This is a genomic window from Streptomyces sp. NPDC059679 (assembly GCF_042734105.1).
GTDB lineage: Bacteria > Actinomycetota > Actinomycetes > Streptomycetales > Streptomycetaceae > Streptomyces.
Window position 1 is genome coordinate 1 of the sequence record NZ_JBHWES010000049.1, and the last position, 55,665, is coordinate 55,665.

A 55,665-nucleotide genomic window follows, 5' to 3' on the forward strand; every position below is an offset into this window, starting at 1 on the left:
GGGGGGGGGGGGCGGCGCCCCCCCCCCCACCACCGGGCCCGTCCCCCGTCACGGGGGGGGGGGCCCTCCCCCACCGGGGGGGGGGGGGGGGGGCCCCCCCCCCCCCCCCCCGCCTCACGCTTGTCCATCGTGTGTCCGTCCGGCCGGCGCCGGATCAGACCGCTTCGACCACCGGTATCTGGTCGGCCGGGGCCTGCTCCTCGCCCTTGGGCTTGGGCCCGGACCCGCGCAGCGGGACCTCTTTGATGAACCAGGCCGCGAGGAAGCCGACGACCGCGATCACCGCGCCCCACAGGAAGACCTGGTGCGCTCCGTTCGCGACCGCGTGGGTGTACGCGTCCCTGATGTCCGGGGGCAGCTTCTTGAGCCTCGACGGGTCGAGGTTGGCGCCGCCGGAGGTGACCGCCGCGCCCTTCTCGCCGACCCGGTCGATCATCGTGTCCTTCACCTGGTTGGTGAAGAGCGCGCCGAGGATGGCGACGCCGAAGGAGCCGCCGAGGGTGCGGAAGAGGGTGGCGGAGGAGGAGCCGACGCCCATGTCCTTCATCTCGACGCTGTTCTGCGCGATGAGCATGGAGGTCTGCATCAGGAAGCCCATGCCGGCGCCGAGCACCGCCATGTAGATGCCCGAGGTCAGGCGGGTGGTGCCGGTGTCCATGAGGGCCAGCAGGAACATGCCCACCACCATCAGGCCGCCGCCGAGGATCGGGAAGATCCGGTACTTGCCGGTCTGGGTGGTGACCCGGCCCGCGATCAGCGAGACGACCAGCATGCCCAGCAGCATCGGGAGCAGCAGCAGGCCGGAGTTGGTGGCCGAGGCGCCCTGGACGGTCTGCTGGAAGAGCGGCAGGAAGGTCATCGACCCGAACATCACAAAGCCGGTGAGGAAGCCGATCACCGTGATGAGCGAGAAGTTGCCGTTACGGAATATGTGCAGCGGCAGCACGGGCTCGGCGACCTGCCGCTCGACGGCCACGAAGGCGATGAGCGCGGCGATCCCCAGCGCGCCGAGACCGATGATCTGGGCCGAGCCCCACGCGTACTCGTTCCCGCCCCAGGTCGTGATCAGCACGAGCGAGGTGATGCCTATGGTGAGCAGCCCCGCGCCGATGTAGTCGATCCGTGCCTGCGCGCGCTTCTTCGGCAGGTGCAGCACCGCGGTGATCGCGGCCAGGGCGATCACGCCGAGGGGGACGTTGATGTAGAAGATCCAGCGCCATCCGAGGTGGTCGGTGAGGGTGCCGCCGACCAGCGGTCCGCCGATCATGGCCACGGCCATGACACCGGCCATCATGCCCTGGTACCGGCCGCGCTCCCGGGGCGGGACCAGGTCGCCGATGATCGCCATCACACCGACCATCAGACCGCCCGCGCCCAGGCCCTGAAGGGCCCGGAAGCCGATCAGCTGCCCCATGTCCTGGGCCGCGCCGGACAGGGCCGAACCGGCCAGGAAGACCACGATGGACGTAAGGAACATGCCCTTGCGTCCATACATGTCGCCGAGCTTTCCCCAGATGGGGGTGGAGGCGGCGGTCGCCAGGGTGTACGCGGTGACCACCCAGGAGAGGTGTTCGAGCCCGCCGAGATCGCCGACGATGGTCGGCATCGCGGTGCCGACGATCATGTTGTCGAGCATCGCGAGCAGCATGGCGATCATCAGCGCGAAGATCACCACACCCGTGGAGCGGGGCTTACGGCCGGACGCGGCCTCGGCGCCGGGCTGCGCGCCCTCCCCGCCGGACTGCGGGGCCTCCGCGCTGGGCTGCGGTGACACGGATGACGCTCCGCCTCCGGACTGTTTCTGGGACATTCTCTCCACTTCCCCCCTGGGGTGCGGCCAATTGCTGCGACCGGCTACTTACTTGCCGCCCGGCTAGTTGAGTACAGTGGAGAAGGTACGGCGTCTACTAGCCGGGCGTCAAGTAAGTTCTGTTCGGCCGCGTACGGCCCCCACGACCACAGGAGAGCACCATGGGCAACACACCGCAGGCGCGCCGGGGCGACACCCGGCAGCGCATCCAGGACGTGGCCTTGGAGCTCTTCGCCGAGCAGGGCTACGAGAAGACCTCGCTACGCGAGATCGCCGAGCGGCTCGAGGTCACCAAGGCCGCGCTGTACTACCACTTCAAGACCAAGGAAGACATCCTCATCAGCCTGTTCCAGGACCTGGCCCGGCCGCTGGACGAACTGCTCGCCTGGGGCCGCCAGCAGCCCCGCACCCTGGAGACCAAGCAGGAGTTGATGCGCCGCTACAGCGTGGCCCTCGAAAGCGCCCTCCCGCTGTTCCGGTTCATGCAGCAGAACCAGGCCGCCATGAGCCATCTGCGGCCCGGCGAAACCCTCAAGGACCGGATGATCGCCCTGAGCGACCTGCTGAGGGACCCCAGCGCGCCGCTGACCGACCAGGTCCGCAGCCTCAGCGCGATCTTCGTCATGCATACGTCCCAGTTCGCCATGCAGCACCTCGACGCCGACCCCGAGGAAAAGCAGAAGGCCGCCCTCGAAGTCGCCCTCGATCTGCTGGCGCAGGCGCACCCGCAGGAGAGGCCCGGCACCCCGGACGCGGCCTGATACGGGGCCCGCCCCACCTCGGGCCCCGTCCGAAAACACATCAGGTCAGTTCAGTGCGTCAGACCTTGACGCCGTGCGAGCGCAGGAAGGCCAGCGGCTCGATGGCCGAGCCGTAGTTCGGCGTCGTACGGATCTCGAAGTGCAGGTGCGGACCGGTCGTGTTGCCGGTGTTCCCGGAGAGGCCTATCTCCTGACCGGTGCCCACGGTCTGGCCCACCGACACCTTCACCAGCGACAGGTGCGCGTACTGCGAGTACGTGTTGTCGGCGTGCTTGATGACGATGGCGTTGCCGTACGCCGGGCCGTCACCGGCGCCGTTGCCGCCGGCCTTGACCACCACGCCACCGTGGACGGCGCGCACCGAGGTGCCGGACGGCACGACGAAGTCCTGCCCGCTGTGGTTGTGCGCCCACAGGTTGCCGGCGAGCCCGAAGGAAGCGCCGATCTGGTACGAGGCGACCGGCGTCACCCAGGAGGCGGCCTTGGCCTCGGCGGCCTTCTTGGCGGCCTCGGCAGCCTTCTGGCGGGCCTCGGCGGCCTGCCGCGCCTTCGCCGCGGCCTCCGCCGCCGCCTTCTTCTCCGCGGCCTTCTTCGCGGCGGCCTGCTCCGCGGCCTTCTTCTTCGCCGCGGCCTCCTTGGCGGCCTTCTCGGCCGCCGCCTTCGCCTTCTCGGCCGCCGCCTTCTTCGCGGCCGCCTTCTCGGCGTCGATCGCCTTCTGCAGGGCGTCCGCCTGCGCCTGCACCGACTTGCTCAGGTCACTGGCCGGAGCCACCGACAGCACACCGTTGCCCTGTGCCGCGTCCGCGGCGAACGCGCCGCCCGCCCCCAGCGCCAGCGAGGCCCCCATGCCCGCGGCCAGCACGGCGGCGCGGGTACGCAGAACGGACTTGCTCGCCTTACGGGATTTGAGGCGCCGGGATTCGAGGTGCCGGGATTTGGCGTTCGGGGACATAGGGGGACTACCTCCGGAAAGATGAGTGAGTCCCGGCCGGGGACCGGAACGGACGTTCTTTCGTATCCCGACCCGGCCATGAGGCCAACCCGCATCACTACTAATCCGCGCCGTACGAAAAGCGGTCGCAGCCACAATTCACCCACGGCTCCGATCCCGCCCCGATATTCGCGATCAGGCACCCCGGAATCCGGATCACCAACCTCCGATCATGGGGCCCACCTGGCACAATGAGCGATTGGGAGGCCACCCACGGAAACTCACCCCACGCTTACGACCGCACGTGCGCCCCACAGTCGAAGGCATTCACTAATTTCCGTAGTAGAGCCCCGGCGCCCTGTGTGCGATATCACCGCGCCATAAGATCACCGATCATCGATCCCGGGCATCCCCGGGCATTCGATGTCCGTTTCGGGACCAAAGACCATACGGTCCTGTACGCTGTCCGCACCAAACCATCGGGGGGATGGGAACGTGGATCCCGCAACCATCGGCGCTCGCCTCACCTCGGCCGTCGTCACGCCGCTGATCAAGAAGCTCTTCGTGCAGGAGGCGCCGGGGGCCGGTCTGGCCGACAAGCCGGTCCGCGTCTCGGGGCTCGTCTCGTTCAAGGGCGAGAAGCGCACCCTGACGGAGAAGAACCTCCACAAGATCGCCGCCCAACTGGTCGAGCGCGCGGTGCAGTCGGCAGGACAGGGCGAGCGGCCGATCCCCGCGGACGAGGACGAGGTGCTGGCCGACGCCCTGGCCCATACCCTCCACGCGCTGGGCGATCTGGCCATGGACGACGTCCAGGCCGTCCACCTCGGCCCGGAGCGGCTGGCCAAGGACCTCCGGCAGGCCGCCGGCCGCCCCGACGACCAGCTCTCCCTGGCCGCCTCCCGCCTCTACAACCTCCTCCTGCACACCGCCTGCCTGCACATCCTGCACTTCTTCACCCAGCGCTCGACCTTTGTCCCCCGCACCCTGGTCGAACAGAGCGGCCGGCTGACCGATCTCATCACCAAGATCGACATCCTGATCGAGCGGATCCCCTCCCAGTCGGCAGAGGACGCGGGCTTCGAAAAGGACTACGCCGACTTCGTACAGAAGAAGCACGGGACGCTGACCATCGTCGGCATCGACCTCAGCCACGCGGAGGCCAGTTGGCCCCTGGATGCGGCGTATCTCAGCCTTGAGGCGATCGCCCCGGCGCGCGACCGGGTCGCGACGGCGCTCGCTGCGGAGGTCGCCCGCATCACAGCCAAGGAGGCGGCTGCCCTCCGCAGCTTCACGGAGGTCGCCGCCCCCAGCTCCACGGAGGTCATAGCTCACTTCGAAGAGCTCGTCAAAGAAGTCGCCGCCGAGGCCCCCATCCCCGCCGACCAGGCGCTGTCCGGCCACAGCCGGGTGCTGCTGCGCGGCGTCGCGGGCTCGGGCAAGACCACCCTCGTCCAGTGGCTCGCCGTCTGCGCCGCCCGCCAGGAGCCGCCACGCGGCATGGAGCAACTGATCGGCCGCGTCCCCTTCGTCCTGCCCCTGCGCACCATCGCCCGCCAGGACACCCTCCCCACCCCCGACCGCTTCCTCGCCGCCGTCCACAACCCCCGGCACGGCGCCCAGCCCGACGGCTGGGCCGACCGCGTTCTGAGCGCCGGGCGCGGGCTGCTGCTCATCGACGGCATCGACGAGATCCCCGAGCGCGACCGGGAGCGCACCCGCGTCTGGCTGAGCGATCTGCTCCTCGCCTTCCCCGACAACCTCTGGCTGGTCACCTCCCGCCCCTCCGCCGTCGCCGACAACTGGCTGGAGACCGAAGGCTTCGCCGAGTTCGCCCTGGCCCCCATGAGCCACGACGACCTCGGCGCCTTCATCGACCGCTGGCACGACGCCGCCCGCGCGACCTGCCGTACGGACGAGGACCGCACCGCCCTCGACGGCTACCAGTCGGCCCTGCACACCGCCGTACGCACCAAACCGGACCTCGGACTCCTCGCCACCAACCCCCTGATGTGCGGCCTGATCTGCGCCCTGCACCGGGCCCGCCGCGGCTATCTGCCGCCCGGCCGCAAGGGGCTGTACGACGCGGCGCTGTCCATGCTGCTCGCCCGGCGCGACACCGAGCGCCATATCTACGCCCCCGGAGACGTCCAGCTCGACGAGGAGCCGCAGGTCCAGCTCCTCCAGCGGCTCGCGTACTACCTCATCCGCAACGGCGAGGCGGAGCTCGACCGCGCCCAGGCGGTGCGCATCATCGACGACGCGCTCCCCTCCGTCCCCGCAGCCGCCGCGCTCGGCGACGCCCCACGCATCCTGAGCCACCTGCTGCTGCGCAGCGGTCTGCTCCGCGAACCGTCCGTCGGCACGATGGACTTCGTCCATCGCACCTTTCAGGACTTCCTCGGGGCGAAGGCGGCCGTGGAGGAGGAAGACTTCGGGATGCTCGTCGGACACGCCACCGACGCCCAGTGGGAGGACGTCATCCGCATGTCGGTCGCCCACGCCCGCCCACGGGAACGGGCGAAGATCCTCACTAAGCTGCTGTCGCAGGCGCAGAAGGACCCCGACTCGGCCCTCCGCATCTACCTGCTCGCCCTGGCCTGCCTGGAACACGCGCCCGACCTGGACCCCAAGGTGCGCGACGAGGTCACCCAGCTCGCCGGTGGCCTCATCCCGCCCGACACCCCGGGGCAAGCCCGCAACCTCGCCATGGTGGGACCCCTCGTCCTGGAGCTTCTGCCGCCACCGGCCGAACTCACCGACGATCAGGCGGCTTACCACTGTGTGGTCACCGCCTCCTACATCGGCACCGATGCGGCCATCCTCTATCTGTCCCAGTTCGCCGACCACCCCGCGCTGCTCGTCCGCTCACAACTCACGGCGAGCTGGGGCAGGTTCGACACCGAGCGCTACTTCACCGAGGTGATCGCCCGTCTCGACCCGGACGACCTGTACTTCGTGGCCGAGACACAGGAACACCTGCGTCTGCTCGACAGCATGGGTGGCGTGTCCAAACTCCTGCTGCGTGGCGACTTCACCGAGGACGAGCTGCGCACCAACCACTCCCTCACCCAGGTCACCCATCTGAGGCTGGACCGAAACGATGTCGTCGCCGACCTGAGCGCCCTGAGCCATCTGTCGGATCTGCACACCCTGGTGCTGACCAGCTGTCCCATGGCCCAGGACCTGACGCCGCTGTCCGCGCTGTCGCTCCAAAGCCTCGACTTCGCCCCATACCTGGGTCCGTCCGGGAACACGTTCCCCAGCGGCCTGGACACCCTGCCAACGCTGAGGCATCTGAAGATCAACCTGGAGTCCCCCACCATCCCGCCGCACGGCTTCCCGGCCCACCTCACCTGGCTCGACCTGCACGTCTACCTTCGGGACCTGCCCACCACCTGGATCGCCGAGGCATTCCCCGACCTCCGCCATCTGGGCATCACCTTCCGCATCGGCCAGGAGCCGGGCCGAGTCGATCTGGCCCCTCTCGCCGGTCTGTCCTCCCTTGAGGCCGTCTCCGTCGCCCGTGCGGAGCTCACCGGCGCCGAAGCACTCACTGGCGTCACGGTCACGGCGCTCGACGGCGTACCACGACGTACGGGCCTCCCGGCCGACCCCGCGGGGGCGGCTGAGGACTGACCCCACAGTTCTCTGACTAGAGTCAGAGAATGGATGTGGCACAGATCGAACAGGTGCGGCGGTTCAACCGCACCGTCACCGAACGCGTGGGCGTGCTCCACGACCACTACCTGGGCCGCGACCGGCCCGTCGGCGAGGCCCGGCTGCTCTGGGAGATCGGCGAGCAGGGCCAGGACGTACGGCGGCTGCGCGAACGCCTCGGGCTCGACTCGGGGTACGTCAGCCGACTGCTGCGCTCCCTGGAGAGCGACGGCCTGGTGATGCTGGAGCCGCACCCGGAGGACAGAAGGGTGCGCACTGTCCGGCTCACCGACGCGGGCCGCGCGGAGCGCGCCACGCTCGACCGCCGCAGCGACGAGCTGGCCGGCTCCCTGCTGGAACCCCTCAACGCCGCCCAGCGCACCCGGCTGGTGGCGGCCATGGCCGAGGTCGACCGGCTGCTGACCGCCGCGACGGTCACCGTGGACGCGGCCGACCCGGACCACCCCGACGCCCAGCACTGCCTGCGTTCGTACGCCACCGAGCTGCAGGAGCGCTTCGAGACCGGCTTCGACCCCGCGCGCAGCCTGCTGCCCGACGCGGGCGAACTCCGTCCCCCGCACGGCCTGTTCCTGATCGCCCGGCTGCACGGCGAACCCGTCGGCTGCGCCGGACTGAAGCTGCCGCCCAGCGCCCCGGCCGAGATCAAACGCATGTGGGTCGCGCCCCACACGCGCGGCCTCGGCCTGGCCCGCCGGTTCCTCGCCGAACTGGAGGTACGGGCCGCCGAGCACGGCCGCGACGTACTGCGCCTGGACACCAACAAGGCGCTCGACGCGGCGATCGGCCTGTACCACTCCTTCGGCTTCGAGGAGGTGGCGGCCTTCAATAACGAGCCGTACGCGCACCACTGGTTCGAGAAGCGAATCACCAAGGACTAGGAACGTACGTGCAACCGGCTTGCCTTCGAGCCCAGTTCGATTGCCAAGCTGCCCGGCACGCAATGCATCTCTCTGCACACTCGCCGGGTAAGGACCGCGCTGTGCCTGATGTGAACTTCGCGCTGGGAACCATGGGGTTCGGTACGAAGGTCGACGCCGCTACGTCGCTGAACCTGCTCGACCGGTTCGCGGGCGTCGGCGGGACGCTCGTCGACACCGCCAACTGCTACGCCTTCTGGACCGACCCGAGCGGTCGCGGCGGGCACAGCGAGGAGGTCATCGGGCAGTGGCTGGCCCGCCGCCCCTCCCTGCGCGACCAGATGTACCTGAGCACCAAGGCGGGCGCCCAACCCGTCGGCCCCGGCAACTGGCCGGCCAACCGCGAGGGCCTGTCGGCGTCAGCGCTCAAGGCGGCCGCCGCCGAGGGCAGCCTGCGCCGACTCGGCACCGACCGAATCGACCTGTACTGGGCCCACATGGAGGACCGCACGGTCTCTCTGGCGGAGTCCGCGGAAGGCTTCGGCGCGCTGGTGGCCGAGGGCGTCGTGGGGCAGCTGGGATGCTCCAACCACCGTTCCTAAGGTGATTGGCCAATATTGGCCGTATCGGGCATACCGAACAGCTTGAGTTGCTGGTCATGGATGCTGGGCCCCCGAACGGTGTTGGGGCCGTGGGGCGGGTGCTTTCCGGGTGGGCGCGCTCGCGTCTGACGCACCACGGGGGTGCTGCGCGAGGTCCGTGCCGGAGCTGTCCGCTCCGTACGGTCTGAGGTGTGGTGACTCGACGCTGCGGGGGCGGTTGTCCCGGTGCGATCCTCCGGTCGCACGGCCCCTGTCTCAGCACGCCGCAAGGCGGCGGTGGCAGAGGTTTGGCGGGGTCCGTCATTCCTGCGTCGGGCCGTACAGCCCAGACCGCGTCTGCCGACGACCACCGCGGCGGCATGATGCCCGCTCACGGCGGTGGCCGAGCCGGTAGAAGTCTGCCCCTTCAAGGGGTTCAGCCAGTGCTGGGCGCCCCATCTACTCGTGTACGCCGGGTCGACCGCGATCACGGAGAGTCCGGCGTGGTGGGCCATCCCGGACAGGCGGTCACGGAACTTGGCCGTCGGGATCCCCGCCACCATGCGGCGCAAAGCCCTGCCGCGCCGCCCACGGCCCAGCTTCTCCCGCCCGGTGGCGCGGGCGTCAGCGAAGTCCAGGTTCTCGATCACCAACGCCGCACACTCATGCCGCTGGGCGAGGTGCAGGAGCTGGGAGATTGCCTCGCGCAAGCGTGCGTCGCGGGTGGTGGCCGGCAGTCCGGACAGTTCCAGAGGCATCGCGTGGGGAGCGCCGACGGGGTTGCCGCAAGGGTCCAGGACCCAGGCGGCCAGGTGATCGGCGTTCACATCCACAGCGAGCACCGAATGCCGGCGCAGCGTCTCAAGGGCCGGGGCAGGGGCCGTCTGGCCCTTATCCGTCTGGCCCTTGGCTGTGGTGGACCAGGAGGCATCCAGGTACCAGCGCCCGCGGGCCGGGTCGTAGGTGATGTCGTAGCGGACCGAGGCGCCCGAGGCGATCCGGTCCGCCCACTGCGCGCCCCGGTGGCTGAAGTGCGCCGCCGCATCCAGCACATAACGCCCGCGCGGGGCGTTGGCGTACACCTGGCGCAGGGGACCGGGCAGCACCATCGCGATCGTGCCCTCGGCGGGGTCGATGCCGATGGTGTAGTTCCCGAACGGCGCACCCGCCTCACCGTCCGCGGTGAGGAACATCCGCCGCGCCGACCACTGCGTGTCCCACCCCGCCAACCGGGTCTGCCAGTCCGCCTCGGTCAGCGGCTTCGGCGCGCCGGCGCTGTCGTAGAGGTGGTGGCGGGCGTCGAGCAGCCCGCGCCCGCCACGGGTGACCCGCACCCGGCCGCCCGCCCGCTCCCGCACCGCCTGGCGCAGGTCTCCCTGCAGGATCTGCAGGCGCCACTGTTTCGACCGTCGCTCGGCGCCATCGGCATACCCGCGCACCACCTGGCGCCCGTGCTGCTCGCGGGTGCCGGGTGTGACGGAGAGGCGGGCGGTGATCGTGGCGATCGCCCGGCGCAGCGATCCGATGTGGGCATCAAGTGCCCGGCGTGCCAGCTGGTACTGGTTCTCGCTGGTGCGGGTGATGGATCCTGCCCAGCGGGAAGAGGACTGCGCGGTCAGCGCCTTCTTCCGCGCGGCCCGCTGGTTGAAGGCCGGGGACACGTTGCCGATCCGCACCCGAGCTGCCAGATCCGCACCCGCCAGAGCGCCCAGGTGGGTGCCCGCCGCGCGAAGGACCTCCTCGTCGGCGGGCGAGAGGTGCAGCCGGGTGCGGATGCGGCACCCGGAGGGCGGGGCGACCACGAACGGGACGGACAGCGCACGGTAGGGGCGCTGCTCCCGCCCCTTCGCTCCCCGCGCCCGCTTGCCCATCGCCTTGCACCCCCACCCACCCGTGATGATCTCGACGAACCGAAGCTAACCCCCGCCCCACTCCCCGGGAAGCACATGACAGCGATTGGCGAACAACTGATCCCATCTGTACAGGAAGGGCCGAAGATGACCGCCGGCTAGATCATTCGCCGCCGACCACAACACCCTGACCCGTCCGAAATGGCCGACGCCGGCCTACACATCCGGAAACTGCTTCCAACCCGGTGTGGCGGGTAGAGCGGGCCCGGCAGATCGCCACGGCCAACGGCTGGGCCGGATACACCGCGCTCCAGCTGCGCCACTCCTACCTCCAGCCGCGCCCCGGCGCGCCGGTGCCCGACCAGTCCCACCGGTTCGGCTGGGTCACCGACGAGGTCGTCGACTACGTCGACAGCGAACCGGACCTGTCCCTGTGGGTGTACACCGCCCTGCTGAACGGCTCCTACGCCCGCCCGGACCGCCCCCTCCGCGCCGCCTACGACCACCCCGGCACCACCCAGCGGCTGGCGGCCCTGGACAAGGTGGCCGGGGAACTCGGGGTCAGCCGCAACCAGGTCGTCCTGGCCTGGCTGATCGGCGGAAGCCCGGCCGCCACCCCGATCGTCGGCGTCAGCACCCCGGAACAGCTCGACGAAGCACTCGCCGGAGCCCGCCTGCGGCTGCCCGCCGAACACCGCCGCCTCCTCGACGAGACCGCCTGACAGCCGCCCCCCGGCACCCCACGGCCGCCGTATCGTAAAGACGGTTGACGGGGACGGGTTGATGGGGACAGGGGGGCGGAATGGAGCCGCAGATCGCGGACCTCGCGCGGACGGCAGGGTCCACCGTGGTGACTCTGATGGCCACCGACGCATGGCAGCGAGCCCGGGAGCGGATCGTCGCGTTATGACGCCGGGCCCAGCCGGACCGCGCCGACGGGATCGACGGCGAGCTCGAGACCACGCGCGACGACCTGCTGGCCGCGCGTGACGCGGACGACTCGGAGGACGAGGAGACCCGGCGCGAGCTCAGCGAGGAATGGGCGGGCCGTATGCGGCGGTTCCTCGCCGCGCATCCGGAGGTCGTCGAGGAGTTGCGCCGGATCCTGGACGAGTTGAGCCCGGCCCTGCCGGGCAACGATCAGGCGATGAACACCACCATTCATATGCGGGCCGAGGCCTCCGGCAGCGGCAGGGTCTACCAGGCGGGCCGCGACCAGCACATCACCGAGCGGTGAGCGGCCCGCCTCCCCCGTACGCGGAAGGCCGAGCCTCCGGGCACGGGCGGGTCTTCCAGTCGGCCGGCGACCAGCACATCAGCGAACACCATCACCACTACGCGCCCGGCGCCTCTCTGTTCGCTGGGGCGCCGACCCCGGGGCTCGGCGGCCCGGACTCCGTACGCGTCCCCCTGGTCGGCCGTGCCCCGGCCGTCCTGCGGGACCGGGCGGAGCTGATGCGGCGATTACGTACGGCGGTGGGTGGCGACAGCGGACAGATCCACGTACTGCACGGCATGGGCGGCTGCGGCAAAACGGCGGTGGCGCACGCTGTGTTCACGGAGTCCGCGCGCGACGGGGCTCGGGTCGGGTTCTGGGTCAACGCCTCCGAGCGGCTGTCCCTGCGCGCGGGCATGCTGGCCGTCGCGGCCGACCGGGGCGCGGGCCCCGGCGAGTTGGCCGCCGCGCACAGCGGTCAGCGCGCCGCCGCGGACCTCGTCTGGCACCACCTGGACCACTCCGCCGAACCCTGGCTCCTGGTGATCGACAACGCCGACGACCCGGCGATCCTGGAGGAGGGCGGCTGGCTGCGCGCCAGCCCGCGCGGCACGGTCCTGGTCACCACCCGCTACGCCACCTCGCGCGCCTGGCGGGGCGCGGTCCTGCACCCCGTCGGGGTGCTCCCCACCGAGGACGCGGCCCAGGTCCTGTGCGACCTCGCGCCCCACGCGGGCACCCCGGCGGCGGCCGAACAGGTCGCCCTCCGCCTCGGCTGCCTCCCGCTCGCCCTGACCCTCGCGGGTTCCTACCTGCACCACCAGCTACTGGAGTCCTGGTCCATGGACGAGTACCGAAACCGCCTCGAAGCCGACCCGACCGGCCTCATCGACCAGGGCGCGGCCCTGGATTCCGGCCGCCCCGAGTCCCGCCACCTGGTCAGCCGCACCTGGCAGCTGTCCCTGGACGCGCTGGTCGACCAGGGTCTGCCCGAGGCCACGACGCTGCTGCGGCTGCTGTCCTGCTGGAGCCCGGACCCGCTGCCGCTCGCGGTTCTGTCCCCGGCGTCGCTGGGCGGGACGGGCCTGCTCGACGCCGCCCGTGTCGAACCGGCGTTGCGCGGGCTGCTCGACCACTCCCTGGCCGCGATCGTCTCCGCGCCGGGCGGTACGGATGGGGAGCAGCCGGTGCGCTGCGTCCAGGTGCACGGCGTACTCCTGGACAGCGTCGCCTCGGGCACTCCTGCCGAACAGCGCCCAGCCCTGACGGAGGCGGCGGTCAGGCTGTTGGAGGCGGCGCTTCCGGCGGATGGCGGGGACGGGGTCGGGGGCGGGTTTGTTGCGCTGCTTGTGCCGCATGCGGTGCGGCTGCTGCGCGAGGGAGACGTTAGGACGGCGGAACGGGTGGTGGGGTTGGCCGTACGCCTCGCTGAACGCGTCCATGAGACCGGTGACTACGCCGCCGCCCTGGCCCTGGCCCAGGAGGCCGCGGGGGCGGCGGAACGGATGCTCGGCGCTGAGCACCGGCTGACGTTGAGCGCGCTGCAGCGCGCGGGGCGCTCGTTGTTCCGGCTCGGTCGCATCGCGGAGTCGGAGGAGGTGCACAGCCAGGTGCTGCGCGTCCGCGAACGCGTCCTGGGGCCTGACCACCCCGACACGCTTGAGTCGTGTCACGGGCTCCAGCAGCCGCTCTTCAGGTTGGGGCGGCGGGCTGAGGCGCTGTCCTTGCTGCGTCGCGCGGCGGAGGGGCTGCGGAGCGCTTTGGGGGTGGAGCATCCCAGGGCGCTGCGCAGCCGGGCGATGCTGATCGAGGAACTCGCCACATCTGGCGAGTACGAGGAGTTCGCACAAGTGTCGCCCGAGACGGTCGACGACTGCGAGCGGCACCTTGGCGCCGATCACCCCACGACGCTATCCGCCCGTCACGCATACGCCTTCGGCGTCGCTCGACTGGGCGCCCCGGAAGAAGCAGAGCCGCTTACGCGCCGAGTTCTGGCGGATCGGGAACGCGTGCAGGGGCCTACCCACCCCATGACGCTGGGCGTTGTCGTTCTGCTCAGCCAGGTGGTCGCAGGGCGCGAGCGTTGGGAGGAAGCGGTTGAGCTGACCCGCCGGGCCATCTCCGGACGCGAGCAGGCTCTCGCAGCTGAGAGCCCCCTTCTCGTGGAGAACTACAGCCAGGTGGCCGACTATCTTGCTCGCGCGGGGCGGACGGCAGAGGCCGAAAGCGCGGCGCGAGCAGCCCTTCCGCTGTGCGAACGCGTCCTCGGCCCCAATCACCCTGAAACGCTGCGCGTTCGGCGGGTTCTAGGGTGCTGAGCGCGCTCTAGCCCCTTCGTCCTAACCGAACTTGCTCGGCCTTCAACAGCCGCTGGTAGTCCGCGAGCACGCGCAGCATCGCGAAGCCGGTCCCCAAGGGAACCGTCCCGACGACCAACAGCGGCCGCTGCGGGTCCCGAAGGTCCGCACGTATGTCGGGAAGCCACACGCCCAGCGCGGCGAACTCGTCCCGAACGATGTCGGCGACCCGCTCACCGGGGGCCTGGGCGTTCACGCCTTGGCCCCCGGCGGGAGGCTGAGCTCGAACCACACGGCCTTGCCCGTGCCGTCGAGTTGTTCGTCGACCGTCAGGCCGCACACGTCCGAGAGCGCGGTGACCAGAAACAAGCCGCGCCCATGCGTGTCGTCGTTCGCCGCGCGACGGGGCGACGGCAACGCGGGGCCATCATCGTGAACCGCGACCCGCACGCGGGTGCACTCGATGGTGGCGGCGAGCCGCACGTCTCCCTTGCCGTGCTGATGCGCATTGGTCACCAGCTCTGATGTGCACAACGCCGCCGTGTCGGCGAGTTGGCCCAGCCCGGAGGCCACGAGCAGGTTGCGTACGAAGTCTCGGCACAGTCTGGGCGCGATGGGGATGCCGGGGGCGGACAAGGTGTAGTGGTGCGGAAGTTGCTCGGTTCCGCCGATGGAATTCCCGGGGGCGGCCGCGCCCGGCTCTGCATGTACTCCCATGAGACGCCTCCGTGGCGTTCCGTAGGTGAGGGTTGAGGCGGCCCCGCACAGCTCCGCTGTGTGACTGTCGCCACACATACAGTAGAGGCAAGGAGTGACAAGTTCAACTTATTCGCGCGAACGAATGGACCGACCCGTCACTCGACGGCAGACTGTGAACCACACGCTGAGGAGAGACCGTTGGCACTGCGTACCAATCCCACCGAACGGCAACGCCGACTCGCTGCGGAGCTGCGAAGGTTGCGCGAGCAAGCAGGGCTGACGCTGAATGAGGCCGGAGCCCTCATCGGCATGGGGCGCGTGCACCTGACCCACATCGAGGGCGGTCGCACGGCGATCTCGACGGAACGGCTGCGCCGACTATGCGAGTCGTACGGATGCACGAGTTCAACTTACATCGAGGCGCTTGTCACCCTTTCGGAGGACAAGGGCAAGGGCTGGTGGAGCGCGTACAAGGGCAAGCTCACACCTTCCGCGTTGGACTTGGCCGAGCTCGAGTCGAAGGCGAACGAACTCCACTCATACGAGTCGCTGTTCATCCCTGGCCTCTTCCAGACGGAGGACTACACGGCCTCCATCTTTCACGCTGACGACGAGGTCAACACGCTCGACCACATCGAGACCGCGGTTGGCTTCCGCATGCAGCGTCAAACAGTCCTCACTGGGGAGAGTCCGCCGGAGATCCACGCCGTAATCCACGAAGCAGCGCTGCACATGCGCTTTGGCGGGCAAGCGGTGATGCGTAAGCAACTACTGCGCCTCATCGAGTTGGCGGATCTGCCGCACGTAAGCATTCAGGTGCTTCCCTTCTCCGCCGGAGGCGTGTCCACCTTGAGCACGCCCTTCTTCATCCTCACCTCCCATGGCAGCTCACTTGAGACCGTGCTGATCGAAACCCCTGCGCAGTCCCTGTATCTGCACGATGGAGACTCAGTCACGAAGTACCGGCGGCAGTTCGATCGACTGCGCTCGGCAGCCTTGCCCGCCGTAGACACCCAGGTCACCCCGGTCACACACGACTCACGAGACTCCCTGGGTCTGATCCAGTACGTCCTCTACACCCTCTAGAAAGGGCAAACATGTCGCTGCTCAACTGGCGGAAGTCCACGTTCAGCGAGAACCAGGCCAACTGCGTGGAGCTCGCCACCGCCCACGACGGCATACACATGCGGGAGAGCGACGAGCCCGACACCGTACTCCGTACCACCCCCGCCACCCTGCGACGCTTCATACGGGCCGTGAAGGCCGGCGGGCTCGACCGGACACACAGCTGAGCGGGAGGGGGCGCGGCAGTCGCGCCCCCTCCCGCTCAGGAAAGCCGACCGTCCGCGTTACTGCGGCTTGAAGGACCGGATCTGGTAGCTGCCTTGCAGGTTGCCGCCCGCGCCGGCGGACGTGGAGCCGACGCGGGAGTGGTAGTTGGTCTGGGTGTAGTACTGCTTCCGCTGCCCCGTTCCGTTCCACACAGAGCGGACGTTCTGACCGTTCCGAATGAAGGAACAGTCGTCGGCGGTGTTCGCCTTGCTGGGCTGCGACCACTGACATCGGGTGCCGCCGCCGTCCCAGTCGCTGTAGATGCAGAAGTACCCCGGGGAGCAGCTGTAGGCCGCCGGGCGGGCCGGGGCCGTGGGGGCCGTGGGGGCGGCGGTCGCGGAGGACGCGGCGCCGAGGGCCGCTACCAACGCGGCCGAGGCGATGGCGAATGAGCGAGCACGAAGCATGACAAGGGCTCCTTCCATACGCGGGTGCCGCGACCGGGCACACCGAGCGCCCGGCGCGGAGCACATGACACTCACCGCAGTGTGCTCGCGTCGCCCAGGCACATTGCCGGAGTCCTGGTGGAGCACCACTGGAGGGCAGAGCCCAGCAGTCAGCGGGCCACATCCATCCGCTGGGTGCCGATGACCGACAGCAGCCGCAGCGCCTCCTCGGAGGGCGAGCCGGGGTCGGCGGTGTAGATGACGACCTGCTGGTCCTGGCCGGTGATGGCGAGGACGTCGCAATTGACGGTGACCGGGCCGACCAGCGGGTGCTGGAAGGTCTTGCACAGCGTGGGCTCGGCGCACACATCATGGGAGGCCCAGAGCCGGGCGAACTCCGGGCTCCCGGCGAGGAGTTCGCCCACCAGCTCGGTCACCTCGGGGTCGTCGGGGTAGCGCGCGGCGGTGGCACGCAGCCGCTGGGCCGAGTTGCGGGCGAACGCGTCCGCGTCGGACACCCCGTACAGCCGCTGCCCGTCCCGGTGCGGCCCGAGGAAGACGCGGCGCACGAGGTTGCGGTCGCGCCGTGGCAGGGCGGAGAAGTCCTCCATGAGGGCGGCCGCCAGATCGTTCCAGGCGAGCACTTCGAACGTCGCGGACATCACCGTCGCGGCGGCCTGCGGCAGCCGGTGCAGCAGGTCGAGGATGCTCTGCCGCACCTCGCGCGAGGGCCCGGGCAAGGGGCCGGGCGGCGCGCCGGCGAGGTGGTGGAGGTGGTCGCGCTCGGCGTCCGTGAGGCGCAGGGCGCGGGCGAGTCCGGCCAGGACCTCGCGGGACGGTCGCGGGGCGCGGGCCTGCTCCAGCCGGGCGTAGTACTCGGTCGAGATGAACGCCAGCTGCGCCACCTCCTCGCGGCGCAGCCCCGGAGTGCGGCGCCGCGGTCCGGCGGGCAGCCCTACGTCGGCGGGGGTGATCCGCTCACGCCTGCTGCGCAGGAAGTCCGCCAGTTGTCGTCTGTCCACACCTCCAGTGTGGGCGGATGTCGCGGCGCCTATCCAGGTACCGCCGGTGCCTGGATAGCCGATACGGCCGGACGCAGGCTCGCCGCCATGGACAACACGCTGGACAACACACCCGACACCGGCACACCCGACACCAGCACACCCGACACCAGCACACCCCACACCAGCACACCCCACACCGAAACATCCGCCCCCGCGGCCCTGGGCCTGCTGGCCGGCAAGGTCGCGTTCATCACCGGCGCCGGGCGCGGCATCGGCGCCGCCGCGGCGCGGCTGTTCGCCCGGGAAGGCGCCCGGGTGCTGCTCGCGGCCCGTACGGAGGCCCAGCTCAAGGCGGTGACCGAGGAGGTCGGGGCGGCGGGCGGCACCGCGGACTACGTGGTGTGCGACCTGGCCGACCCGGCCAGTGTCCGGGCCGCCGTGGAGCGCGCCGTGGACTTGTACGGCCGCCTCGACGTCGCCTTCAACAACGGCGGGACGTTCGTACCGCCGGGCCCCATGGACCAGGTCAGCGAGGCCGACTTCGACTACGTATACGCCGTGAACCTCAAGGGCCCGTGGCTGGCCATGGCCGCCGAGGTCGACGCCATCCGGGCCACCGCGGGGACGGGCGCCATCGTCAACAACTCCAGCGTCGGCAGTCTGAGGGGCAACCCCGAGCTGCCCGCGTACGGCGCGATGAAGCGGGGGCTCAACAGCCTCACCGAGTCGGCCGCCGTCACCTACGGCCCGGAAGGCATCCGCGTCAACGCGATCGCCCCCGGCGGCACGGCGACCCAGATGATCCGCACCTGGGAAGCCGAATCGCCCGGTCTCCTCGAACGCATCACCGCACGGACCCCGCTGCGCCGCCAGGCCGACCCCGACGAAGTCGCCCAGGCCGCCGCCTGGCTGCTCAGCGACCGCGCCTCGTACGTAACCGGCGCGGTCCTGCCGGTCGACGGTGGCGCGCGGGCCTGAGTGGTCCGTTCCGGGAGTCCTTCGGGGGTTGAGCACGCGACTTCATGAGGCGGTGAGGACGATCTTGCCCGTGGTCTCCCGGCGTTCCAGAGCGGCGTGTACGTCGGCGGCCTTTGCGAGCGGGTGGTGTGCGGCGATGCTGGGCTCGATCCCGCCCGTGCGGGCCAGGGCGAGCAGCCGCGCCAGGCCGGTGCGGTACCAGTCGCGGTTCGCGTTCAGCTCCTTGGGGAGCATGCACAAGGCGGTCCGTCGACCGGGTCGCATGTTCATCAGCTTGACCCGGGCGGCGCCGCGGACGGTGTCGCCGATCATGTGGCCCGGGCGGCCGGCGAAGGCGTAGCTGACCAGCACGCCGCCCGGGGCGAGAATGCGGTAGCTCTTGGCGAGGTTGGCGCCGCCGATGTGGTCGAACACCGCTTGTATTCCGTGGGGTTCACGTTCGCGGATGACGGTCTCGAAGTCCTGGCGCCGATAGTCGACGTGCTCGACGCCGTACCGGGCCAGTCGCTCTGCGCTGCCTGGGGCGGAGGCGGTGCCGTACATCCGCAGCCCGCTGCGGCGGCCGAGCTGGCTGAGCGCCTGGCCGACTCCGCCCCCGGCCCCCTGGATCAGGACGGTGCCGCCGCGGGCCACCCGAGCGTGCGTCTCCAGCACGCTCAGCGCCGTGAGGTAGTCCAGCGGCACCGCCGCCGCGAGGTGCGGGTCCAGTCCGTCGGGGAGCGGCACCAGCAGCCAGTCCGGGAGCACGGCGTATTCGGTGTAGGCCCCCATCCTGGGCAGGGCGGCAGCCACCAGCGTGCCTGGCGCCAAGCCCTCGCCGTGGGTGTCGACCACCTCGCCGACCAGTTCGTAGCCCGGGCTGAACGGCACCTTGCGCTGCAGGAGGTACTCGCCGGCCCGGGCCATCAGGTCGGTGAACCCCACGCCCGCGGCGAGCACCTTCACCCGCGTGTGCCCCGGGGGTGGGGCGGCGACAGTCGTCTCGACCTCGCGCAGCTCCTCGACGCCGCCGAACCGTTCCACGACGATCCGCCGGCTGGGGATCGCCTCGTATTCCTGGGATGCCATAGCTCTTGTGTCCTCCGTGTCGGGGCGACGCCGGCGACGATCAATGTCACGCCGTTCAATGTCGTGTCATTAGATTACACGACACATGTTGCTCGCGAAGCAGCTGGAGGAAGCAGCTCCATGCGGCAGCCGGACTACGCCACGGGGCGCCCCGCCCGGCGGGCCACAGCGTCGCCAGCGCTCTGGCCCTCCACCAGTGAGCGCAAGAACCCCAGCACGCCATCCAGGTCGTGCCTCGCACCGGCGGCCTCGATCCCGCGATGCAACTCCGCCTCGGTCCCGGCCACTTCACGCGCGATCTTGCCGCCCGCCTCCGTCAGCGTGAGCTCCACCTGGCGCCGGTCCTGACTGCTCGGGACCCGCCGCACCAGATCGGCCGCCACCAGCCGGTCGACCAGTCGGCTCGGGTTGCTGCCGCTCTCGCAGACCAGCAGTTCGCCGAGCCCGGACATGGTCAGCGGCTGCCGCTCCGCGAGCAGACGCACCACCTCCGCCTGCGCCGGGGTGACCCCTAGCGGGCGCAACGCCCGGGCAAGGCGGAGATTGCCTTCTCGCTGCGCGGCCAGAATCAGGTATCGGACCTCTTCGGCCGGCTCCATGACAGCATCCCCTCCAGTGCAGAACAGGACGATTACGTTACACGACATCGATTGCCTGAACCCGGCGCCCCCGCTTTCTATGCCGAGCGGACTTCCGGCCTGACCAGCCCCCGCTATCCGGGTGTCCGGCTGAGTACCCGCAATTGATACGGCCCGGGAGCCGGGGAGGGCGGCCGGCCACGAATCCGCGGATGCGCGGGCAGATCTGCGCACAATCGATCTCACCCGGGAACCGAAGATCCAGCCGCCGCAGAAGCTCTCGCGCCGGATGCTCATCGACGGCGGGGCGGACATCCGTACCGGACTATTGCGTGAGCCCGCGCCGGACGCGATCGATTTCGCGCACCGGACCTTCCAGGACTACGCGCACCGGACCTTCCAGGACCGCGTGCGGCGGACCTTCCGGGGCTATCTGAGCGCGAGAGCGGCCGCCGAACGGCATGATTTCGACTTCCTGATCGAACACGACCACGAGGACGACCGGGAAGAGTTGATCAGAATGTCGCCCGGGCGCACCGCTATACCCGGGATCCGGTCCGCCCGACCACCTTGGAACGGGCTCGGGGCTTGGCTGGATCGGCCCTATCGTGCTGGAAATACTGCCCGATCCGACAGTTGTCCCGGACAAGGAAGCGCGCCGGCTGCGGGACCGCACTTCCTGGGCCATACGCTCCGTGCTCGTCATGGCCCGGCAGCGTTATGACACCGACCGCTACGCGGATGAAATCATCGCCCATCTCGATGAGCGGGAACTCGACTTTCCGGTGTCGAACCCGCAAGAGCTGCACGACGCCGACGTGACCGGGGTCCCCGAGGGCGTACAGGCCATCGTGACGCGGCCCTGAGGGGTTCTCGCCCCGAGGGCCGCCCCGAACGCGCCAGGGTCCCAGGAGGGCTTCCAGGGGCTTTTACGGGCCCCTGCCCGCCCTGCTCGGCAATGGGGCCTTGCAAGGGCCTCATGGCCCCTCCAGAGACCCCTGGAACCCCGGCTGAGCTACGACATGCAAAAGGGCTGCCCCGGACCGTTCACACGGTCCGGGGCAGCCCCTGGGCGCTGTGCGCGACTCCCTGGCGGGATGTCACGCGTCCTTGCTGAGGTTCGGGCCCGCGCCGCCTGCCGCGGACTCGATCGGCGGGGTGTCCGGCAGGGCCGACTTCTCCTCGCCGCGGAAGGTGAACTTCTTCTCCTCACCCTCACCCTCGGTGTCCACGACCACGATGTGACCGGGGCGCAGCTCGCCGAAGAGGATCTTCTCCGACAGCACGTCCTCGATCTCGCGCTGGATGGTCCGGCGCAGCGGCCGGGCGCCCAGCACGGGGTCGTAGCCCTTCTTGGCCAGCAGCTTCTTGGAATCGCCACTGAGCTCGATGCCCATGTCGCGGTCCTTGAGCCGCTCGTCCACCTTGTCGATCATGAGGTCGACGATCTGGATGATGTCTTCCTCGCTGAGCTGGTGGAAGACGACCGTGTCGTCGACGCGGTTGAGGAACTCGGGCCGGAAGTGCTGCTTGAGCTCCTCGTTGACCTTCGCCTTCATCCGCTCGTAGCCGGTCTTCACATCGCCCTGGGCGGCGAAGCCCAGGTTGAAGCCCTTGGAGATGTCCCGGGTGCCGAGGTTGGTGGTCATGATGATGACCGTGTTCTTGAAGTCCACGACCCGGCCCTGGGAGTCGGTCAGGCGACCGTCCTCCAGGATCTGCAGCAGCGAGTTGAAGATGTCCGGGTGGGCCTTCTCGACCTCGTCGAAGAGGACCACGGAGAACGGCTTGCGGCGCACCTTCTCGGTGAGCTGGCCGCCCTCCTCGTAGCCCACGTATCCGGGCGGGGAGCCGAAGAGCCGCGAGACGGTGTGCTTCTCGCTGAACTCCGACATGTCGAGCGAGATCATCGCGTCCTCGTCGCCGAACAGGAATTCGGCGAGGGTCTTGCTGAGCTCGGTCTTACCGACACCGGACGGGCCCGCGAAGATGAACGATCCACCGGGGCGCTTGGGGTCCTTCAGACCCGCACGCGTGCGCCGGATGGCCTGGGAGAGCGCCTTGATGGCGTCCTTCTGGCCGATGACGCGCTTGTGCAGCTCGTCCTCCATGCGCAGCAGGCGGGAGGACTCCTCCTCGGTGAGCTTGAAGACCGGGATGCCCGTGGCCGTGGCCAGGACCTCGGCGATCAGCTCCTCGTCCACCTCGGCGACGACGTCCATGTCGCCGGCCTTCCACTCCTTCTCGCGCTTCGCCTTGGCGGCCAGGAGCTGCTTCTCCTTGTCGCGCAGGCCCGCGGCCATCTCGAAGTCCTGCGAGTCGATCGCGGACTCCTTCTCCCGGCGCACATCGGCGATCTTCTCGTCGAATTCGCGCAGGTCCGGCGGTGCGGTCATGCGGCGGATGCGCATCCGGGAGCCGGCCTCGTCGATCAGGTCGATCGCCTTGTCCGGCAGGAAGCGGTCCGAGATGTAGCGGTCGGCCAGGGTGGCGGCCGCGACCAGGGCGGAGTCCGTGATGGAGACGCGGTGGTGCGCCTCGTAGCGGTCCCGCAGGCCCTTGAGGATCTCGATGGTGTGCGGCAGCGACGGCTCGGCGACCTGGATGGGCTGGAAGCGGCGCTCCAGGGCCGCGTCCTTCTCCAGGTACTTGCGGTACTCGTCGAGCGTGGTCGCGCCGATGGTCTGCAGCTCGCCGCGGGCCAGCATGGGCTTGAGGATGCTCGCGGCGTCGATCGCGCCCTCGGCGGCACCCGCACCCACCAGGGTGTGGAGCTCGTCGATGAACAGGATGATGTCGCCGCGGGTTCGGATCTCCTTGAGCACCTTCTTCAGGCGCTCCTCGAAGTCACCGCGGTAGCGGGAACCCGCGACCAGGGCGCCCAGGTCGAGGGTGTAGAGGTGCTTGTCCTTGAGGGTTTCGGGCACCTCGCCCTTGACGATGGCCTGGGCCAGGCCCTCGACGACCGCCGTCTTGCCGACGCCGGGCTCGCCGATGAGGACCGGGTTGTTCTTGGTGCGGCGCGAGAGCACCTGCATGACCCGCTCGATCTCCTTCTCGCGCCCGATGACCGGGTCGAGCTTGGATTCGCGGGCGGCCTGGGTGAGGTTGCGGCCGAACTGGTCCAGGACGAGCGAGGTGGAGGGGGTGCCCTCCGCCGGGCCGCCGGCCGTGGCGGCTTCCTTGCCCTGGTAGCCGGAGAGCAGCTGGATGACCTGCTGCCGGACCCGGTTCAGATCGGCGCCCAGCTTCACCAGGACCTGGGCTGCGACGCCCTCGCCCTCGCGGATCAGGCCGAGCAGGATGTGCTCCGTGCCGATGTAGTTGTGGCCGAGCTGAAGGGCCTCGCGGAGCGAAAGCTCCAGGACCTTCTTTGCACGGGGGGTGAAGGGAATATGACCGGACGGGGCCTGCTGGCCCTGGCCGATGATCTCCTCCACCTGCTGGCGGACCGCCTCGAGCGAAATCCCGAGGCTCTCCAGGGCCTTAGCGGCGACACCCTCACCCTCGTGGATCAGGCCCAGGAGGATGTGCTCGGTGCCGATGTAGTTGTGGTTGAGCATCCGGGCTTCTTCCTGAGCCAGGACGACAACCCGCCGCGCGCGGTCGGTGAACCTCTCGAACATCGTTAATCGCTCCTCAGAGCGGTCAGGCAGTAAGGGGGCGCTCCCCTCTCTGTCCTTCCGCAGCTTAGTCCCGCAAGCGGGGACCGCTCATTCCAACTGCCGACACCCGTCCGGATCACCCCCGCTCTTGCGAGGAAGGCAGCGCTGCCCCCTTTCCCCGAACAGCCGACAACAGCTCCAACCCGATGGTGCGAGACGATGTTCCCGCAGGCCAGGCATCTACGCTCGCCGCCACTACGCCCATGGCGAACGCGATCGCTTCCCGGCCCGTGGACCGCCCCTCCCACTAGGCATGTCTTACCCGCATGGGCTGACACTCCATGCGGCGCGAGCGGGTTCCCTCCGCTACGGGCGAACAACCTTGCGCCCGTTCACCACTCCTGTAGACCCCTTGGCCGATACGGAGCGCATCCCCGTCGCGACATTGCGCAATCGGGGGCGTGCGTCACTGTGCGTGACCTCACGTAACTTTCGTAGATGGGCGCAGTTGCTCCGGGCATGGCCCTCACGACCCGGGACATCCCCGTCCCGGACACCACTGTCCCGGACATCCGTGCCCTGGAGATCCCGGCCGCGCCCGCCACGCCCGGCGCCCCGGGGGCGTGGGCTCAGTGGTACGAGAGCGGGCTGGGATGGCCGACGACCGGCAGCGATCCCGTCGAACTGCTCACGGGGGTGCGCTTCGACGTGCTGGAGCTGCCGGCCGACGCCGGTTTCGCCTTGCTGCGACGCGTACCGCGGACCGGTCCGGTCGCGGTGGAGGGCCCCAGAATGCGGCTATTGGTGGCCGCGGGCAGCGCCGACGAGCTGCCGGGGCTGCTCGACTGGCTGGAATGGGGCGAGGTCCCCCTCGATCTGACCGCGATCGGTGCGGGCGGCCGGATCATCGCGCCTTGTCCCCCCTCCCGGCCGTTTGGGACGGCACTCGGGGAGCCGATCCCGCAGGAGGCCGCCGTATGGCTGCGACCTCCCGAGCCGGGGAGTGAGGTGGAGCCGATGCTGCCGGTGGCAGGGTTCGGGGGCGATGGGGACGCCCCCGATCTCGTACGGCTCGTGGGTGCGGCGGCCACTGAGTGCCACCGTGCCCGGTTGTTGCGCGGTCGGCTCTTGCCGGGACAGCGGGGAGCCCGGCGAGCCGGATAAGCCTGAGAAGGTGACGCGCTCAGGCGTTCGCCTTCTCGTACGCCTCACGCACAGTCGCCGGAACACGCCCGCGGTCGTTGACCTCGTAGCCGTTCTCCTTGGCCCAGGCGCGAATCTTCGCGGTGTCCTGGCTGCCACCGGTCGTCGCACGCGCCGCCGCCTTGCCGCGAGCAGCGGCCGCGCGGCCACCGGTGCGACGGCCGCCCTTGGTGTAGGGCTCCAGGGCGTCACGGAGCTTGTCCGCGTTGTCCGTGGTGAGGTCGATCTCGTAGCTCTTGCCGTCCAGTGCGAACGTCACAGTCTCGTCCGCCTCGCCGCCGTCGATGTCGTCGACAAGAAGGACCTGAACCTTCTGTGCCATGGGGTTCCTTTCAGAGAAACCGGGGAGCTCGGGCCGCAGCGTTAGGCGCTGATGTCCCCACCCCCCAGGTAATTACACTACGGGAGAATAGGAAACCGCTTTTCCGGGAAAAACACAAACCCCCGGGGAAGGTTCGATCGATGGACCGCACGGGAACCATCTGTTCCGGAGCTATGTGATAGGGGAGCGATTCGGACATAGGGACCGCGATCACAGTTGCAGAAGCATCCGGCTGTTGCCAAGGGTGTTCGGCTTCACCCGTTCGAGACCAAGGAACTCCGCGACGCCCTCGTCATAGGAACGCAGCAGCTCGCTGTAGACATCACCGTCGACCGGCGTCTCGCCGATCTCCACGAAGCCGTGCCTGGTGAAGAAGTCGACTTCGAAGGTGAGGCAGAAAATGCGCCGTACGCCGAGCCAGCGCGCCGTTTGCAACAGCTTGTCGAGCACCAGGTGGCCTACACCACTGCCCTTCACGGCGCGATCCACGGCGAGAGTGCGAACCTCCGCGAGGTCTTCCCACATGACATGCAGTGCGCCGCAGCCAATGACCTCCGCGTCGCCGTCCCGCTCCGCCACCCAGAACTCCTGGATGTCCTCGTAAAGCGTCACCGTCGCTTTGTCGAGGAGGATGCGATCGGCCACGTAGCTGTCGATGAGGCGGCGTACGGCCGGCACATCAGAGGTCCGGGCACGTCTGACGGTGACTGCTTTAGATTGAGCCAAGGACATGCTCGGACGCTATCGCCGGTGTCATCGCCGTGACTCACCGGGGCTCTCACCGGGCTCTTCGAGTTGAACGACGCGCATCGCATCTCGCAGCGCATCTCGCTGCTCTTCGGACATCATCCCGAAGAACGCGACGAGGGCTGCGGCCGGGTTGTCACTCGCGGACCATGCCTCGTTCATCAGTGCGGCCGAGTAGGCGGCACGAGTGGAGACCGCGGCATATCGATAGGCGCGCCCTTGCACCTCACGGCGCAGCCAGCCCTTCTGATGGAGGTTGTCCATTACGGTCATGACCGTCGTGTAGGCGATCGAGCGTTCCTGTTGAAGGTCTTCCAGGACTTCCCGGACCGTGACCGGGCGGTTCCACTTCCACACCCGCGTCATGACCGCGTCTTCGAGATCTCCCAATGGCCGAGGCACACGTGAATAATAGTGGGAGATGTCTCGAATGTCGGGTTCATGCGCGCGAAAAAGGGCGCACATCCCGAGACGATGTCATCCCGGGACGTGCGACCCCAGACACCCAGAGGCTTCGGGCGGATCAGGAAGCGCTGGACCGCGCCTGCTGCTCGGCCTCGGCGCGGGCGATCGCCGCGTCCACCGCGGCGTCTTCCTTGGCCTTGTTGGCACCGCCCTGGCTCTTCACGATCGTCACAATCAGCGCGGTGAAGGCCACGGCCATCACCACGGGCGGGACCAGCGCGGAGATGTAATCCATGGCTGTCGCTCCTTCTGGCTCGACGAGCTGACTCGAGCCGACTCGAGACCTCCAGATTACAAAGTGCCCCGGCCCCGGCTCAGGCCGGGACCCGCCCGAGCCGGGAGTCGCCTTCCGGCGGCTGGGCCGGGCGGCGGCGCTTGGGCGGGAAGACCTCCGCCGGGGTGGGCACCGGACGGCCCGGGCGCGGCGCCCTGCGGCCCGGCTCGGCGCGCCCCGGTTCACCACGCCCCGGTTCACCACGCTTGGGTTCGCCGCGCGTCGGCTCGGCACGCTTGGGTTCGCCTTTCTTGGGTTCGCCTTTGCTGGGTTCGGCTTTCTTGGGTTCGCTCTGTTCGGGCTCGCCCTTTGCCGGTTCGCTTTGCTTCGGCTCGCCCTGCTTGGGCTTCTCGCGCTCGGGGTCGGACCGCTTGGGGTCGGACGGCTTGGGGGCGGACGGCTTGGCGGCGGCTTGTTTCTGCTCCTCGCGCTTCGGCTCCTCGCGATTGGGATCGGCCAGCACGGGATCTGCCGACTTGGGGGCGGCGCGCTTGCGCCCGGCTTGTTTCGGCTCGCCCTGTGCCGGCCCGCCTTGCCCGGGCTCCTCGTGGCCGGGCTCCTCCTGACCGCCGCGGTCGAGGGCGGACGGCTTCCTGCGCGGCTCGCGGCCGGGTTCGCCGTTCTTCTGCGCCACCCGGGTGCCGCCCGCGGGGGCCCCGCCGGGCAGCACCCTCAGCCGGACCGCCGGGGATCGGCCCTCGCGGGCCCGCAGGGCCCCCGCCGCGCGCTCCGCGAGCCGGGTCCGTACGCCCCGCTCGGCAAGCCGCTCACAGTGGCGCAGCAGGGCGCGACGGCGCTCGGCCTCGCCGGTCCCAGCGGCGGACCGGCACAGCTGGCGCAGCGCCGCCAGGTCCTCCGGAAGCGGCTCGTAGCCGGCCGCCAGGACGCCTTCGAGCTGATCGAGATAGCCGACGGCGGCGCCGGGGAGGGCGGCGCGGTAGCGGGCGAGCTCGTCGAGCAGAAAGGCTCGCAGCCGCCCGCCCTCGCGGACCGCTTCGTCCACGGCCTCGGCGAGGCGGAGGCAGTCCTGGACCTCCTCCGTCCGGTCCGGGCCCCCGTGGCCGGGGGAGAGTGTGACGGGATGGGGCTGGAGGGCGATGGCGAGGGCGCGTCGGAGCACACGCAGCTCATCCGCACTGAACGCCATTCCGCCGCGGGATCCATATGGCGTGGGCATGGGCCGACTTTAAGTGCTAAGCGGACAAAATTCGCTGAGCGCGGGGCGGTGCGGCGCGTTGCGGAAAGCTGCGATGCGTTACGGAATGGGATGGCCCGCGCGGCAGGCGCGGGAGGGTGCCTACGGGGCGCCGGAAGGCGCCGCGGGCGCGACCGCTCCGGCCGGTCCGCCCGGACCGACGGCCCGGCAGACGGGCGAGCAGCAGGCACGGCAGGACAGCCCGCCTGGCAGGACGGCGAACCGCAGGCGCGGCAGACACGGTCCGAGGACGGCGAGCGGCAGCCACGGCCGAACGACGGCCCGGCGGACGGCGGCCGCGCACCAACAGCAGGCGCAGGCGCCACAACCGGCCCGGCAGGCACAGCAGGCACGGACCGAGGACGGCCGGCGCGGGCGAACGGCGGCCCGGCGCCGCGCACCAACCGCAGGCGCAGGCGCCACATCGGGCATAGCGGGGGCAGGCTGCGCAGGTGGCCCTCTCGCGGCGGCGCCCCCGGCCGTGGGCGCTCGCGGGGCGAGCGGGCTACGGCCGGGGGCGTCGGGGAGAGGGGTGCCGGGGGCGTCAGACGCGGGTCGCCCGGCGGCGGCGGGTGATGACGACCGCGGCGCCGCCCAGCGCGAGCGCGGCCGCGGCGCCGCCTGCCATCAGGCCGATGCCGCCCGCGCCGGTCAGGGCCATCGTGCCGCCGGTGGAGCCGCTGTCGTCGGAGGAGCCGCCGCTCGTGGCACCGTCACCGGAGCCGCCGGAGCCGGACGTGGCGCCGTCCTGTGACCCGGAGCCGCCGGTCGAGTCGGCCGAATCGTCGCCGCCGGTGGAGGACCCATCGGAGCCGTCGGACCCGTCGGAGTCGTCGGAGCCGCCGGCCGCGCCCTTGAAGGTGATCTTCGCGGTGTCGTTGGCGGAGTTCGGGTCATTGGTGCTGAAGCCCGCCGGGCCGGGGACCAGCTTGACGGTGCCGGTGGCGTTCTTGTCGGCGTCCTTGGCGATCTTCACGCCGATGCCGTACGTCTGGCCCTCGCCGGGCAGTTCGGTCGAGGCCTCGGGGCACAGATAGCGGCGGTGGCCCGGCTCGAACTTCTTGGTCTCGGTCTCGCTCACATACGTCAGGCACTCACCACTGGTGTCCTGGTCCGGCTCTTCGTCGATGTGGTTGGTGAGCCCGGTGACACCCTCGGGCAGGGTGATGTCGGCGTACAGGATCGGCTTGCGGTCCTGGCGGTACGCGGCCGCCGGGCCGTCGTTGGTCAGCCCGAACTTCAGCCCGCCCGTGGTGCCGTTGCCGGCCTCCGGGTCGATGGCGCCGCCCACGGCGCGGAAGTCGGCGCGGTTGTCGGTACGGAGGGAGACGCTGCTCTTGCCGTCGGTCTCGAAGTCGCCGCCGGAGGCGGCGGTGAAGGCGATCGGGGACCCGGTGCCAGGAGTGCCGTTCGGGTTCTCCTCGCTGCCCGCCGGGACGGCCTGGACCTCGTAGTCGATCCAGGGGGCCAGGGCGGCCTTGGTGATCTTTACGGTCAGCGGGGTGCTGAGCTTCGCGGACTGGCCCGGTTCGATGGCCGTGTCGATGGAGCAGTAGACGCGCGCGGAGTCGTCCCATTCGGAGCCGAAGCGACAGTTCTTCGGCTTGTTCGTGAATTCGATGCCCGGGACGCCGCTCAGCTCGATATTGACGCGCTCGGCCGGCAGATCCCCGGTGTTCCGCACCGTCAGGGGCAGGTCCACCGTGGAACCGGTCTTGAGGCCGTCGCGGTCGGGCAGCTTGCCCACGACCAGTTGGGGCGAGCCGACGACGACCTTGGAAGAGCTCTTGTCCCCGGTCGCGCCGTCGGCCGTCACCTCGTAGGAGATGGTGCCGGAGGCGCCGGGCTCGGCGGCGGAGTCGGCGGTGAGGGTGAACGGCTCCCAGGGGCCGTGGAGGTTGCCGTTGTCGAGGCAGGTGACGACCGCGCCGGAGGCGGTGCACTGCTCGTTTTTCGCCTTGATGGTCGCGACGCCTTCGAGGCCGCTGGCGTCGATGACCATTTTGGCGTTCTTGGGAAGGGGGAATTCGGCCCCGCCGTCGTAGAACGAATACCCCACGGGCGGGGCGACGGCATCCTGCCCGTCGGCCGCCGAGGGCAGGGCGATCTGCTGGGGAGCGGTGATCTTGGCCCAGGGCTGGGTCGGCTCGTCCTCCGCGTATGCGGCGGGCACGCCGACGGCCGTCCCCAGCGCGATCACCGCCCCGGCGGCCGCCGCGTGAATCGTCTTCCCCTTATGCCACATACGTCCCACGCCCATCTCGCGTTTACCCAACTATCTGCCGCTCGCCAGACAGTTCAGCTGACCGGATGGTTGCCCTCCGGTGAACGGGAAGTTGTGAGCACGGGTAGGAGAGGGAAAGCGGGGTCAGCCCCGCGAGACGTTGCGCTCGTACACCAGGCGCAGGCCGATCAGGGTCAGCCACGGCTCGTGCTCGTCGATGACCGAGGACTCGCCCAGCACCATGGGGGCCAGGCCCCCGGTGGCGATGACCGTCACGTCCTCGGGGTCGTCGGCCAGTTCGCGCGCCATCCGCCGGACCACGCCGTCGACCTGGCCGGCGAACCCGTACAGGATGCCGGCCTGCATCGCCTCGACCGTGTTCTTGCCGATGACGCTGCGCGGCCGGGCCAGCTCGATCTTGCGCAGCTGCGCACCGCGCACACCAAGCGCCTCGACCGAGATCTCGATGCCCGGCGCGATCACCCCGCCCACGTACTCGCCGCGCGCGCTGACCGCGTCGAAGGTCGTCGCCGTGCCGAAGTCGACGACCACGCACGGGCCCTCGTACAGCTCGACGGCCGCCAGGGCGTTGATGATCCGGTCGGCGCCGACCTCCTTCGGGTTGTCCATCAGGATCGGCACACCGGTCTTCACCCCCGGCTCGACCAGGACGGAGGGCACATCCCCGTAGTAGCGGCGGGTCACCTCGCGCAGTTCGTGCAGTACGGAGGGGACGGTGGAGCAGATGGAGATGCCCTCGATGCCGTCGCCCAGCTCCTCGCCGAGCAGCGGGTGCATGCCCATCAGACCCTGCAGGATGACGGCCAGCTCGTCGGCGGTGCGGCGGGCGTCCGTGGAGATCCGCCAGTGTTCGACGATCTCGTCGCCGTCGAACAGGCCCAGCACGGTGTGGGTGTTTCCCACATCGATGGTCAGCAGCATCGTCAGTTCGCCTCGGCCTCGCGCAGGTCCAGGCCGATGTCGAGGATCGGGGAGGAGTGGGTGAGCGCGCCGACCGCGAGATAGTCGACGCCCGTCTCGCCGTACGCCCGCGCGTTCGCCAGTGTGAGGCGGCCCGAGGACTCCAGGGTGGCGCGGCCCGCGACCAGCTCGACGGCCTGCCGGGTCTGCTCCAGGGTGAAGTTGTCGAGCAGGATCAGATCCGCGCCCGCGTCGAGCACCGGCGGAATCTGGTCCAGGGTGTCGACCTCCACCTCCACGTCCACGTCCGGGAACTCGGCGCGCACGGCCTTGAACGCCTGCGCCACGCCGCCCGCCGCGACCACGTGGTTGTCCTTGACGAGGGCCGCGTCCGACAGCGACATACGGTGGTTGACGCCGCCGCCGCAGCGCACCGCGTACTTCTCCAGCACACGCAGCCCCGGGGTGGTCTTACGGGTGTCGCGGACCTTCGCCGTGGTGCCCTCCAGGGCATCCGCCCAGGCGCGGGTCGCGGTGGCGATACCGGACAGCCGGCACAGCAGGTTGAGCGCGCTGCGCTCGGCGGTGAGCAGATCGCGGGTGCGGGTGCGGACCGAGAGCAGCCGCTGGCCGGCCGCGACCTGGTCGCCGTCCTCGACATGCCGCTCGACCTCGAACTCGTCGGTGCAGACGATGGACAGCACCGCCTCGGCGACGCGCAGCCCCGCGACGATGCCCGCCTCGCGGGCGGTGAAGTCGCCGGTGGCCATGGCGTCCTCGGGGATGGTGGCCACGGTCGTCACATCCACGCCGTGGTCGAGGTCTTCCTCGATCGCCATATGCGCGATGTCCTCGACCTTGACGGGGTCGAGCCCGGCGTCGGCCAGGAGCTGGGCGAGGTCGGGGTCCAGACCGCACTCCATCGGGTCGAGGTCGTACGCCTCGTCGTCGGCGCCACAGCCGCACGCGTCACCGCAGCCGGGGCCCCCGCCGGGGAGGCCGATCTGCAGCAGAGGGAGGGCCACTGGCTGTGGGCGGTCGTCGGGAGTGCTGCTCACGGGTGGGACTCCGTCTTCGTTCGGGGGGTGGTGAGTGGGGCGGATGCCTCGGTCGCGGGGAACGCCTCCGAGTCCGTCGTACGGACGTCCAGCGTGTCGCCGGGGCCCAGGGTGACCAGGAGGTGCCGGCGCCAGACCGGGTCGTCCCGGCCGGGGCGGTCCTCGCGCCAGTGGCAGCCGCGGGTCTCCTCGCGGCGGAGGGCGGCGGCCACCAGGACGCGGGCCACGAGGAGGAGGTTGGTCGCCTCCCAGGTGTCGACCCCCGGCTCGGCGGTCTTGCCGTCGCGGCGCAGCGTCTCGGCGGCCTCGTCGTGGACCCGCTCCAACTGGGCGGCGGCGCGGGCCAGGCTCTCGGCGGACCGGAGCACCCCGGCCCCGGCGGTCATGATCCGCTGGATGCTGTACCGGGCCTCGGGCGGCAGCAGCGGCCCCTCGCCGGTGGCAAGCCCGGCGGCGGCCTGCAGAGTTTGCCGCGCCTGCGAGGTCGGGGCGGAGGTGATCGGCGAGGTGATGTCCTCGGCGATGCGCTCCGCGAAGACCAGGCCCTCCAGGAGGGAGTTGGACGCGAGCCGGTTCGCGCCGTGGACGCCGGTGCAGGCGACCTCGCCGCACGCGTACAGCCCGGGGACCGTGGTGCGGCCGCTCAGGTCGGTGCGTACGCCGCCGCTCGCGTAGTGGGCGGCGGGCGCCACGGGGATGGGCTCGGTGACCGGGTCGATGCCGTGGGCGCGGCAGGCGGCGAGGATGGTTGGGAAACGGTGCTCCCACATCCGCGCGCCGAAGTGGCGGGCGTCCAGGTACATGTGCTCGGCGCTCTGCTCGAGCATGCGCCGCAGGATGCCCTTGGCCACGATGTCGCGGGGCGCCAGCTCGGCCAGTTCGTGCTGCCCCTGCATGAAGCGGACGCCGTCGGCGTCGACGAGATACGCGCCCTCGCCCCGCACCGCCTCCGAGACCAGCGGCTGCTGCCCCTCCGCCTCCGGGCCGAGCCACAGCACCGTGGGATGGAACTGCACGAACTCCAGGTCGGAGACCTCCCCCCCGGCGCGCAGCGCCAGGGCCACGCCGTCGCCGGTGGAGACGGCGGGGTTGGTGGTGGCGGAGAACACCTGGCCCATGCCGCCGGTCGCGAGGACCACCGCGCCCGCGCGCACCGCGCCGACGCCGTCCCGCTGGCCCTCGCCCATGACGTGCAGGGTGACTCCGGCCGCGCGGCCGGAGGCGTCCTTGAGCAGGTCGAGCACCAGCGCGTTCTCCACGGTCTCGATGCCGGCGGCGCGCACCGCCTCGACCAGCGCCCGGGAGATCTCCGCGCCGGTCGCGTCGCCGCCCGCGTGCGCGATACGGCGGCGGTGGTGGCCGCCCTCGCGGGTCAGCAGGATCTCGCCGGTGTCGTCGTCGGCGTCGAACCGGGCGCCGGTGCCGATCAGCCGGCGTACGGCGTCGGGGCCCTCGGTGACCAGCGTGCGTACGGCCGTCTCGTCGCAGAGCCCGGCGCCGGCGACCAGGGTGTCGTCGAGGTGCTGCTCGGGGGTGTCCCCCTCGCCGAGGGCGGCGGCTATGCCGCCCTGGGCCCAGCGCGTGGAGCCGTCGTCGAGGCGGGCCTTGGTGACGACGGTGACCTTCGCTCCGGCGGCGGCACAGCGCAGCGCGACGGTCAGACCGGCGACGCCCGAGCCGACGACCACGACGTCGGCCTCGATGGCCCAACCGGGGGCCGGGGCACGCAGGGCCGCGCCGACGGCTGTCGGCTTGCTCTCTTGGATCATCATGCGGCTCCGAACCACAGGCGGACGTTGTCTATCAGGCGCGTGCTGCCGACCTTGGCGGCGACGGCGAGGACGGCCTCGCCGCTGTGGTCGTCGGGGACCTCGGCGAAGTCCAAGGGGTCGACGAGCGCCAGATAGTCGAGGTCGAGGGGTGGTTGGAGGGAGGCCGCCTCGTCGAGCACCGCGCGCGCGGCGGACCGGACCGCCGCCACGTCGCGCCCCGCATCCCGCCCAGCGTCACGGCCCGCATCCCGCCCAGCGTCACGGCCCGCGAACAGCGCGCGGGACAGGGCCAGGGCGGTGGTCCGCTCCTGCGCCGACAGGTAGCGGTTACGGCTGGAGAGCGCGAGGCCGTCGATCTCCCTGACCGTCGGAGCGCCGACGATCTCGACGGGGAAGTCCAGATCGAGCACCATACGGCGGATCACGGCCAGTTGCTGGGCGTCCTTCTCGCCGAAGAAGGCGACGTCGGGGCGGGTGAGGTGGAGCAGCTTGGCCACGACGGTGAGCACCCCGTCGAAGTGCCCGGGCCGCGAGGCGCCCTCGTACCGCTCCCCCATGGCACCGGCGGTCATCCGCACCCGCGGCTCACCGCCCCCGTACACCTCCTCGACCGGCGGCGCGAAGACGATGTCCGCGCCGGCGGCGGCCGCGACCTCGAGGTCGGCGTCGAGCGTGCGCGGATAGCGGTCCAGGTCCTCGCCCGCGCCGAACTGCAGGGGGTTGACGAAGACGGTGACCGTCACGATGCCCTTGGCTCCGACCCGGGCGCGGGCCGCGCGTATGAGGGAGGCGTGTCCTTCGTGGAGCGCGCCCATGGTCATGACGACGGCGACGCGCCCCGGGGTGGCGAACTGCGCCAGGGCGGCGTCGAAGTCGGCCCGGGTGGTGAACAGCTCGACGTCCGGCTCTCCGGGGACGGCCTTGCGCCACAGCTTCGGGCTCATGCTCCCGTCCCTCCCCCCAGGCCGGGGACGTCGGAGACGTCCGAGAGGACGCCCAGCAGGTCCTCGGCGAGCTCGGGCTTGAGCAGCCCGGCGGCGAGCGCGCGGTCCGCGGTCGAACGGGCCATCGCGAGGTAGCCGGGGACGGCCTGGGGCGCATGGCGGTGCAGCTCGGCGACATGGGCGGCGACGGTGCCGGCGTCGCCGCGCGCGACCGGACCGGTCAGCGCGGCGTCGCCGCTGCGCAGCGCGTTGTCCAAGGCGGCGCCCAGCAGCGGGCCGAGCATCCGGTCGGGGGTGCCGACCCCGGCGGCGCGCAGCAGGTCCATGGCCTGGGCGACCAGGGTGACCAGGTGGTTGGAGCCGATGGCGAGGGCGGCGTGGTAGAGCGGCCGGGCCTCCTCGGCGATCCACTCGGGCTCGCCGCCCATCTCGATGACCAGCGCCTCGGCCGCCATCCGCAGCTCTTCGGGCGCGGTGACGCCGAACGAGCAGCCCGCGAGCCGCTGGACGTCGACGGGCGTGCCGGTGAAGGTCATGACGGGGTGCAGCGCGAGCGGCAGCGCCCCGGCGCGCAGGGCGGGGTCGAGCACGGATGTGCCGTACCGCCCGGAGGTGTGCACAAGCAGCTGCCCGGGGCGCACCGCGCCGGTCTCGGCGAGGCCGCTGACCAGGTCGGGCAGCGCGTCGTCGGGGACGGTCAGCAGGACCAGCTCGGCCCGCGCCAGCACCTCGGCGGGCGGGACGATCGGGACCTCGGGGAGCAGCGCGGCGGCCCGGCGCACGGAGGCGTCGGAGACGCCGGACGCGGCGACCGGGCGGTGCCCTGCGAGCCGCAGCGAGGCGGCGAGGGCGGGGCCGACGCGACCGGCGCCGACGACCCCGACGGTGAGCCGGGCAGGGCGGTCCTGCGGCTCGGGAAGTGGATGTGCGTTCACTCGACGACGGCCTTCCGTTCCAGTCCTCAGGGGGTACCGGACGATTCCCCGCCATGCTACGCGAGTGCTTCCAGATGCTCCGGTCCTGTCCCCAGGGCTGTGGAAAACCCTGTGGCCCGCCCGAGCGCGGGTACGACATGCTCGGCCCATGGCAGACGGAACGGCGCGGCCGGGGGAACCAGAGCAGCCGGAACCGGACCTGCGGGCCCGCAGGCTCGCGGCCTGGCGCGGCTCGACGCGGAAGCTGACCAGCCTCGCGGTCGGTGAGCGGATCGGCGAGCGGCTGGCCCGGCTGACGGCCGACGCCGCCGGGTCGTACGACCTGGACGACTGGGTGGACTTCTACGGGGACGGGGTCGTCGAGGAGCTGGAGCGGCGCGTCGCCGAGCTGCTCGGCACGGAGGCCGCGGCCTTCTTCCCCACCGGCACCATGGCCCAGCAGATCGCGCTGCGCTGCTGGGCGGGGCGCACCGGCAATCCGGCCGTGGCCGTGCATCCGCTCTCGCATCTGGAGGTGCATGAGCGCGATGCCTATCTGACGGTGAGCGGGCTGCGCGCGGTACACCCGACGAGCGAGCCGCGGCTGCCCACGGCCGACGAGGTCCGGGAGCTGGACGAGCCCTTCGGGACGCTCGCCCTGGAGCTTCCGCTGCGCGACGCGGGCTTCGCGCTGCCCACCTGGGACGAGCTGACCGCCGTGGTGGAGGCCGCGCGGGAGCGGGAGGCGGTGGTCCACTTCGACGGGGCGAGACTGTGGGAGTGCACCGCGCACTTCGGGCGCGAGCTGTCGGAGATCGCCGCCCTCGCGGACTCGGTGTATGTGTCGTTCTACAAGTCGCTGGACGGCATTTCAGGGGCCGCGCTGGCCGGGCCCGAGGCGCTGGTGGCGGAGGCGAAGGCGTGGCGGCACCGGTACGGCGGGCAGGTGTTCCAGCAGTGGCCCGCGGCGCTGGCCGCACTGGCCGGTCTGGACCGCGAGCTGCCCCGGCTGCCGTCGTACGTGGCGCACGCCCAGGTCGTGGCGCGGGCGCTGGACGAGGCGTTCAGGTCCGCCGGGGTGGCCTGGTTCCGGGTGCATCCGCACCAGCCGCACACCCATCGGTTCCAGGTGTGGCTGCCGTATCCGGCCGCTGACCTGGACGAGGCAGGGCTGCGGCTGGCGGAGGAGACGCGGACGACGCTGTTCGGCCGGTGGTGGGAGTCGGGGCCGCCTGGCCTGGCCATGACCGAGGTGACGGTCGCCTCATCCGCACTGGAGTGGACGGCGGACGATGTCGCAGCCGCCGTCGCCGCCTTCCTCAAGCGGCTTCCGGAGGGCGACCGGGCGGTCGGCTGAGCCGGTCGCCGCCGCGCCCGTCGCCGGGCGCCGGGCGAAGAGGGCGGCCAGCCGGGCGCGTACGACCTGCCGGGTGCGTACGGTCAGCCGGGCCGCCCGGCTCCCCCGCGCCGGGCGCTCCTCGGCCACCGCGCGGAAGCCGCCGTACCGGCTCAGCTCCCGGATGGTGCGCCAGTCGCCGGGGCGGGGCGCGGGCGGGGCGGGTTCGCCGCGCTGGGCGGCGCGGTACAGGTCCAGTGCGTACTGCTCGGTGAGGCTCATGGCACGAGGCTGCGCCCGCCCCCGGCCGCCGGTCGTTCCGATTGACGATGGCAGTCAAATGAGGTCGAAGGCCGTCGGCGCGGACCGCACCATAGGAGCCATGGCCAGCGTCATCGACATCACCGGGCTGCCGCCCGAACGCATCGTCTTCACCCCCTCCCCGCTCGCCGAGCTGGGCGCCGCGCTGCATGTGCTGTCCGAGCCCGGCCACCACCCGGGGCTGCACGGCTGGGCGACCGCCACGGCCGCGGGCCTCAAGCCCGACCTCGCCGACCGGCTCCACGAGGCGGACTTCCTGTGGCGCTCCTCCCGCTCCGATCTGCTGCTGCCCGCCGAGCCCGGGGCGACGCTCGCGGAGGAGCTGGACGCGCTGGACCGGATCGACGACGAGCGGTTCGTGGCGGCCGCCTTCGAGATCACCTGCTCCCTCACCTCGTACGCCCTTCCCTCGCCGTCGCCGCTGGTCGACGCGGGCGAGCGGGCGCGGGTACGAGAGCTGGCGGCGGCCCGCGGGCCGAAGCAGGCCGCGTTCGTCGACCGGATGCTGGAGGACCCGGACGGGCTGCGGGTCTGGCTGCGCCGTCTGCTGGAGGACTGCGACCAGGCGTTCTTCGCGGACACCTGGCAGCGGGTGCGGGGCCAGCTGGCCGCCGACGCCCGCCACAAGGGGGAGCTGCTGCGGCGCAAGGGACTTGAGGAGGCGCTGGCGGCGACATCGGCCGCGTTGTCCGTGGTGCCGGGCGAGGGCGGCGTACGGCGCATCCACGTGGACAAGCTCGCCGGGGGTGAGACGACGGCGGTCGGCCAGGGGCTGACCTTCGTTCCGACCGCCTTCGGCTGGCCGCATCTGCTCGTGCTGTACGCGCCCGGCTGGCCCCCGGTGATCCAGTACCCGGTCGCGGCCCCGGAGCTGCCGCAGCCCGCCGCGCTGGAGCTCGTCCAGCGCCGGGTGGACGCGCTGGCCCACCCGATGCGGATGCGCATGTGCCTCAGCCTCGCCCGAGGCCCGCACACCACCGGGGAACTGGCCGAGAGGTGCGGCATCAGCCCGCCGGAGGTCTCCCGCCACATCGCCGTCATGAAGAAGGCGGGGCTGCTGACCACCCGCCGCCGCGGCCGCTATGTGCTGCATCAGCTGGAGCTGACGGCGGTGGCGCGGCTGGGCAGCGACTTCCTGGAGAGCGTTCTGAGATAGCCGGAGAGCGTCCTGAGGCAGCGGGGCGCGGCAGGGAACCGGGGCTAGAGCCGGGAGCCGCCGCCCGGGCCCTGGGCGCGTACCAGCCCCGACTCGTACGCCATCACCACCACCTGAACCCGGTCGCGCAGCTCCAGCTTGGTGAGGATGCGGCCCACATGGGTCTTCACGGTCGCCTCGGAGAGCACCAGGCGCGCCGCTATCTCGCCGTTCGACAGCCCCTGCGCGACCAGCAGCATGACCTCGCGTTCGCGGTCGGTCAGCCGCTCCAGCTCGGGGCGGGCCGATCCCCCGGGGCCGGTGCCGCCGGCCGCGCCCGGCAGCATCGGCGCGAAGCGGTCCAGCAGCCGGCGGGTGGTGCTGGGGGCGACGACCGCGTCGCCGCTGTGCACGGCGCGGATGGCGGCGAGCAGTTCACCGGGCGGCACGTCCTTGAGCATGAAGCCGCCCGCTCCGGCCTTGAGCGCCGAGAACGCGTACTCGTCGAGGTCGAAGGTGGTCAGGATGAGCACCTTGGGCGCGCCCTCCTGCGCGCAGATGCGGCGGGTGGCCTCCACTCCGTCGAGCCTGGGCATCCGGACGTCCATGAGGACGACGTCCACCTCGGCGGTGCGCAGCACCTCCAGGGCCTCCGCGCCGTCGCCCGCCTCGGCGACGACCTCCATGTCGGGCTGGGCCGCGAGCACCATCCGGAAGCCGGTGCGCAGCAGCACTTGGTCGTCGACGAGCATGACGCGGATCGGCATCCGGTCGGGTCCCTTCCCTCAGCCCCTCAGAGAGCGTTTTCTCAGTGAGCGGGTCATGGTGTGCGTGGTGACACTACCGATCGGCGCTGGCCGGCAGTGATCGGCCCACGACCGATCAGCGGAGGCCATCAGCGGGGCCGGTCAGCACGGCCCATCAGCGGGGCCGCTCGGCCGACCGGCTGAGCGGCAGCAGCGCGCTGATGCGGAAGCCGCCGCCCGGCCGTGGGCCCGCATCGAGGGTGCCCCCCACCATGCCGACCCGCTCCCGCATCCCGATCAGGCCGTGCCCCTGGCCGTCCGCGCCGCCGTCCTCGTACATCTCCTGCCGCGCGCCCCGCCCGTCGTCCTCGACGAGGAGGCCGAGCCCGTCGTCGAAGTAGGTCAGGCGCACGCTGGCGCCCACGTCCGGGCCGCCGTGCTTACGGGTGTTGGTAAGCGCTTCCTGCACAATGCGGTAGGCGGTCAGCTCGACGCCGCTGGGCAGCGGGCGCGGACTGCCCACGATCTTGAAGTCCACCGGCAGCCCGGCGCCGCGCACCTGCTCCACGAGGTCGTCTATCTGCTCCACATCCGGCTGCGGGACGTAGTCGCTGTCGTCGCTGGGCGCCCCCGAGCGCAGCACGCCCAGCAGCCGCCGCATCTCGGCGAGCGCCTGGCGGCCGGTGCCGGAGATCGTCTCCAGCGCCTGCCGGGCCTGATCGGGGGCGGCGTCCATGACATACGCGGCGCCGTCGGCCTGGACCACCATCACCGACACGTTGTGCGCGACGACGTCGTGCAGCTCACGCGCGATCCGCGCCCGCTCGGCGGCCACCGCCACCTTGGCCTGCGCCTCGCGCTCCTTCTCCAGGCGCGCGGCGCGCTCCTCCAGCTGGGCGTAGTAGGCGCGGCGGGTGCGGATGGAGTCGCCGAGCACCCAGGCCAGGACGAACGGGATGGTGATGAAGACCGTGGCGATGGCCATGCCCCACCACGTCCGCTCCTCCGCCTCCGGGTGATCCGGGCCGGGCCAGCGGAGGGTGGCGACGATCGGCGCGGCCAGGGCCGCGATGAGCGCGAAGCGGGACGCCCAGCGCTTCCCCTCGGCCGCCACCGTGTAGACGAGGACCAGCATCGCGAAGTCGGCGGGGTTCTGCTCGACGTTCAGTACGACCTGGGCCACCCCGCACACCGTGACGAGGATCAGCATCTTCTCGGGCGCGCGTCGGCGCAGCGCGACGGCGGCGCACAGCGCGAGGACGATCGGCACGGCCGCGGCGCGCGGCACCGTGTGCATGGGCGCCTTGACCATCCACAGGAGCGAGAAACCGAAGAGGATGACGGCCCAGAAGCTGTCCACCCCTGTCGGGTGCCTGCGGAGGAAATCGTAGAGGCGCTGCACGTCACCCAGCGTAGGCATGGTGGATACGTCCGGGGGTCAGCCGGACGGGCGATCCGTGAGCCGCCGCCCTACGACCCAAGGTGGATACGGCTCCGCTTAGCGTAGGCGTGTGGCGAGCGAGACGCGGGAATGGCTGGGGTGGCGTGACGCCGCCGAACACGCCCTCTACGGACCGGAAGGTTTCTTTCGGCGTACGGAAGGACCGGCCGGGCATTTCCGTACATCGGTGCACGCCTCGCCCCGGTACGCGGCGGCTGTCGCCGAGCTGCTGGCGCGGGTGGACCGGGCGCTGGGCCACCCGGCCGAGCTGGCCTTGGTGGATGTGGGCGCGGGGCGGGGCGAGTTGCTGACCGGTGTGCTGGCGTGCGCGGCGGGGATGGCCGAGGGGCAGGGCTCCGGGCTGGTTGAGCGGCTGCGCCCGTACGCCGTGGAGCGGGCGCCGCGCCCGCCCGGCCTCGACCCCCGGATCACCTGGCTCGGGGACCTGGGTGAGCTGCCGCGCGACGGCCTCGACGGGCTCCTCTTCGCCAATGAATGGCTCGACAACGTCCCCGTCGACGTGGCGGAGACCGACGCGGACGGCGCTTGGCGCCGGGTCCTGGTCGCCCCCGAGGACGGCGCCGAACGGCTGGGCGAGCCGGTGGGCGGCGCGGACGCGGACTGGCTGGCGCGCTGGTGGCCGTCGGCGCGGGACCCGGGGGACGAGCCGGGGCTGCGGGCGGAGATCGGCCGGCCGCGGGACGAGGCGTGGGCGGAGGCGGTACGCGCCCTGCGGTCGGGACTCGCGGTCGCCGTGGACTACGCGCACGAGCGCGGGGCGCGGCCCCCGTTCGGGACGCTGACCGGCTTCCGCGAGGGGCGTGAGGTGCGGCCCGTACCGGACGGCTCCTGCGATCTGACCGCCCATGTGGCGCTCGACGCGTGCGCGGCGGCGGGCGAGGCGGCCCTGCGGGGAGCGGCGACCCTGCGGGGGATGGCGGATCCCACGCACGAGGATCACCCGCCCGCGGATCCCTCCCTCACCCCCGTCACCCTCCCCCAACGCGACGCGCTGCGCGCTCTCGGCGTCGAGGGGCGGCGGCCACCGCTGGCGCTGGCCGGCAGCGACCCGGCGGCGTACGTACGCGCGCTGAGCGCGGCGGGCGAGGCGGCGGAGCTGCTGGACCCGGCGGGGCTCGGGGGCTTCACCTGGCTGCTGCAGCCGACGGCCGCGGTGTGCGGCGGGCTGCTGGGGCCGGGGCGGGCCGATCCAGGCCAGGGCGCGTAGCGCCTCCGTTGAGGGTGGTGGTGGGCGACGGGTGGGCGGAGAAGCGGCGGCTGAGAGACTGGGCTCATGACGGAGACGACAGTCGGCATCGGCGGTGCCGCCGAGAGCACGGACATGGTGCTCAACATCGGCCCGCAGCACCCGTCCACCCACGGCGTGCTGCGGCTGCGCCTCGTCCTGGACGGGGAGCGGATCCAGAGCGCCGAGCCGGTGATCGGGTATATGCACCGCGGCGCGGAGAAGCTGTTCGAGGCGCGGGACTACCGCCAGATCATCATGCTCGCCAACCGCCACGACTGGCTGTCCGCCTTCTCCAACGAGCTGGGCGTCGTCCTCGCCGTCGAGCGGATGCTGGGCATGGAGGTGCCCGAGCGCGCCGTATGGACCCGCACCCTGCTGGCCGAGCTGAACCGGGTGCTCAACCACCTGATGTTCCTGGGGTCCTATCCCCTGGAGCTGGGCGGCATCACGCCGATCTTCTACGCGTTCCGCGAGCGCGAGGACCTTCAGCACGTCATGGAGGAGGTCTCCGGCGGCCGGATGCACTACATGTTCAACCGGGTGGGCGGCCTGAAGGAGGACCTTCCGGCGGGCTGGCTCGGCCGGGCCCGCCAGGCGGTGGCCGAGGTCCGCTCGCGCATGGACGTGTACGACCAGCTGGTGCTCGGCAACGAGATCTTCCGGGGGCGCACCCGCGGGGTGGGCGCGCTGGCGCGCGAGACGGTGCACGCCTACGGGGTCAGCGGACCCATCGCCCGCGCCTCGGGCGTCGACTTCGACCTGCGGCGCGACGAGCCGTATCTGGCGTACGGGGAGCTGCGCGACACTCTGAAGGTCGTCGTCCGCGACGAGGGCGACTGCCTGGCCCGCTTCGAATGCCTGCTGGAGCAGACCCACAACTCCCTGGACCTCGCGGACGCCTGTCTGGACCGGATCGCGGAGCTCCCGCCGGGTCCGATCAACCAGCGGCTGCCCAAGGTGCTCAAGGCGCCCGAGGGCCACACCTACGCCTGGACCGAGAACCCGCTCGGCCTCAACGGCTACTACCTCGTCTCGAAGGGCGAGAAGACGCCGTACCGGCTGAAGCTGCGGTCGGCGTCGTACAACAACATCCAGGCGCTGACCGAGCTGCTGCCGGGCACGCTGGTCGCCGATATGGTGGCCATTCTCGGCTCGCTCTTCTTCGTCGTCGGCGACATCGACAAATAGGCGATATCGACAAATAGTGGTACGAGAAGCCGACGGACCGTTACGGCGGCCCTAGGAGATCGCGCTGCGCAGCTTGGGCATCTCGATGTGCTCGGCCTCGTCGTGCTCGGTCAGGTCGATGACCTCGCCCACCGCGCCCTTCCCGGCCTCCTCCGCAAGCGTCTCCGCGCCGATCACATCGGCAAGGTCCTCGTCCGACGCCTCCGGGCGCTCGGCGGACTCGGCCGACTCCGCGGGCTCGGCGGGCTCGGCGGGCTCGGCGGACTCGACGGGCTCCGGCTCCCGCTTCTTGGGCTGCTTCTTCTGCGTACCGAAGTAGTCGAAACCGCCCTCCGCGCGGGAGGCGGCCCGGCGCGCCGCGGCGTAGGGCACCACCGCGGAGGCGGCCGTACGGGCGTGGGGCCGGGGCTCCCCGGCGCCGGACGCGGCGACAGCGGCCTGGTCCTCGCCCGACTGAGCCTCGCCCGACTGGTCCTCGACCAGCCGGTCCTGAACTGGTCGGTCCTCAACCAGCCGGTCGTCTGCCGCGCGTTCACCGTCCGCCCGCTCACCGTCCGCCCGCTCGCCCGGCTCACCCTCCGCGCGCTCTTCGGCGCGCGGCTGGCGCGGGACGCGCTCGCGCTCCTCGCGCTGCCTGCGCGCATTGCGCACCAGATGACGCAGCGCCTCGTCGGCCCGCGCGTACGCCTCGGCGGTCGGAGCGCCGGCCACGGGGTTGCCGGGGCCGGATGCCTCGTGGGCCGGGAGCTCGGGGGCCGACGGCTCGGACTCCAGCTCCCTGACCGGAGCCGCGGCCTCCAACGCCAGCCGGCGGCGGCCCTCCAGGGCCCTGGCCCGCTCCGTCTCGGCCGTGGCGTAGCGGCGCAGCAGCGAGGCGTGCTCGTTGCGCAGCCGGGCCAGTTCGGCGCGCTTGGCGCGCAGCTTGGCGTTGAGCGCGGTCTGCAGCTCGGCGGCCTTCTCGGCATCCGCTTCGAGTTCGGCGATCCGATCCTCGTACTTCAGCTCCTGCCGCGCGTTCTCGCTCGCGACCTCGGCGACCCGCCGCCCGGCGGAGCGGTCCCAACTGCGCATCAGGACGGCACCGACGACCGCGGCGGCTGCCGCGGTCGCCGCGAGCCCACGGATCACGACCGTATCGCCGACCAGCCAGGCACCGGAGGCGCACGCTATTGACGCGGCTGCGACCGACAAAGGGGGAAGTAGCCTGTGCAGAGGTGGGGATTGGCGGTGGCGTCCACGTGGCATGGCCCGAAACTTACCGTGCGGGCGGCTCCTATGGGGCCCCGCCCCGCCAAATTCCGCGTCCGATCCGCCTTCGGCCCGGCACTTCACTAGTCCTTCACGAGGCTAGTCCTTCACCAGTCCCTTCTCCTTCAGGTAGTCCTTGGCGACGTCAGACGCCTTGAGCCGCTCCGCGTCCACCTTCTTGTTGAGTTCGGTGAGATCGGCAGTGGTCAACACCTTGTTGAGCTTGTTGAGCGCCTTCGCGATCTTCTCCGAGCCCGCGGACTTCGCATTCACGACGGGCAGGACGTTGTCGGCATTCTGCAGTTTCTTGTCGTCCGCCAGCAGGACGAGTCCGAATTGATCAAGGGTGGCGTCCGTGGACGTGGTCAGCAGCATCTGGTCCTTGCCGTCCTTGACCGCCTGCTTGGCCTGGACGCTGCCGATATCCAGCGGGTCGATGCCGGTGATGTCTATCCCGTACGTCTTCTCCAGGCCGGGCTGGCAGAAGGGGCGCTTGGGGCATTCGTCGCCCGCCGCCAACTTGATCTTCTGCTTGGACTTTCCGAGGTCGGAGAGCGTCTTGAGGCTGTGCTCCGAAGCGAAGTCCTTGCGCACCGCGAAGGCGTTCTGGTCGACGGCCTCGCCGGGCTCGAGCGCCTTCAGTCCGCGGGGCTCGGCGAGTTCGCGGAGCACCTTCACCGTGGCGTCGACGTCCGAGGAGGCTACGGGCTTGGCTTTCGGCCCGTTCTTCTTCAGATTCAGATATTCGGCCATCGTTGCCGCGTACTCCGGCACGACATCGATCTCGCCCTTCTCCAGGGACGGTGCGTACAGTTCACGAGAGTCGACCGTCTTGATCGACGTCTTATAGCCGGCGTCCTCCAGCAGCCCTGTGTACAGCGCCGCCAGGATCTTCGACTCGGTGAAGTTGGCCGCCCCGACCACCACCGAATCCTCGCTCTTCTTCTCCAGGCTGTCGCCGCCACACCCGGTGAGTCCGGCGGCCAGCGCCGTGACGGTCGCGGCCGCCCCGGCCACGCGGAAGATCTTGCTCATTGGGATTCCCCGTCCATAGATGACATGCGATGTCATGAGACGTCACGAATATTCAGCGCGCGCAAATGTATTCAGCACGCCCACACCGTTGTGGGCCACGCACCTGTTCACGAGGGCCGGCCTGCCGCGCCGGTCAGCGCCGGCGCCTTCGGCGCCTGGTCCGCGGGCGGGCGCTGCTCCGCGGCCGCGGACCGTACGCGCCTGCGGCGCATCGGGTCCAGCAGCCACTGCACAGCGACGAGCACGCCCTCGACCGTCAGCGCGAGCGCCGCGACCAGCACCGCCCCGGCCACCACCTGGGCGGTGTCGGTGACCCGGAAGCCCGCCGTGATGATCCGGCCGAGCCCGCCGCCACCGGGCAGCGCCGCGAGCGTCGCCGTCGCCACCACCTGAACGGCGGCCGAGCGTACACCCGTCATGATCAGCGGGAAGGCGAGCGGCAGCTCGACCCTGGCGACCAGCTGACCGCTGGTCATCCCCATGCCGCGCGCCGCCTCGACGACCTCGCGGTCCGCCTCGCGCATGCCCACATAGGCGTTGGTGAGCAGCGGCGGGATGGCGAACAGCACCAGTGCGACGATCGTGGGCCAGTCGCCGTGCGTCCCCAGCGGGCTGAGCAGCAGCAGGACCAGAACCGCGAAGGTGGGCACCGCACGGCCCGCGTTGGAGATGTTGACCGCGACGGCGCCGCCCTTGCCGATATGCCCGAGCACGACGGCGACCGGCAGGGCGATCGCGCACGAGATCGCCAGACAGGCGACGGTGAGGTACAGATGCTGGCCGAGCCGGTGCCATACGCCGTCGGTGCCCGACCAGTGCGACCCGGTGGTCAGCCATGTCCAGGCCTCGCCGATGACCCCCATCAGGCCGCCCCCGCCTTCTGCCGTGCCCTGTCCCGCGCTTGCTCCTGGGCAGGCTCCTGCGCCTGCCCCCGCGCGCTCTCGCGCGCTTGCTCCTGCGCCCTCTTCTGCGCCTTCCGCGCCTTCTTCGTTCCTCCTCGCGCCCACGGCGTGAGCAGCCGCTGCACGAAGAGCAGCAGCACATCAGCCACGACCGCCAGGGCCACGCACAGCACCGACGCGGTGAGCACCTGGGCCTTGAAGAAGCTGCGCATGCCCTCATAGATCAGATTGCCGAGGCCGCCGTAGCCGACGATCGCGCCGACCGTGGTGAGCGAGATGGTGGAGACCGTGGTGATCCGCAGCCCGGCCATCAGCGCGGGCAGCGCGAGCGGCAGTTCCACGCCGAACAGCAGGCGCAGCGGGCCGTAGCCCATGCCGCGGGCCGCCTCACGAGCCTCCTCGGGCACCGAGGCGAGCCCGGCCATGATGTTGCGCACCAGGATCGTCAGCGAATACAGCACCAGGCCGGTGATCACCACCGCGGCCGAGACCCCGAAGAAGGGCAGCAGCAGCGAGAACATCGCCAGCGAGGGCACCGTATAGAGGATCGTCGTCAGCCCCAGCACCGGGCCCGCCACGGACCGCCATCGGCGGGCCAGCAGCGCCAGCGGAAAAGCGACCACGAAACCGATGGCGACCGACGCCACCGTGATCCACACATGCTGGACCGTCGCGTCCGTCAGCTCCTGACTGCGCGTACGTACATATTCCCCGCAGATCCAGTCATTGCTGATCAGGCAGCTCTGCCCGGCCACTCGGTCACCTCCCCGTCGTCTCCGGTGACCTGGCGACCCTAACCCCGGGCACCGACAATCTCGTCGGCTCGCCACACAACAGCAACAATTGAAACCCGGAATGCGGCCACAATGGGGAGCCATGATCCGCTTCGAGAACGTCACCAAGCGCTACGCCGACGGCACGACGGCCGTGGACGATCTGTCCTTCGAGGTCGCGGAGGGCGAGCTGGTCACGCTCGTCGGACCGTCGGGCTGCGGCAAGACCACCACCATGAAGATGGTCAACCGGCTCATCGAACCGACCTCGGGCCGGATCGTCCTGGACGGTGAGGACATCGCCGCGGTCGATCCGGTGAAGCTGCGCCGCCGCATCGGCTATGTCATCCAGCAGGTCGGCCTGTTCCCGCACAAGACCGTGCTGGAGAACACCGCCACCGTCCCCGCCCTGCTGGGCTGGCAGCGCAAGAAGGCCCGGGACCGCGCCGCCGAACTCCTCGACCTGGTGGGCCTCGACCCCTCCGTCTACGGCGACCGCTACCCCGACCAGCTCTCCGGCGGCCAGCGCCAGCGGGTCGGCGTGGCCCGGGCGCTGGCAGCCGACCCGCCGGTGCTGCTGATGGACGAGCCGTTCGGCGCCGTGGACCCGGTGGTCCGCGAGCGGCTGCAGACCGAGTTCCTGCGGCTGCAGTCCCAGGTCCGCAAGACGGTGCTGCTGGTGACCCACGACATCGAGGAGGCGGTCCGGCTCGGCGACCGCATCGCGGTGTACGGGGCGGGGCGGATCGAGCAGTTCGACACGCCCGCGTCGGTGCTGGGCGCGCCCGCCACGCCGTACGTCGCGGACTTCGTCGGCGCGGACCGCGGTCTGAAGCGGCTGTCCGTCACCCCCATCGAACCGGGCGACCTCGAACAGCCCCCGGTGGTCCACCTCGACGACCCGCTGGCCAAGGCCGCCGCCCGGCTGTCGGCCGACGGGGCGCGCTGGGCCGTCGTACTGGACGACGCGGACCGGCTGCACGGCTGGATCCCGGCGGACGCGGCGGACGCGGCTCAGAAGCCCGGCAAGGAGGCGGCGGCCGGAGGGACCGTACGGGACCACGCCCGGCGCATGGAGGCGTGGCTGCCGGTCGGCTCCTCGCTCAAGCAGGCGTTCAGCACCATGCTTCAGCACGACGCCGGCTGGATAGCGGTCCTCGACGGCGACCGTTTCCTCGGCGTGCTCACCCCCGCCCGCCTCCACGAGGCGCTGCGCCGCTCGATCGACGCCGACGCGGGCGGGATCGCCCGGGCGGAGGTGGAGCTGCAGACGGTCGCCGACGTATGAGCGCGCGCGGCGGCTCGCCGCGCGCGCTCAGTGGCTGTGGCTCAGCAGCCGTGGCTCAGTGGCCGTGGCTCAACGGTCGCCGAGCCGGCCGCCCAGCCACTCCAGCGCGGCGGGCACCTCGCGCTTCCAGGTGTTGAAGTTGTGGCCGCCGGTCTTGAGGATGATGGAGGAGATCCTGGTGGGCTCGCCCCGGAGGTTGAGCTCCTTGACCTTCTCGATGAACTTCACGGTGTCCTTGTAGTTCTTCTCACCGTGCTCACTGCTGGAGACCAGGAGGGACACCGGCGGCGCGGGCTTGTGGTCCAGCCGCCACATCAGGTTGTTCTCCCGCTCCAGCTGCTTGCTGCCACCGAACAGATCGCCGGTGGTCGCGTCGATCGGGGCCTTGTACGAGGGAGAGAGACCGGCCGCGACGGAGAAGGCCTCGGGGTGGCGCATGGCCATCTTCAACGCGCAGTAGCCGCCGGTGGAATTGCCGATGACACCCCAGTTACGGGCGTGTTCGCCCACCCGGTAGTGGTCGGCCACGGCGGCCGGCACGTCCTTCGTGAAGAACGTCTCGGTCTGCGGGCCCCGGGGCACGTCCACGCACTCGGTGTCGCGCGGCGGGGCGACGGTCGGGCGCAGCATCACCAGGACCATCGGCTGCATCCTGCCGTCTCTGACCAGCTTATGGGCGTTCTGAGGGTATTTCAGGCCGTTGATCAGAGCCTCCGTGGTGCCCGGGTACCCGGTCAGCACCAGCACGGCGGGGAAGTCGCGCCGGGCGTACTCCGGCTGGAAGTACTCCGGCGGCAGATAGACGTACGCCGGGCTGGCCAGCCCGGACTGCGGCCCCTTGATGGTGACCTTCTCGATCCGCCCGGCGACGGCCGGCTCCGAGCCGCCGGGCACGTTCACCTTCCGGATGTCGGTGACCTGCACCCGGGTGTTGCTGCTCGCGGCGTCGTGGTTCACGACGACGCCCGGGGTGGTCTCGGTGCCGAACAGGTCCGACCAGGAACCGTAGAAGCCGAAGGACTGGTTCGCGAACAGGCCGAGCGCGGCGAACAGCGACACCTGTGTGACCAACAGCATGCCGATCCGGCCGAGCACCGGGGCGACTCCGCGCCGGGCGAGCCTGGGCCAGACCCAGATCGTGGCGCCGAACAGCAGCACCGACGCGACGACTGACACCATCACGACGTTGTTGCTCGTAAGACCCATCACTATCTTTCTGCCGGGCGGCCGGCTCCCCCGTGCCGCGCGATGGAACCCCGCCCCGTCAAACGCCGTCTTGGTAGGCGCGAAATGTCCAGATACTGCGTCAGAGTCGGATCTCTAGACCGGAGCGACGGGAAAGCGAATGTCTGACAGTCAAGATGCCGAAAAGTCCGGAAGGGTTGCCTCCCGGGCACCGAGGCTGCCCCGCGGACCCCGGCCGGAGGCTGTGCCGACCGCCGTGGGCACCGCCTGCACGCTGATCGGACTGCTGAACATCGTTTTTCCACGACTCCGCTACAGCAAGGTGCACGCCCTCGCCGACGTGCTGCCGGGCGCGGTGAGTTCGCTGGCCGCCGCCGCGTCCATCGTGGTGGGGCTGTTGTTGCTGATGCTGGCGCACGGGCTGAAGCGGCGTAAGCGGCGCGCCTGGGTCGCCGCCGTGGGGCTGCTGCCGGTCGGCGCGGCCGCCCAGCTGCTGTACCGGCACTCCATATGCGGGGCGGTGCTCTCGCTGGTGCTGCTCGGCGTCATGATCCGCTACCGCCGGGAGTTCGCGGCGCTGCCGGATCCGCGCAGCCGCTGGATGGCGCTGGCCAACTTCGTGGTGCTGGGCGCGGTGAGCGTCGGGATCGGACTGCTGATCGTACGATCGCACCCCGAGGACGTCATGGGACGGCCGTCGTTCCAGGAGCAGCTGGAGCATGTGCTGTGGGGGCTGTTCGGCTTCGAGGGGCCGGTCGGCTACCGGGACGGCACGGACTACACCGTCGGCTACTCCCTCGGCGCGCTCGGCCTGCTGACCGTCGCGACCACCGCCTACCTCGCCTTCCGCCCCGAGCATCCCGCCGCCCGGCTGACCCCCGCGGACGAGGAGCGGCTGCGCGAGCTGCTCGCCGCGCACGGGCGCCGCGACTCGCTGGGCCACTTCGCGCTCCGCCGCGACAAGGGCGTGGTCTTCTCGCCGAGCGGCAAGGCCGCCGTCTGCTACCGGGTCGTCTCCGGGGTGATGCTCGCCAGCGGCGACCCGGTCGGCGATGTGGAGGCCTGGCCGGGCGCCATCTCCCGCTTCATGGAGGAGGCGCGGGCGCACTCCTGGACCCCGGCGGTCATGGGGTGCAGCGAGACCGGGGGCGAGGTGTGGACCCGGGAGACCGGCCTCGACGCGCTGGAGCTGGGCGACGAGGCCATCGTGGACGTGGCGGACTTCACGCTGTCCGGGCGCGCCATGCGCAACGTCCGCCAGATGGTCAAGCGCATCGAGCGGGCCGGGTACGAGACCCGGGTACGGCGCGCCAGTGACCTGAGCGAGGACGAGCTGGAGACCATCCGGCAGGCCGCCGCGGGCTGGCGGGGCACCGACACCGAGCGGGGCTTCTCCATGGCGCTGGGCCGGATCGGCGACCCGGCGGACGGGGACTCGGTCATCGCCACCGCCCACAAGGCCCCCGGCGAGGGAGCCGAGCCCGGCCCGTACGGGGACCTCAAGGCCGTACTGCACTTCGTGCCGTGGGGCCGGGACGGGATGTCGCTGGACCTCATGCGCCGCGACCGCGGCGCCGACCCGGGCATGAACGAACTGCTGATCGTCGCCTCCCTGCAAGCCGCCGGGGGGCTCGGGGTCAGCCGGGTGTCGCTGAACTTCGCGATGTTCCGCTCCGCGCTGGCGCGCGGCGAGAAGCTGGGCGCGGGGCCGGTGCTGCGGGGCTGGCGGGGGCTGCTGGTGTTCCTGTCGCGCTGGTTCCAGATCGAGTCGCTGTACAAGTTCAACGCCAAGTTCCAGCCGCGCTGGGAGCCGCGCTTCGTGGTCTTCCGCAACACCCGCGACCTGCCGCGCATCGGGTTGGCCGCGATGCAGGCCGAGGGCTTCGTCTCGCTGGCCCTGCCCCGGCTGCTGCGCCGCGGGCGGCGCCCCGAGCCGAGGCCCTGCGCCCACCAGGGCGTGGCCGCCTCGCGCGGCGGCCTCGAACAGGCCGCGTGACACGCCCGCTCGGCCCGTGTGACGCGCCCGCTGTCCTGGGCGCGGGCGGGCGCGGGCGAGGCAGCTCCTGCTCGTACGCCTAGGCTGGGGTCATGAGGACGTTGCGTGAACGGGGCCGGGTGGCCGGACTGCCGGAGTGGGACCGGTGCGCGGTGATGGGCGTGGTCAATGTCACGCCCGACTCGTTCTCCGACGGCGGTCAGTGGTTCGACACCGAGCTGGCCGTCAAGCACGGCCTGGACCTGGCCGCCGCCGGGGCGGACCTGGTGGACGTCGGGGGCGAGTCGACCCGCCCGGGCGCGCCGCGCGTCGACGAGGCCGAGGAGCTGCGCCGGGTGGTCCCGGTGGTGCGCGAGCTGGCCGCCGCGGGGCTCGTGGTCAGCGTGGACACCATGCGCGCGTCGGTCGCCGAGCGCGCGGTCGAGGCCGGGGCGCGGCTGGTCAACGATGTGAGCGGGGGTGGCGCCGACCCGGCGATGGTCCCGATGGTGGCCGCCGCCGGGGTGCCCTTCGTGGTGATGCACTGGCGCGGCCAGTCGATCGACATGAACAACCGCGCGGTCTACGGGGATGTGGTCGGCGAGGTCGTCGCGGAGCTGCGAACGAGCCTGGAGCGGGCGGTGGCCGGCGGCGTCGATCCGGAGCGGATCGTGGTCGACCCCGGCCTCGGCTTCGCGAAGGACGCCGAGCACGACCTGGCGCTCGTCGCCCGGCTGGGCGCACTGCGGGAGCTGGGCCGGCCACTGCTGGTGGCGGCCTCGCGGAAGCGGTTCCTGGGGCGCGTACTGGCCGGGGACGGCGGCAGCCCACCCCGCGCCCGGGAGCGGGACGCGGCGACGGCGGCGGTCTCGGCGATCGCGGCGCGGGAAGGCGCATGGGCGGTGCGGGTGCACGAGGTGCGCGCGAGCGCCGACGCGGTGCGCGTGGCCCGGGCGATCGAAGCGGCGGACACGGCGGGAGCGGTGTGACTTCCCTGACGGACAGCGAGCGGGTGGCACTGGCCAACACCGCGCTGTACGAGGCCATGGAGCAGGGCGACCACGGGGCGATGTCGCGGCTGTGGCTCGACGACCCGGACACCGAGGTCTCCTGTGTGCACCCGGGCTGGCCGGTGCTGCGCGGGCGCGGCGAGGTGCTCCGTTCCTACGCGCTGATCATGGCGAACACCGACTACATCCAGTTCTTCCTGACGGATGTGGAGGTGTCGATCATGTCCGACACCGCGATGGTGACCTGTACGGAGAACATCCTCAGCGGCGCCCCGGCCGAGGAAGAGGGCCAGCTCGGCCCGCTGGTGGGGCAGCTGGTGGTGGCCACGAACGTCTTCCGGCGGACCGAGGACGGCTGGAAGGTGTGGGCGCACCACGGATCGCCGGTGCTGGCGGAGCAGGACGAGAACAATGCCGCGGCGGAGCCCGAGGGCCCGGACGACGACCCGGATCAGCTGCTGCCCTGAGCGCCGCGCCCACAACGTCACATCGCGTACCCCGCCCGTGAAACCGTGCGTGAGATCTGCGCCAAGGGCGGGTAGGGGGAAGTGGCGCGGGGGCTCCTGGAGCGCGCGCCACGGGCCCCCGTGGGCGAGTGCTGTCCTTGCTCGCAGGTAGATTCGAAGGAGGTGCCCCCGCCGACGGTGGGGGACGGGTGGTGCGTTCCGGGCAGATCGGACGTGCCCCGACCGACGACAGCAGGAGTGATTCGGGTGGATCGTGTCGCGCTGCGCGGCCTGAAGGCCCGCGGGCACCATGGGGTTTTCCCCCATGAGCGCGAGGAGGGCCAGACCTTCGTCGTGGACCTGGTGCTCGGCCTGGACACCCGGCCCGCCGCGGCCACCGACGACCTCACCAAGACCGTCCACTACGGCGTGGTGGCCGAGGAGGTCGTGGAGGTGGTGGAGGGGGAGCCGGTGGCCCTGATCGAAACCCTCGCCGACCGGATCGCCGAGCGGTGCCTCAAGCACGAGCAGGTGCGGGAGGTCGAGGTCGTGGTGCACAAGCCGGAGGCCCCGATCACCGTGCCCTTCGACGACGTGACCATCACCATCACCCGGAGCCGAGCATGAGCAGCAGCGACCCGACCGTGCAGCCCGTCCCTGCCTCCGTCGTGGAGCGGGTGGACGCGGCCGATGTGACGTTGTCGAATCCGAAATGGGCGGTGATCTCGCTCGGCAGCAATCTGGGCAATCGCCTGGAGACCCTGCAGGGCGCGGTCGACGCGTTGGAGGACACCCCGGGCCTGCGGGTCAAGGCGGTCTCTCCGGTGTACGAGACCGAGCCGTGGGGGGTGGAACCGGGCACCCAGGCGACGTATTTCAACGCCGTGGTGCTGATCAAAACGACGCTGCCGCCCTCCTCGCTGCTGGAGCGGGGACACGCCATCGAGGAGGCGTTCGAGCGGGTGCGCGATGAGCGCTGGGGCCCCCGGACGCTGGATGTGGACATCGTCACGTACCAGGACGTGATCTCTGACGACCCGGTGCTCACCCTGCCGCACCCCCGCGCCCACGAGCGCGCCTTCGTGCTCGTCCCCTGGCACGACGTGGACCCGGGGGCCGAGGTCCCGGGGCTCGGGGCGGTCTCGCGGCTGCTGGCCGAGGTGGGCCAGGAGGGCGTACAGGCGCGGGCGGACCTGGAACTGCGGCTGCCCGAATAGACGTTGATCTCGTGGGTCCCGAATCACATGGATTCCACGGATCCCGTAGATTCCGCGCGACTGCGTACGACTTCGCGATTACGTACGACTTGAGGGGCGACCGCTCGGTGAAGCAACTTCGGATCAGGGTGCTGCTCGGGCTGTTCGTCGTGGCCGGTGTGGTGTCATGGGCGGGCGCCCGGCTGTGGGACACGCTGGGCTCGCTGCCCAGCGTGCCGGTGGCCGCGCCGATCGTGCTGGCCCTGATCGCGGTCGTGCTGGCCGCGACCGCCCTGTCCCTGCGGGCCCGGCTGCGCGCCCAGCGCGAGCGCCGGCCCGGCGCGAAGGGCGTGGATCCGCTGGTGGCCGCCCGCGCGGTGGTCTTCGGCCAGGCGAGCGCGCTGGTGGCGGCGCTGGTCTCGGGGATGTACGGCGGGGTCGGGGTGTTTCTGCTGCTGGAGCAGCTGGATGTGCCCGCCCGCAAGGACCAGGCGATCTACGCGGCGGCTTCGGTGCTGGCAGGGGCGGCCGTGGTCGCCGCCGCGTTCTTCCTGGAGCGGGTCTGCAAACTGCCCGAGGACGACGACACCGGGAACGGGCCGGGCGCGGCAGCCCGGGCGTAGCTCAGCACGGCGGCGATAGGCAGCAATTACGCGGCAATACGGCGCGCGGCTAGCGCGCCATGATGAGGCTCATCGCCTCGGCGCGGGTCGCCGGGTCGCGCAGCTGACCGCGTACGGCCGAGGTGAGCGTCTTGGCCCCCGGCTTGCGCACCCCGCGCATGGTCATGCACATGTGCTCGCATTCGACCACCACGATCACACCGCGCGGCTCCAGGATCCGCATCAGGGAGTCGGCGATCTGCGTGGTCAGCCGCTCCTGGACCTGCGGGCGGCGGGCGAAGACATCGACCAGCCGGGCCAGCTTGGACAGCCCGGTGATCTTGCCGTCGTTGGACGGGATATAGCCGACGTGGGCGACGCCCACGAAGGGCACCAGGTGGTGCTCGCACGAGGACATCACCTCAATGTCCTTCACCAGCACCATCTCGTCATGGCCCAGGTCGAAGGTCGTGGTCAGGACCTCCTCGGGCTTCTGATGCAGCCCCGCGAATATCTCCCGGTACGCACGGGCCACCCGCCCCGGGGTCTCCCGCAGCCCCTCCCGGTCCGGGTCCTCGCCGACGGCGATAAGCAGCTCGCGGATCGCCTGCTCGGCGCGCTTTTCGTCGAACACGCCGACGGGGCCCTGGCCGTCCAGCGAGATGGGGTCGGTCATGGAGCTGCCTCGTTCCTCATGCGCACCGAAAAGACGTGAAACCTCAAAACGCGAAACCTCAAAAACGCGGATGCCGCGCCCCCCAGGCTAGAACCTGGGGGGCGCGGCATTCATTCCGGGTCGGTTTGGGCCGCTACGGGCCTGTGCGGCCCGCGGACGATCCTCTCCGTCGCGTCAGCTCTCGGGACCGGCCTCTTCCGGGCGCTCCGCGCTGTCCTCGGGGGTGGTGGCCTTCGCGAG

The 55,665-nt window shown here is 71.0% G+C and carries 54 protein-coding genes (1 of these 54 only partly in view); 23 read left to right on the plus strand and 31 right to left on the minus strand.

What is annotated here, in order from left to right; all coding sequences use genetic code 11:
* Positions 1-154: 154 nt before the first annotated feature.
* Positions 155-1,675, minus strand: a complete 1,521-nt coding sequence (locus tag ACFV2X_RS37410; RefSeq protein WP_385625646.1) for an MDR family MFS transporter — start codon at positions 1,673-1,675, stop codon at positions 155-157.
* Positions 1,676-1,971: 296 nt separating this feature from the next.
* Here ACFV2X_RS37410 and ACFV2X_RS37415 point away from each other — a divergent pair, with 296 nt between their 5' ends.
* Entirely contained in the window at positions 1,972-2,571 is a 600-nt protein-coding gene (locus ACFV2X_RS37415) for a TetR/AcrR family transcriptional regulator (protein ID WP_385625513.1), read from the plus strand.
* A gap of 58 nt (positions 2,572-2,629) precedes the next feature.
* Here ACFV2X_RS37415 and ACFV2X_RS37420 read toward each other — a convergent pair whose 3' ends face one another.
* On the minus strand, positions 2,630-3,523 hold the full coding sequence (locus tag ACFV2X_RS37420; RefSeq protein ID WP_385625515.1) for a M23 family metallopeptidase: 894 nt from the start codon (positions 3,521-3,523) through the stop codon (positions 2,630-2,632).
* Between the two features lie 474 nt (positions 3,524-3,997).
* On the opposite strand from ACFV2X_RS37420, the gene ACFV2X_RS37425 reads away from it, so the two are divergent.
* From ACFV2X_RS37425 to ACFV2X_RS37435, 3 genes are all read left to right on the plus strand, one after another.
* A complete protein-coding gene (locus tag ACFV2X_RS37425) occupies positions 3,998-7,141 on the plus strand; it encodes an NACHT domain-containing protein (protein WP_385625517.1) in 3,144 nt (1,047 codons plus the stop codon).
* 29 nt (positions 7,142-7,170) lie between these two features.
* Positions 7,171-8,061 carry a GNAT family N-acetyltransferase gene (locus ACFV2X_RS37430; RefSeq protein WP_385625519.1) on the plus strand — a complete coding sequence of 297 codons (891 nt, stop codon included), beginning with the start codon at positions 7,171-7,173 and terminating at the stop codon, positions 8,059-8,061.
* A gap of 101 nt (positions 8,062-8,162) precedes the next feature.
* Positions 8,163-8,642: an aldo/keto reductase gene (locus ACFV2X_RS37435; RefSeq protein WP_385625520.1), complete on the plus strand. Its 480-nt coding sequence runs from the start codon at positions 8,163-8,165 to the stop codon at positions 8,640-8,642.
* Here the strand turns inward: ACFV2X_RS37435 and ACFV2X_RS37440 are convergent.
* On the minus strand, positions 8,639-10,492 hold the full coding sequence (locus tag ACFV2X_RS37440) for a hypothetical protein (RefSeq protein WP_385625522.1): 1,854 nt from the start codon (positions 10,490-10,492) through the stop codon (positions 8,639-8,641). The two genes, ACFV2X_RS37435 and ACFV2X_RS37440, sit on opposite strands and share 4 nt — an antisense overlap.
* A gap of 224 nt (positions 10,493-10,716) precedes the next feature.
* Between ACFV2X_RS37440 and ACFV2X_RS37445 the strand changes: the two genes are divergently transcribed.
* The 3 genes from ACFV2X_RS37445 (at position 10,717) to ACFV2X_RS37455 (ending at position 14,005) form a co-directional block, all read left to right on the plus strand.
* A complete protein-coding gene (locus tag ACFV2X_RS37445; RefSeq protein ID WP_385625524.1) occupies positions 10,717-11,193 on the plus strand; it encodes an aldo/keto reductase in 477 nt (158 codons plus the stop codon).
* A 329-nt stretch (positions 11,194-11,522) separates the two neighbouring features.
* On the plus strand, positions 11,523-11,708 hold the full coding sequence (locus ACFV2X_RS37450) for a hypothetical protein (protein ID WP_385625526.1): 186 nt from the start codon (positions 11,523-11,525) through the stop codon (positions 11,706-11,708).
* On the plus strand, positions 11,705-14,005 hold the full coding sequence (locus ACFV2X_RS37455) for a tetratricopeptide repeat protein (RefSeq protein WP_385625528.1): 2,301 nt from the start codon (positions 11,705-11,707) through the stop codon (positions 14,003-14,005). The genes ACFV2X_RS37450 and ACFV2X_RS37455 overlap by 4 nt, the downstream gene beginning before the upstream one ends.
* A 7-nt stretch (positions 14,006-14,012) precedes the next feature.
* Here ACFV2X_RS37455 and ACFV2X_RS37460 read toward each other — a convergent pair whose 3' ends face one another.
* On the minus strand, positions 14,013-14,240 hold the full coding sequence (locus ACFV2X_RS37460; RefSeq protein WP_385625529.1) for a hypothetical protein: 228 nt from the start codon (positions 14,238-14,240) through the stop codon (positions 14,013-14,015).
* Positions 14,237-14,701 (minus strand): ATP-binding protein, encoded by a 465-nt coding sequence (locus ACFV2X_RS37465; RefSeq protein ID WP_385625531.1) that lies wholly within the window; start codon positions 14,699-14,701, stop codon positions 14,237-14,239. Before ACFV2X_RS37465 ends, ACFV2X_RS37460 begins: the two co-directional genes overlap by 4 nt.
* Before the next feature lie 180 nt (positions 14,702-14,881).
* Between ACFV2X_RS37465 and ACFV2X_RS37470 the strand changes: the two genes are divergently transcribed.
* Both ACFV2X_RS37470 and ACFV2X_RS37475 read left to right on the plus strand, forming a co-directional pair.
* Positions 14,882-15,769: a helix-turn-helix domain-containing protein gene (locus ACFV2X_RS37470; protein WP_385625533.1), complete on the plus strand. Its 888-nt coding sequence runs from the start codon at positions 14,882-14,884 to the stop codon at positions 15,767-15,769.
* 11 nt (positions 15,770-15,780) lie between these two features.
* The gene (locus tag ACFV2X_RS37475; protein ID WP_385625535.1) at positions 15,781-15,975 is read left to right on the plus strand and encodes a DUF397 domain-containing protein; all 195 of its coding nucleotides are present in this window, start codon (positions 15,781-15,783) and stop codon (positions 15,973-15,975) included.
* Between the two features lie 57 nt (positions 15,976-16,032).
* Here ACFV2X_RS37475 and ACFV2X_RS37480 read toward each other — a convergent pair whose 3' ends face one another.
* Positions 16,033-16,422: a peptidase inhibitor family I36 protein gene (locus tag ACFV2X_RS37480; protein ID WP_385625537.1), complete on the minus strand. Its 390-nt coding sequence runs from the start codon at positions 16,420-16,422 to the stop codon at positions 16,033-16,035.
* 149 nt (positions 16,423-16,571) lie between these two features.
* Positions 16,572-17,423 carry a helix-turn-helix transcriptional regulator gene (locus ACFV2X_RS37485; RefSeq protein WP_385625539.1) on the minus strand — a complete coding sequence of 284 codons (852 nt, stop codon included), beginning with the start codon at positions 17,421-17,423 and terminating at the stop codon, positions 16,572-16,574.
* Positions 17,424-17,510: 87 nt separating this feature from the next.
* Between ACFV2X_RS37485 and ACFV2X_RS37490 the strand changes: the two genes are divergently transcribed.
* Complete coding sequence (locus tag ACFV2X_RS37490; protein WP_385625541.1) at positions 17,511-18,383, plus strand: SDR family NAD(P)-dependent oxidoreductase; 873 nt, start codon at positions 17,511-17,513, stop codon at positions 18,381-18,383.
* Between the two features lie 42 nt (positions 18,384-18,425).
* On the opposite strand, the gene ACFV2X_RS37495 is transcribed toward ACFV2X_RS37490, so the two are convergent.
* Entirely contained in the window at positions 18,426-19,451 is a 1,026-nt protein-coding gene (locus tag ACFV2X_RS37495; protein ID WP_385625543.1) for a zinc-binding dehydrogenase, read from the minus strand.
* 134 nt (positions 19,452-19,585) lie between these two features.
* Entirely contained in the window at positions 19,586-20,050 is a 465-nt protein-coding gene (locus tag ACFV2X_RS37500; RefSeq protein WP_385625545.1) for a MarR family winged helix-turn-helix transcriptional regulator, read from the minus strand.
* Between the two features lie 587 nt (positions 20,051-20,637).
* Between ACFV2X_RS37500 and ACFV2X_RS37505 the strand changes: the two genes are divergently transcribed.
* Positions 20,638-20,895: a hypothetical protein gene (locus ACFV2X_RS37505; protein WP_385625547.1), complete on the plus strand. Its 258-nt coding sequence runs from the start codon at positions 20,638-20,640 to the stop codon at positions 20,893-20,895.
* A gap of 234 nt (positions 20,896-21,129) precedes the next feature.
* Here ACFV2X_RS37505 and ACFV2X_RS37510 read toward each other — a convergent pair whose 3' ends face one another.
* Complete coding sequence (locus tag ACFV2X_RS37510) at positions 21,130-23,655, minus strand: ATP-dependent Clp protease ATP-binding subunit (RefSeq protein ID WP_385625549.1); 2,526 nt, start codon at positions 23,653-23,655, stop codon at positions 21,130-21,132.
* A gap of 498 nt (positions 23,656-24,153) precedes the next feature.
* On the opposite strand from ACFV2X_RS37510, the gene ACFV2X_RS37515 reads away from it, so the two are divergent.
* Positions 24,154-24,798, plus strand: a complete 645-nt coding sequence (locus ACFV2X_RS37515) for an SCO3374 family protein (RefSeq protein WP_385625649.1) — start codon at positions 24,154-24,156, stop codon at positions 24,796-24,798.
* Positions 24,799-24,817: 19 nt separating this feature from the next.
* On the opposite strand, the gene ACFV2X_RS37520 is transcribed toward ACFV2X_RS37515, so the two are convergent.
* The 11 genes from ACFV2X_RS37520 to ACFV2X_RS37570 form a co-directional block, all read right to left on the minus strand.
* Positions 24,818-25,159 (minus strand): Lsr2 family protein, encoded by a 342-nt coding sequence (locus ACFV2X_RS37520; protein WP_089512686.1) that lies wholly within the window; start codon positions 25,157-25,159, stop codon positions 24,818-24,820.
* Between the two features lie 210 nt (positions 25,160-25,369).
* Positions 25,370-25,891 carry an amino-acid N-acetyltransferase gene (locus ACFV2X_RS37525; RefSeq protein ID WP_385625551.1) on the minus strand — a complete coding sequence of 174 codons (522 nt, stop codon included), beginning with the start codon at positions 25,889-25,891 and terminating at the stop codon, positions 25,370-25,372.
* Positions 25,892-25,912: 21 nt separating this feature from the next.
* Complete coding sequence (locus ACFV2X_RS37530) at positions 25,913-26,308, minus strand: BlaI/MecI/CopY family transcriptional regulator (protein WP_078610945.1); 396 nt, start codon at positions 26,306-26,308, stop codon at positions 25,913-25,915.
* A gap of 121 nt (positions 26,309-26,429) precedes the next feature.
* Positions 26,430-26,606 carry a hypothetical protein gene (locus ACFV2X_RS37535; protein WP_179285621.1) on the minus strand — a complete coding sequence of 59 codons (177 nt, stop codon included), beginning with the start codon at positions 26,604-26,606 and terminating at the stop codon, positions 26,430-26,432.
* Between the two features lie 79 nt (positions 26,607-26,685).
* A complete protein-coding gene (locus tag ACFV2X_RS37540) occupies positions 26,686-27,822 on the minus strand; it encodes a hypothetical protein (protein WP_385625554.1) in 1,137 nt (378 codons plus the stop codon).
* Between the two features lie 562 nt (positions 27,823-28,384).
* Entirely contained in the window at positions 28,385-30,100 is a 1,716-nt protein-coding gene (locus ACFV2X_RS37545) for a hypothetical protein (protein WP_385625556.1), read from the minus strand.
* A gap of 108 nt (positions 30,101-30,208) precedes the next feature.
* The gene (locus tag ACFV2X_RS37550; protein ID WP_385625558.1) at positions 30,209-31,006 is read right to left on the minus strand and encodes a type III pantothenate kinase; all 798 of its coding nucleotides are present in this window, start codon (positions 31,004-31,006) and stop codon (positions 30,209-30,211) included.
* 2 nt (positions 31,007-31,008) lie between these two features.
* Positions 31,009-32,043, minus strand: a complete 1,035-nt coding sequence (gene nadC, locus ACFV2X_RS37555; RefSeq protein ID WP_385625560.1) for a carboxylating nicotinate-nucleotide diphosphorylase — start codon at positions 32,041-32,043, stop codon at positions 31,009-31,011.
* Positions 32,040-33,812 (minus strand): L-aspartate oxidase, encoded by a 1,773-nt coding sequence (locus ACFV2X_RS37560; protein WP_385625651.1) that lies wholly within the window; start codon positions 33,810-33,812, stop codon positions 32,040-32,042. The genes nadC and ACFV2X_RS37560 overlap by 4 nt, the downstream gene beginning before the upstream one ends.
* Positions 33,812-34,759 (minus strand): pantoate--beta-alanine ligase, encoded by a 948-nt coding sequence (gene panC, locus ACFV2X_RS37565; RefSeq protein WP_385625562.1) that lies wholly within the window; start codon positions 34,757-34,759, stop codon positions 33,812-33,814. The genes ACFV2X_RS37560 and panC overlap by 1 nt, the downstream gene beginning before the upstream one ends.
* Entirely contained in the window at positions 34,756-35,694 is a 939-nt protein-coding gene (locus ACFV2X_RS37570; RefSeq protein WP_385625563.1) for a Rossmann-like and DUF2520 domain-containing protein, read from the minus strand. Before ACFV2X_RS37570 ends, panC begins: the two co-directional genes overlap by 4 nt.
* A gap of 148 nt (positions 35,695-35,842) precedes the next feature.
* Here ACFV2X_RS37570 and ACFV2X_RS37575 point away from each other — a divergent pair, with 148 nt between their 5' ends.
* Positions 35,843-37,030, plus strand: a complete 1,188-nt coding sequence (locus ACFV2X_RS37575) for a threonine aldolase family protein (protein WP_385625565.1) — start codon at positions 35,843-35,845, stop codon at positions 37,028-37,030.
* Here ACFV2X_RS37575 and ACFV2X_RS37580 read toward each other — a convergent pair.
* Positions 36,938-37,291 carry a hypothetical protein gene (locus ACFV2X_RS37580; RefSeq protein WP_385625567.1) on the minus strand — a complete coding sequence of 118 codons (354 nt, stop codon included), beginning with the start codon at positions 37,289-37,291 and terminating at the stop codon, positions 36,938-36,940. The genes ACFV2X_RS37575 and ACFV2X_RS37580 overlap by 93 nt on opposite strands.
* Positions 37,292-37,391: 100 nt before the next feature.
* Between ACFV2X_RS37580 and ACFV2X_RS37585 the strand changes: the two genes are divergently transcribed.
* Positions 37,392-38,486, plus strand: coding sequence for a DUF5937 family protein (locus tag ACFV2X_RS37585; RefSeq protein ID WP_385625569.1), 1,095 nt, complete (start codon positions 37,392-37,394; stop codon positions 38,484-38,486).
* A 44-nt stretch (positions 38,487-38,530) separates the two neighbouring features.
* Here ACFV2X_RS37585 and ACFV2X_RS37590 read toward each other — a convergent pair whose 3' ends face one another.
* Positions 38,531-39,232, minus strand: coding sequence for a response regulator (locus tag ACFV2X_RS37590; protein WP_385625571.1), 702 nt, complete (start codon positions 39,230-39,232; stop codon positions 38,531-38,533).
* Between the two features lie 154 nt (positions 39,233-39,386).
* Complete coding sequence (locus tag ACFV2X_RS37595) at positions 39,387-40,613, minus strand: sensor histidine kinase (RefSeq protein WP_385625573.1); 1,227 nt, start codon at positions 40,611-40,613, stop codon at positions 39,387-39,389.
* A 109-nt stretch (positions 40,614-40,722) separates the two neighbouring features.
* On the opposite strand from ACFV2X_RS37595, the gene ACFV2X_RS37600 reads away from it, so the two are divergent.
* Together ACFV2X_RS37600 and ACFV2X_RS37605 are read left to right on the plus strand one after the other, a co-directional pair.
* Positions 40,723-41,880: an SAM-dependent methyltransferase gene (locus ACFV2X_RS37600; protein WP_385625575.1), complete on the plus strand. Its 1,158-nt coding sequence runs from the start codon at positions 40,723-40,725 to the stop codon at positions 41,878-41,880.
* Between the two features lie 66 nt (positions 41,881-41,946).
* Complete coding sequence (locus tag ACFV2X_RS37605) at positions 41,947-43,089, plus strand: NADH-quinone oxidoreductase subunit D (RefSeq protein WP_385625577.1); 1,143 nt, start codon at positions 41,947-41,949, stop codon at positions 43,087-43,089.
* 51 nt (positions 43,090-43,140) lie between these two features.
* On the opposite strand, the gene ACFV2X_RS37610 is transcribed toward ACFV2X_RS37605, so the two are convergent.
* The 4 genes from ACFV2X_RS37610 to ACFV2X_RS37625 all read right to left on the minus strand — a co-directional run bounded on the left by ACFV2X_RS37610 (position 43,141) and on the right by ACFV2X_RS37625 (position 47,029).
* A complete protein-coding gene (locus tag ACFV2X_RS37610; protein ID WP_385625579.1) occupies positions 43,141-44,280 on the minus strand; it encodes a hypothetical protein in 1,140 nt (379 codons plus the stop codon).
* Positions 44,281-44,436: 156 nt separating this feature from the next.
* Positions 44,437-45,372, minus strand: coding sequence for an ABC transporter substrate-binding protein (locus ACFV2X_RS37615; protein ID WP_385625581.1), 936 nt, complete (start codon positions 45,370-45,372; stop codon positions 44,437-44,439).
* A 107-nt stretch (positions 45,373-45,479) separates the two neighbouring features.
* On the minus strand, positions 45,480-46,235 hold the full coding sequence (locus ACFV2X_RS37620; RefSeq protein WP_385625583.1) for an ABC transporter permease: 756 nt from the start codon (positions 46,233-46,235) through the stop codon (positions 45,480-45,482).
* Positions 46,235-47,029, minus strand: coding sequence for an ABC transporter permease (locus ACFV2X_RS37625; protein WP_385625585.1), 795 nt, complete (start codon positions 47,027-47,029; stop codon positions 46,235-46,237). The genes ACFV2X_RS37620 and ACFV2X_RS37625 overlap by 1 nt, the downstream gene beginning before the upstream one ends.
* A 121-nt stretch (positions 47,030-47,150) precedes the next feature.
* On the opposite strand from ACFV2X_RS37625, the gene ACFV2X_RS37630 reads away from it, so the two are divergent.
* The gene (locus ACFV2X_RS37630) at positions 47,151-48,335 is read left to right on the plus strand and encodes an ABC transporter ATP-binding protein (protein ID WP_385625587.1); all 1,185 of its coding nucleotides are present in this window, start codon (positions 47,151-47,153) and stop codon (positions 48,333-48,335) included.
* A 69-nt stretch (positions 48,336-48,404) separates the two neighbouring features.
* On the opposite strand, the gene ACFV2X_RS37635 is transcribed toward ACFV2X_RS37630, so the two are convergent.
* Positions 48,405-49,541 carry an alpha/beta hydrolase gene (locus tag ACFV2X_RS37635; RefSeq protein WP_385625589.1) on the minus strand — a complete coding sequence of 379 codons (1,137 nt, stop codon included), beginning with the start codon at positions 49,539-49,541 and terminating at the stop codon, positions 48,405-48,407.
* A 139-nt stretch (positions 49,542-49,680) separates the two neighbouring features.
* On the opposite strand from ACFV2X_RS37635, the gene ACFV2X_RS37640 reads away from it, so the two are divergent.
* From ACFV2X_RS37640 to ACFV2X_RS37665, 6 genes are all read left to right on the plus strand, one after another.
* Positions 49,681-51,516 carry a phosphatidylglycerol lysyltransferase domain-containing protein gene (locus ACFV2X_RS37640; RefSeq protein ID WP_385625591.1) on the plus strand — a complete coding sequence of 612 codons (1,836 nt, stop codon included), beginning with the start codon at positions 49,681-49,683 and terminating at the stop codon, positions 51,514-51,516.
* 92 nt (positions 51,517-51,608) lie between these two features.
* Complete coding sequence (gene folP / locus ACFV2X_RS37645) at positions 51,609-52,484, plus strand: dihydropteroate synthase (protein ID WP_385625592.1); 876 nt, start codon at positions 51,609-51,611, stop codon at positions 52,482-52,484.
* On the plus strand, positions 52,481-52,972 hold the full coding sequence (locus tag ACFV2X_RS37650) for a nuclear transport factor 2 family protein (RefSeq protein WP_385625594.1): 492 nt from the start codon (positions 52,481-52,483) through the stop codon (positions 52,970-52,972). The genes folP and ACFV2X_RS37650 overlap by 4 nt, the downstream gene beginning before the upstream one ends.
* Before the next feature lie 246 nt (positions 52,973-53,218).
* Positions 53,219-53,578 carry a dihydroneopterin aldolase gene (folB, locus tag ACFV2X_RS37655; protein ID WP_014178507.1) on the plus strand — a complete coding sequence of 120 codons (360 nt, stop codon included), beginning with the start codon at positions 53,219-53,221 and terminating at the stop codon, positions 53,576-53,578.
* A complete protein-coding gene (gene folK / locus ACFV2X_RS37660) occupies positions 53,575-54,168 on the plus strand; it encodes a 2-amino-4-hydroxy-6-hydroxymethyldihydropteridine diphosphokinase (protein WP_089512708.1) in 594 nt (197 codons plus the stop codon). The genes folB and folK overlap by 4 nt, the downstream gene beginning before the upstream one ends.
* A 107-nt stretch (positions 54,169-54,275) precedes the next feature.
* Positions 54,276-54,770, plus strand: a complete 495-nt coding sequence (locus tag ACFV2X_RS37665) for a DUF3180 domain-containing protein (protein ID WP_385625596.1) — start codon at positions 54,276-54,278, stop codon at positions 54,768-54,770.
* Between the two features lie 49 nt (positions 54,771-54,819).
* Here the strand turns inward: ACFV2X_RS37665 and folE are convergent, their stop codons facing one another.
* Positions 54,820-55,425 carry a GTP cyclohydrolase I FolE gene (gene folE / locus ACFV2X_RS37670; protein WP_385625598.1) on the minus strand — a complete coding sequence of 202 codons (606 nt, stop codon included), beginning with the start codon at positions 55,423-55,425 and terminating at the stop codon, positions 54,820-54,822.
* 174 nt (positions 55,426-55,599) lie between these two features.
* A protein-coding gene (ftsH, locus tag ACFV2X_RS37675) for an ATP-dependent zinc metalloprotease FtsH (RefSeq protein ID WP_089512711.1) crosses the window boundary here: on the minus strand, positions 55,600-55,665 show its 3' end. 1,971 nt of this gene lie beyond the right edge of the window; the window shows 66 of its 2,037 coding nt (coding positions 1,972-2,037); its start codon lies off the right edge, out of view — the gene reads right to left on this strand; its stop codon occupies positions 55,600-55,602.

What these genes read in the sequence shown, in the direction of transcription:
- ACFV2X_RS37415 (WP_385625513.1), top strand. Translation starts at nt 1,972, where the DNA reads ATGGGCAACACACCGCAGGCGCGCCGGGGCGACACCCGGCAGCGCATC.
- ACFV2X_RS37420 (WP_385625515.1), bottom strand. Translation starts at nt 3,523, where the DNA reads ATGTCCCCGAACGCCAAATCCCGGCACCTCGAATCCCGGCGCCTCAAA.
- ACFV2X_RS37430 (WP_385625519.1), top strand. Translation starts at nt 7,171, where the DNA reads ATGGATGTGGCACAGATCGAACAGGTGCGGCGGTTCAACCGCACCGTC.
- ACFV2X_RS37440 (WP_385625522.1), bottom strand. Translation starts at nt 10,492, where the DNA reads ATGGGCAAGCGGGCGCGGGGAGCGAAGGGGCGGGAGCAGCGCCCCTAC.
- ACFV2X_RS37450 (WP_385625526.1), top strand. Translation starts at nt 11,523, where the DNA reads ATGCGGCGGTTCCTCGCCGCGCATCCGGAGGTCGTCGAGGAGTTGCGC.
- ACFV2X_RS37465 (WP_385625531.1), bottom strand. Translation starts at nt 14,701, where the DNA reads ATGGGAGTACATGCAGAGCCGGGCGCGGCCGCCCCCGGGAATTCCATC.
- ACFV2X_RS37475 (WP_385625535.1), top strand. Translation starts at nt 15,781, where the DNA reads ATGTCGCTGCTCAACTGGCGGAAGTCCACGTTCAGCGAGAACCAGGCC.
- ACFV2X_RS37480 (WP_385625537.1), bottom strand. Translation starts at nt 16,422, where the DNA reads ATGCTTCGTGCTCGCTCATTCGCCATCGCCTCGGCCGCGTTGGTAGCG.
- ACFV2X_RS37490 (WP_385625541.1), top strand. Translation starts at nt 17,511, where the DNA reads ATGGACAACACGCTGGACAACACACCCGACACCGGCACACCCGACACC.
- ACFV2X_RS37495 (WP_385625543.1), bottom strand. Translation starts at nt 19,451, where the DNA reads ATGGCATCCCAGGAATACGAGGCGATCCCCAGCCGGCGGATCGTCGTG.
- ACFV2X_RS37500 (WP_385625545.1), bottom strand. Translation starts at nt 20,050, where the DNA reads ATGGAGCCGGCCGAAGAGGTCCGATACCTGATTCTGGCCGCGCAGCGA.
- ACFV2X_RS37510 (WP_385625549.1), bottom strand. Translation starts at nt 23,655, where the DNA reads ATGTTCGAGAGGTTCACCGACCGCGCGCGGCGGGTTGTCGTCCTGGCT.
- ACFV2X_RS37515 (WP_385625649.1), top strand. Translation starts at nt 24,154, where the DNA reads ATGGCCCTCACGACCCGGGACATCCCCGTCCCGGACACCACTGTCCCG.
- ACFV2X_RS37520 (WP_089512686.1), bottom strand. Translation starts at nt 25,159, where the DNA reads ATGGCACAGAAGGTTCAGGTCCTTCTTGTCGACGACATCGACGGCGGC.
- ACFV2X_RS37525 (WP_385625551.1), bottom strand. Translation starts at nt 25,891, where the DNA reads ATGTCCTTGGCTCAATCTAAAGCAGTCACCGTCAGACGTGCCCGGACC.
- ACFV2X_RS37535 (WP_179285621.1), bottom strand. Translation starts at nt 26,606, where the DNA reads ATGGATTACATCTCCGCGCTGGTCCCGCCCGTGGTGATGGCCGTGGCC.
- ACFV2X_RS37540 (WP_385625554.1), bottom strand. Translation starts at nt 27,822, where the DNA reads ATGCCCACGCCATATGGATCCCGCGGCGGAATGGCGTTCAGTGCGGAT.
- ACFV2X_RS37545 (WP_385625556.1), bottom strand. Translation starts at nt 30,100, where the DNA reads ATGGGCGTGGGACGTATGTGGCATAAGGGGAAGACGATTCACGCGGCG.
- ACFV2X_RS37550 (WP_385625558.1), bottom strand. Translation starts at nt 31,006, where the DNA reads ATGCTGCTGACCATCGATGTGGGAAACACCCACACCGTGCTGGGCCTG.
- ACFV2X_RS37560 (WP_385625651.1), bottom strand. Translation starts at nt 33,812, where the DNA reads ATGATCCAAGAGAGCAAGCCGACAGCCGTCGGCGCGGCCCTGCGTGCC.
- panC (WP_385625562.1), bottom strand. Translation starts at nt 34,759, where the DNA reads ATGAGCCCGAAGCTGTGGCGCAAGGCCGTCCCCGGAGAGCCGGACGTC.
- ACFV2X_RS37575 (WP_385625565.1), top strand. Translation starts at nt 35,843, where the DNA reads ATGGCAGACGGAACGGCGCGGCCGGGGGAACCAGAGCAGCCGGAACCG.
- ACFV2X_RS37580 (WP_385625567.1), bottom strand. Translation starts at nt 37,291, where the DNA reads ATGAGCCTCACCGAGCAGTACGCACTGGACCTGTACCGCGCCGCCCAG.
- ACFV2X_RS37585 (WP_385625569.1), top strand. Translation starts at nt 37,392, where the DNA reads ATGGCCAGCGTCATCGACATCACCGGGCTGCCGCCCGAACGCATCGTC.
- ACFV2X_RS37590 (WP_385625571.1), bottom strand. Translation starts at nt 39,232, where the DNA reads ATGCCGATCCGCGTCATGCTCGTCGACGACCAAGTGCTGCTGCGCACC.
- ACFV2X_RS37605 (WP_385625577.1), top strand. Translation starts at nt 41,947, where the DNA reads ATGACGGAGACGACAGTCGGCATCGGCGGTGCCGCCGAGAGCACGGAC.
- ACFV2X_RS37615 (WP_385625581.1), bottom strand. Translation starts at nt 45,372, where the DNA reads ATGAGCAAGATCTTCCGCGTGGCCGGGGCGGCCGCGACCGTCACGGCG.
- ACFV2X_RS37620 (WP_385625583.1), bottom strand. Translation starts at nt 46,235, where the DNA reads ATGGGGGTCATCGGCGAGGCCTGGACATGGCTGACCACCGGGTCGCAC.
- ACFV2X_RS37630 (WP_385625587.1), top strand. Translation starts at nt 47,151, where the DNA reads ATGATCCGCTTCGAGAACGTCACCAAGCGCTACGCCGACGGCACGACG.
- ACFV2X_RS37635 (WP_385625589.1), bottom strand. Translation starts at nt 49,541, where the DNA reads ATGGGTCTTACGAGCAACAACGTCGTGATGGTGTCAGTCGTCGCGTCG.
- ACFV2X_RS37640 (WP_385625591.1), top strand. Translation starts at nt 49,681, where the DNA reads ATGTCTGACAGTCAAGATGCCGAAAAGTCCGGAAGGGTTGCCTCCCGG.
- folP (WP_385625592.1), top strand. Translation starts at nt 51,609, where the DNA reads ATGAGGACGTTGCGTGAACGGGGCCGGGTGGCCGGACTGCCGGAGTGG.
- folK (WP_089512708.1), top strand. Translation starts at nt 53,575, where the DNA reads ATGAGCAGCAGCGACCCGACCGTGCAGCCCGTCCCTGCCTCCGTCGTG.
- folE (WP_385625598.1), bottom strand. Translation starts at nt 55,425, where the DNA reads ATGACCGACCCCATCTCGCTGGACGGCCAGGGCCCCGTCGGCGTGTTC.